49 protein-coding genes (1 of these 49 running past the window's edge) are annotated in these 57,671 nt (G+C 58.8%); 20 read left to right on the forward strand and 29 right to left on the reverse strand.

Annotation, left to right across the window (positions count from 1 at the left end):
- From KYE_RS21955 to KYE_RS10060, 4 genes are all read left to right on the forward strand, one after another.
- Positions 1–470, forward strand: a 470-nt coding sequence (locus tag KYE_RS21955; protein ID WP_227497806.1) for a hypothetical protein, incomplete at its 5' end; no start/stop codon positions are given.
- A gap of 110 nt (positions 471–580) precedes the next feature.
- A complete protein-coding gene (gene istA, locus KYE_RS10040; RefSeq protein ID WP_008172940.1) occupies positions 581–2,122 on the forward strand; it encodes an IS21 family transposase in 1,542 nt (513 codons plus the stop codon).
- A gap of 11 nt (positions 2,123–2,133) precedes the next feature.
- The gene (gene istB, locus KYE_RS10045) at positions 2,134–2,889 is read left to right on the forward strand and encodes an IS21-like element helper ATPase IstB (protein ID WP_008172942.1); all 756 of its coding nucleotides are present in this window, start codon (positions 2,134–2,136) and stop codon (positions 2,887–2,889) included.
- Between the two features lie 1,098 nt (positions 2,890–3,987).
- The gene (locus KYE_RS10060) at positions 3,988–4,791 is read left to right on the forward strand and encodes a dienelactone hydrolase family protein (protein WP_039881979.1); all 804 of its coding nucleotides are present in this window, start codon (positions 3,988–3,990) and stop codon (positions 4,789–4,791) included.
- Between the two features lie 50 nt (positions 4,792–4,841).
- On the opposite strand, the gene KYE_RS10065 is transcribed toward KYE_RS10060, so the two are convergent.
- From KYE_RS10065 to cysZ, 6 genes are all read right to left on the reverse strand, one after another.
- Positions 4,842–5,537, reverse strand: coding sequence for a lysophospholipid acyltransferase family protein (locus KYE_RS10065; protein WP_008172949.1), 696 nt, complete (start codon positions 5,535–5,537; stop codon positions 4,842–4,844).
- A 170-nt stretch (positions 5,538–5,707) separates the two neighbouring features.
- Positions 5,708–5,914: a cold-shock protein gene (locus tag KYE_RS10070; protein WP_008172950.1), complete on the reverse strand. Its 207-nt coding sequence runs from the start codon at positions 5,912–5,914 to the stop codon at positions 5,708–5,710.
- 239 nt (positions 5,915–6,153) lie between these two features.
- Positions 6,154–6,534, reverse strand: coding sequence for a fluoride efflux transporter CrcB (crcB, locus tag KYE_RS10075; RefSeq protein ID WP_008172952.1), 381 nt, complete (start codon positions 6,532–6,534; stop codon positions 6,154–6,156).
- Between the two features lie 17 nt (positions 6,535–6,551).
- Complete coding sequence (locus tag KYE_RS10080; RefSeq protein WP_008172955.1) at positions 6,552–9,002, reverse strand: acyl-CoA dehydrogenase; 2,451 nt, start codon at positions 9,000–9,002, stop codon at positions 6,552–6,554.
- 130 nt (positions 9,003–9,132) lie between these two features.
- Positions 9,133–11,994, reverse strand: coding sequence for an RNA polymerase-associated protein RapA (gene rapA, locus KYE_RS10085; RefSeq protein ID WP_008172956.1), 2,862 nt, complete (start codon positions 11,992–11,994; stop codon positions 9,133–9,135).
- Between the two features lie 16 nt (positions 11,995–12,010).
- Positions 12,011–12,760, reverse strand: a complete 750-nt coding sequence (cysZ, locus tag KYE_RS10090; RefSeq protein ID WP_008172957.1) for a sulfate transporter CysZ — start codon at positions 12,758–12,760, stop codon at positions 12,011–12,013.
- 97 nt (positions 12,761–12,857) lie between these two features.
- On the opposite strand from cysZ, the gene KYE_RS10095 reads away from it, so the two are divergent.
- Positions 12,858–13,262, forward strand: coding sequence for a VanZ family protein (locus KYE_RS10095; RefSeq protein WP_039881983.1), 405 nt, complete (start codon positions 12,858–12,860; stop codon positions 13,260–13,262).
- Positions 13,263–13,706: 444 nt separating this feature from the next.
- Here the strand turns inward: KYE_RS10095 and KYE_RS10100 are convergent, their stop codons facing one another.
- Positions 13,707–14,366: a class I SAM-dependent methyltransferase gene (locus KYE_RS10100; RefSeq protein ID WP_008172959.1), complete on the reverse strand. Its 660-nt coding sequence runs from the start codon at positions 14,364–14,366 to the stop codon at positions 13,707–13,709.
- A gap of 133 nt (positions 14,367–14,499) precedes the next feature.
- Here KYE_RS10100 and mnmH point away from each other — a divergent pair, with 133 nt between their 5' ends.
- From mnmH to KYE_RS10125, 5 genes are all read left to right on the forward strand, one after another.
- Positions 14,500–15,603, forward strand: coding sequence for a tRNA 2-selenouridine(34) synthase MnmH (gene mnmH, locus KYE_RS10105; RefSeq protein WP_008172960.1), 1,104 nt, complete (start codon positions 14,500–14,502; stop codon positions 15,601–15,603).
- Positions 15,604–15,744: 141 nt separating this feature from the next.
- Positions 15,745–16,578, forward strand: a complete 834-nt coding sequence (locus KYE_RS10110; protein WP_008172961.1) for a mechanosensitive ion channel family protein — start codon at positions 15,745–15,747, stop codon at positions 16,576–16,578.
- A gap of 170 nt (positions 16,579–16,748) precedes the next feature.
- Positions 16,749–17,306: an aminoacyl-tRNA deacylase gene (locus KYE_RS10115; protein WP_008172962.1), complete on the forward strand. Its 558-nt coding sequence runs from the start codon at positions 16,749–16,751 to the stop codon at positions 17,304–17,306.
- Between the two features lie 82 nt (positions 17,307–17,388).
- Entirely contained in the window at positions 17,389–18,684 is a 1,296-nt protein-coding gene (locus KYE_RS10120; RefSeq protein ID WP_008172963.1) for an FAD-dependent monooxygenase, read from the forward strand.
- A 41-nt stretch (positions 18,685–18,725) separates the two neighbouring features.
- A complete protein-coding gene (locus KYE_RS10125; protein ID WP_008172964.1) occupies positions 18,726–19,091 on the forward strand; it encodes a histidine triad nucleotide-binding protein in 366 nt (121 codons plus the stop codon).
- A gap of 336 nt (positions 19,092–19,427) precedes the next feature.
- Here the strand turns inward: KYE_RS10125 and phoU are convergent, their stop codons facing one another.
- From phoU to KYE_RS10150, 5 genes are all read right to left on the reverse strand, one after another.
- On the reverse strand, positions 19,428–20,150 hold the full coding sequence (gene phoU / locus KYE_RS10130) for a phosphate signaling complex protein PhoU (RefSeq protein ID WP_008172965.1): 723 nt from the start codon (positions 20,148–20,150) through the stop codon (positions 19,428–19,430).
- A 33-nt stretch (positions 20,151–20,183) separates the two neighbouring features.
- Entirely contained in the window at positions 20,184–21,071 is an 888-nt protein-coding gene (pstB, locus tag KYE_RS10135; protein ID WP_008172966.1) for a phosphate ABC transporter ATP-binding protein PstB, read from the reverse strand.
- 11 nt (positions 21,072–21,082) lie between these two features.
- Positions 21,083–22,357, reverse strand: coding sequence for a phosphate ABC transporter permease PstA (gene pstA / locus KYE_RS10140; RefSeq protein WP_008172967.1), 1,275 nt, complete (start codon positions 22,355–22,357; stop codon positions 21,083–21,085).
- Positions 22,350–23,738, reverse strand: a complete 1,389-nt coding sequence (pstC, locus tag KYE_RS10145) for a phosphate ABC transporter permease subunit PstC (protein WP_008172968.1) — start codon at positions 23,736–23,738, stop codon at positions 22,350–22,352. The genes pstA and pstC overlap by 8 nt, the downstream gene beginning before the upstream one ends.
- Before the next feature lie 137 nt (positions 23,739–23,875).
- The gene (locus KYE_RS10150) at positions 23,876–24,916 is read right to left on the reverse strand and encodes a substrate-binding domain-containing protein (RefSeq protein WP_008172969.1); all 1,041 of its coding nucleotides are present in this window, start codon (positions 24,914–24,916) and stop codon (positions 23,876–23,878) included.
- A gap of 197 nt (positions 24,917–25,113) precedes the next feature.
- Here KYE_RS10150 and KYE_RS10155 point away from each other — a divergent pair, with 197 nt between their 5' ends.
- Entirely contained in the window at positions 25,114–25,518 is a 405-nt protein-coding gene (locus KYE_RS10155; RefSeq protein ID WP_008172970.1) for an acyl-CoA thioesterase, read from the forward strand.
- 12 nt (positions 25,519–25,530) lie between these two features.
- Here the strand turns inward: KYE_RS10155 and KYE_RS10160 are convergent, their stop codons facing one another.
- The 6 genes from KYE_RS10160 to KYE_RS10185 all read right to left on the reverse strand — a co-directional run bounded on the left by KYE_RS10160 (position 25,531) and on the right by KYE_RS10185 (position 33,923).
- Entirely contained in the window at positions 25,531–26,523 is a 993-nt protein-coding gene (locus KYE_RS10160; protein ID WP_008172971.1) for a dihydroorotate dehydrogenase-like protein, read from the reverse strand.
- Positions 26,516–30,109, reverse strand: a complete 3,594-nt coding sequence (nifJ, locus tag KYE_RS10165; RefSeq protein ID WP_008172972.1) for a pyruvate:ferredoxin (flavodoxin) oxidoreductase — start codon at positions 30,107–30,109, stop codon at positions 26,516–26,518. The genes KYE_RS10160 and nifJ overlap by 8 nt, the downstream gene beginning before the upstream one ends.
- 110 nt (positions 30,110–30,219) lie before the next feature.
- Positions 30,220–31,338, reverse strand: coding sequence for a DUF3524 domain-containing protein (locus KYE_RS10170; protein WP_039881981.1), 1,119 nt, complete (start codon positions 31,336–31,338; stop codon positions 30,220–30,222).
- Between the two features lie 11 nt (positions 31,339–31,349).
- A complete protein-coding gene (locus tag KYE_RS10175; protein WP_008172976.1) occupies positions 31,350–32,534 on the reverse strand; it encodes an MFS transporter in 1,185 nt (394 codons plus the stop codon).
- Positions 32,531–33,328: an ABC transporter permease gene (locus tag KYE_RS10180; protein ID WP_008172978.1), complete on the reverse strand. Its 798-nt coding sequence runs from the start codon at positions 33,326–33,328 to the stop codon at positions 32,531–32,533. The genes KYE_RS10175 and KYE_RS10180 overlap by 4 nt, the downstream gene beginning before the upstream one ends.
- Positions 33,315–33,923: an ATP-binding cassette domain-containing protein gene (locus KYE_RS10185; protein WP_008172979.1), complete on the reverse strand. Its 609-nt coding sequence runs from the start codon at positions 33,921–33,923 to the stop codon at positions 33,315–33,317. The genes KYE_RS10180 and KYE_RS10185 overlap by 14 nt, the downstream gene beginning before the upstream one ends.
- 89 nt (positions 33,924–34,012) lie before the next feature.
- On the opposite strand from KYE_RS10185, the gene KYE_RS10190 reads away from it, so the two are divergent.
- Positions 34,013–34,639: a hypothetical protein gene (locus KYE_RS10190; RefSeq protein WP_008172980.1), complete on the forward strand. Its 627-nt coding sequence runs from the start codon at positions 34,013–34,015 to the stop codon at positions 34,637–34,639.
- Positions 34,640–34,646: 7 nt separating this feature from the next.
- Here the strand turns inward: KYE_RS10190 and arsJ are convergent, their stop codons facing one another.
- From arsJ to KYE_RS10205, 3 genes are read right to left on the reverse strand one after another with little or no spacing between them, the layout of a single operon-like run.
- A complete protein-coding gene (gene arsJ / locus KYE_RS10195; protein ID WP_008172981.1) occupies positions 34,647–35,840 on the reverse strand; it encodes an organoarsenical effux MFS transporter ArsJ in 1,194 nt (397 codons plus the stop codon).
- Between the two features lies 1 nt (position 35,841).
- Positions 35,842–36,846, reverse strand: coding sequence for an ArsJ-associated glyceraldehyde-3-phosphate dehydrogenase (locus KYE_RS10200; protein WP_008172982.1), 1,005 nt, complete (start codon positions 36,844–36,846; stop codon positions 35,842–35,844).
- 46 nt (positions 36,847–36,892) lie between these two features.
- On the reverse strand, positions 36,893–37,657 hold the full coding sequence (locus KYE_RS10205; protein WP_008172983.1) for a metalloregulator ArsR/SmtB family transcription factor: 765 nt from the start codon (positions 37,655–37,657) through the stop codon (positions 36,893–36,895).
- 91 nt (positions 37,658–37,748) lie between these two features.
- On the opposite strand from KYE_RS10205, the gene arsB reads away from it, so the two are divergent.
- Entirely contained in the window at positions 37,749–38,819 is a 1,071-nt protein-coding gene (gene arsB, locus KYE_RS10210; protein WP_008172984.1) for an ACR3 family arsenite efflux transporter, read from the forward strand.
- A 129-nt stretch (positions 38,820–38,948) separates the two neighbouring features.
- On the forward strand, positions 38,949–39,746 hold the full coding sequence (locus KYE_RS10215) for an undecaprenyl-diphosphate phosphatase (protein WP_008172985.1): 798 nt from the start codon (positions 38,949–38,951) through the stop codon (positions 39,744–39,746).
- A gap of 12 nt (positions 39,747–39,758) precedes the next feature.
- Here KYE_RS10215 and uvrD read toward each other — a convergent pair whose 3' ends face one another.
- Positions 39,759–41,924, reverse strand: a complete 2,166-nt coding sequence (gene uvrD / locus KYE_RS10220) for a DNA helicase II (RefSeq protein ID WP_008172986.1) — start codon at positions 41,922–41,924, stop codon at positions 39,759–39,761.
- Positions 41,925–42,164: 240 nt separating this feature from the next.
- Positions 42,165–43,616, reverse strand: a complete 1,452-nt coding sequence (locus KYE_RS10225) for an NAD-dependent succinate-semialdehyde dehydrogenase (protein ID WP_008172988.1) — start codon at positions 43,614–43,616, stop codon at positions 42,165–42,167.
- Positions 43,617–43,801: 185 nt separating this feature from the next.
- Between KYE_RS10225 and KYE_RS10230 the strand changes: the two genes are divergently transcribed.
- Positions 43,802–44,815 (forward strand): histone deacetylase family protein, encoded by a 1,014-nt coding sequence (locus KYE_RS10230; RefSeq protein ID WP_008172990.1) that lies wholly within the window; start codon positions 43,802–43,804, stop codon positions 44,813–44,815.
- A gap of 4 nt (positions 44,816–44,819) precedes the next feature.
- Here KYE_RS10230 and thiI read toward each other — a convergent pair whose 3' ends face one another.
- Positions 44,820–46,274 carry a tRNA uracil 4-sulfurtransferase ThiI gene (gene thiI, locus KYE_RS10235; RefSeq protein ID WP_008172992.1) on the reverse strand — a complete coding sequence of 485 codons (1,455 nt, stop codon included), beginning with the start codon at positions 46,272–46,274 and terminating at the stop codon, positions 44,820–44,822.
- 110 nt (positions 46,275–46,384) lie between these two features.
- Between thiI and ppnN the strand changes: the two genes are divergently transcribed.
- Positions 46,385–47,767, forward strand: a complete 1,383-nt coding sequence (gene ppnN, locus KYE_RS10240) for a nucleotide 5'-monophosphate nucleosidase PpnN (RefSeq protein ID WP_008172994.1) — start codon at positions 46,385–46,387, stop codon at positions 47,765–47,767.
- Positions 47,768–47,792: 25 nt separating this feature from the next.
- On the opposite strand, the gene KYE_RS10245 is transcribed toward ppnN, so the two are convergent.
- Positions 47,793–48,128, reverse strand: a complete 336-nt coding sequence (locus tag KYE_RS10245) for a c-type cytochrome (protein WP_008172995.1) — start codon at positions 48,126–48,128, stop codon at positions 47,793–47,795.
- Between the two features lie 219 nt (positions 48,129–48,347).
- On the opposite strand from KYE_RS10245, the gene KYE_RS10250 reads away from it, so the two are divergent.
- On the forward strand, positions 48,348–49,451 hold the full coding sequence (locus KYE_RS10250) for an enoyl-CoA hydratase/isomerase family protein (RefSeq protein ID WP_008172996.1): 1,104 nt from the start codon (positions 48,348–48,350) through the stop codon (positions 49,449–49,451).
- 11 nt (positions 49,452–49,462) lie between these two features.
- Here the strand turns inward: KYE_RS10250 and KYE_RS10255 are convergent, their stop codons facing one another.
- The 3 genes from KYE_RS10255 to KYE_RS10265 form a co-directional block, all read right to left on the reverse strand.
- Positions 49,463–49,960: an ankyrin repeat domain-containing protein gene (locus KYE_RS10255; RefSeq protein ID WP_008172997.1), complete on the reverse strand. Its 498-nt coding sequence runs from the start codon at positions 49,958–49,960 to the stop codon at positions 49,463–49,465.
- An 82-nt stretch (positions 49,961–50,042) separates the two neighbouring features.
- Positions 50,043–52,199, reverse strand: coding sequence for a tRNA(Met) cytidine acetyltransferase TmcA (locus KYE_RS10260; RefSeq protein ID WP_008172998.1), 2,157 nt, complete (start codon positions 52,197–52,199; stop codon positions 50,043–50,045).
- Entirely contained in the window at positions 52,199–52,576 is a 378-nt protein-coding gene (locus KYE_RS10265; RefSeq protein WP_008173000.1) for a DUF2237 family protein, read from the reverse strand. The genes KYE_RS10260 and KYE_RS10265 overlap by 1 nt, the downstream gene beginning before the upstream one ends.
- Positions 52,577–52,614: 38 nt before the next feature.
- Here KYE_RS10265 and KYE_RS10270 point away from each other — a divergent pair, with 38 nt between their 5' ends.
- The 3 genes from KYE_RS10270 (at position 52,615) to KYE_RS10280 (ending at position 56,860) form a co-directional block, all read left to right on the forward strand.
- Positions 52,615–54,936, forward strand: a complete 2,322-nt coding sequence (locus KYE_RS10270; RefSeq protein WP_008173002.1) for an ATP-dependent helicase — start codon at positions 52,615–52,617, stop codon at positions 54,934–54,936.
- 158 nt (positions 54,937–55,094) lie between these two features.
- The gene (locus tag KYE_RS10275) at positions 55,095–56,303 is read left to right on the forward strand and encodes an OmpA family protein (RefSeq protein ID WP_008173004.1); all 1,209 of its coding nucleotides are present in this window, start codon (positions 55,095–55,097) and stop codon (positions 56,301–56,303) included.
- A gap of 77 nt (positions 56,304–56,380) precedes the next feature.
- Positions 56,381–56,860: a DUF4124 domain-containing protein gene (locus KYE_RS10280; protein WP_008173005.1), complete on the forward strand. Its 480-nt coding sequence runs from the start codon at positions 56,381–56,383 to the stop codon at positions 56,858–56,860.
- Here the strand turns inward: KYE_RS10280 and KYE_RS10285 are convergent.
- Positions 56,817–57,671: the 3' portion of a methyltransferase gene (locus KYE_RS10285; protein ID WP_008173007.1), read on the reverse strand. 420 nt of this gene lie beyond the right edge of the window; the window shows 855 of its 1,275 coding nt (coding positions 421–1,275); its start codon lies off the right edge, out of view; the stop codon is at positions 56,817–56,819. The two genes, KYE_RS10280 and KYE_RS10285, sit on opposite strands and share 44 nt — an antisense overlap.

Here is a 57,671-nt window from a genome sequence, read left to right on the forward strand (position 1 = left end):
CCTCCACTGCGGGTTTACGGTTCCGTCCGAGTGTCGAGATTACGTCTGGTCATTGTTCTCTATCGATACATCTTTCGCCTTTCTCTCTCTCACCATCCGGCCTCATTCTCGATTCAACGATCTTTCAGCTTCTGTTCAACGCAGCCTCTCTCAGCGCGAACACCGTCGTTCCGGAAGGCGAGGTGAGCTGTATCGAGTTTGAGTTGCCGCCCGCGCCTCCGTCGTGTTGTTCCACGGCTGTTGCTGTTGCCGATGTTGTACAGGCTGATCCTCATCAGATCTTTGTGACTGCAAGCCTTTATGGAGACCTCGATTTTGAGATTGCCTACGCTGTCGGCAAATTCCAAACTCTTGAGAGACCTTACACGCAGGGTATGCTGAGTTCAGACCAGGCCTGCGTATTCCAGACCAAGGTTGCCACTGATTCCAGACGAAGCCTGCCACCCATTCCACGCGAAAGCTGCCACTGATTCCACGGCAAAGCTGCCACCCTGGCAGGCTGCCTGACTCGCCCCATCGAAGCCGCGTGACGCGGGATAACTTAACGGTACTCTGATCCTTTTCATCCGGAGAAGGTCAGATGCCCGCGAAGAGGTTATCCATGCGCAAGATCAAAGATGTCCTCCGTCTCAAATGGGACAGAGAACTGAGTAACCGCCAGATTGCGGCGGTCTGCGGCGTCAGCCGCCCCACTGTGAGCGAATACCTGCGCCGCACGGTTGAGGCCGGTCTGAGCTGGCCATTGCCAGCGGATCTGGACGAGGCCCATCTGGAGCAGTTGCTGTTCCCGCAGCCACCGGATCTGCCGGCACAGGCCAGGGGCATCCCCGACTGGCAGCACATCCGTGACGAACTCGCGGGCAAGAATGTCACCCTGTTCCTGCTCTGGCAGGAGTACCGACAAGCCAACCCGGACGGCTATCAGTACAGCTGGTTCTGCGAGCACTACCGGGCTTGGCGGGGCAAGCTGGACCTGGTGATGCGCCAGGACCACCGGGCCGGTGAGAAGCTGTTCGTGGACTATGCCGGCCAGGCCGTGCCCGTCATTGACCGCACCACCGGAGAGATCCACGAGGCGCAGGTCTTTGTCGCGGTGATGGGCGCATCCAATTACACCTACGCCGAAGCCACCTGGAGCCAGACATTGCCGGACTGGATCGGCTCTCACACCCGGGCCTTCCAGTATCTGAATGGAGTTCCGGAATTAGTGGTCCCCGACAATTTAAAATCGGGTGTTACCAAGGCTCACCGGTACGAGCCGGACCTCAATCCAACCTATCAGGACATGGCCGCCCATTATGGGGTCGCCATTGTTCCTACCCGCGCCCGTAAGCCCCGCGACAAGGCCAAGGTGGAGGGTGGTGTATTGATCGTTGAGCGCTGGATCCTGGCGGCCTTGCGCCATCACCAGCACTTCTCCCTGGGGCAACTCAACGCCACCATCCGTGAGCTGTTGGAGAAGCTCAACAGCCGCCCCTTCCGCAAGTTACCCGGCTGCCGGCGCGACCACTTCGAACAGTTGGATAAACCGGTTTTACAGCCATTGCCGGTAGAGCCGTATGTCTACGCCGAGTGGAAGAAGGCCCGGGTCCACATCGACTACCACGTCGCCATCGACAGGCATTACTACTCGGTGCCCTACACCCTGATCAAGAAAGAGGTGGAGGTTCGCATCACTCACAACACCATCGAATGCTTTTACCGGGGCAACCGGATCGCCAGCCACCGGCGCTCCGACCAGAAGGGACGGCACACCACCATCGCCGCGCACATGCCCGAATCCCATCGCCAGGCGGGCGAGTGGTCGCCGGAAAGGCTGATCGGCTGGGCCGCCAAGACCGGACCGGCGACGGAGAAGCTTATCCGCACCGCACTGGGTGCCCGCAAACACCCACAGCAGGCGTACCGCTCCTGTCTGGGCATTCTCCGGTTGGGGCAGAGCTACGGCGAGTCGCGGCTGGAAGCCGCCTGCCAACGCGCCCTGATGCTGGGCAGTTGCCGGTACAAGAGCATTGAATCCATCCTCAAACACCGTCTGGATCAGCAGCCTCTGGAAGAGCAACAGGAACTGGCTTTACCGGACACTCACGACAACATCCGTGGCCCCGCCTACTACCACTGAAGGAACCTGACATGTTGAAACATCCCACACTGGATAAACTCCACGCCCTCAAACTGGCCGGCATGGCCGCCGCCCTGGCGGATCAGTCGACCATCCCCGACATCACCGATCTGAGCTTCGAGGAACGCCTCGGGCTACTCGTGGATCGGGAAATGACCGAGCGAGATAACCGACGCATGACCAGCCGGCTGCGCCGGGCCAAGCTGCGACACACGGCCATTCTCGAAGACCTGGACTACCGGAACTCACGGGGCCTGGATAAAGGGCTGGTCCAGTCACTGGCCGGTTGCCAATGGGTGAAGGAACATCTGAACGTGCTCATCACCGGCCCCACCGGGGTCGGCAAAACCTGGCTGGCCTGTGCTCTGGCGCACAAAGCCTGCCGGGAGGGTTACACCGCCCAGTACGTCCGCCTGACCCGACTGCTGCGGGAGCTGACCATTGCCAAGGGAGATGGCCAGTACGCCAAGCTCCTGACCAACCTCGCCAAAGTGGATGTGCTGATCCTGGATGACTGGGGGCTCATGAAGCTGAGCGCAGAGAACCGAAGAGACTTGCTGGAGGTGCTGGAAGACCGCCATGGCAGACGCTCCACCATCGCCACTAGCCAACTGCCCATGGATCAATGGCATGACGTGATCGGTGACGCCACTCTGGCAGACGCCATTCTGGATCGGCTCGTACACAACGCCTACAAGATCAATCTGCGGGGCGAATCCATGCGAAAACAGCAGGCAAAGTTGACGAGCACTGAGACTTCGGAGTAAGAAGAGAAACCCCGCGTCGCTACGCTCCGATGGGTGGCAGCCTTGCTCCGGTCCGGGTGGCAGGCTTCACGTGGAATGGGTGGCAACCTTCAGCGGTTTACGCACAGGCCAGCCCAGAAGGCTTCACCTCCGCATTTGACATCGTTCGGCCTTGAGATTCTGGAAACGCTACTGCACTGGCACTATTTCCGTAACCAAATCGTCATTCTCTGCCTTCACACTACCTGCTCTCTCGAAGATCAGATGCTGATCTTATTGTCCGGCTTCCTGGACTGGAGCCGGTTTTTTCTTTCCCCACAGTGCTTTTCACGATCCCGAAACAAAGGATTGCTTGAATAGTCGCGTTGAAAGGAAAATCCGTTAAACACCGTATTTAGGGTGATGCGCTCAGGATGAGCCCTCTGAAGCAGATTTATCTGCGCGTCGTTTCAACGAGGGCATATATGTCAATCATGGAAAACGCGATCGAAGGTGTGGAAGCCCGTGTCCTTTGGTCCTGTAAGCAGAGATGTGTAGAGCTATTGGAACTAGGCTTCAAGGAGGTGAGTGGCTTCTTCAAGCCATTCCGGTACGAAGTTCACATTAAAGGAGAAAGTTCACTTTTCCGTAGCACGAGTGAACACGCTGCCAGGCACTACCTGACAATGCTATTGGGGGATCCGATAGACGAGCTTGAGCATTGCTCCGGCTAAACTACTCGAACGATACGGTCTTCCGCCTTTCTGTTCTTCAGGAAAAATTCCAGCCCTTTAGTTAGCGACACATCGTGACGCCTGCTACTTGCTCAAAAAATGCCCAATTGTCGCAAGACTGACATATTTCTCTGGGATGCTGAAAGTGAGGACGGACTAAGCCACTGTTCTTGAATCCAAGCGTTGCTCATCTGATTGCCGGGCGTGACACTCCCGGCTTTTTTGTGCCTTTGACGCCATCAGCTAAGCTTTTGAAAAAATCGTTTACAGTTGCTCATGATGGACAAGCTCTCGGAAATCCTCCATCTCACCATCTGCTACCTTTTTCAGGATGACTCGTAGTATCAGGTTGGCAACTGGATGTTCGGAAACAAAACAATTGGATTCAAAAGGAGCAGGACTGATCATGAAGACCATGAAAACAATAGCGGCAGTGGCAACCTTCTCACTCACTCTGGCAAGCACGCAGGTACTGGCAGAAATGCAAACTGAGACCGTCGAGTACAAGATCGGCGAAACCACCTTCACCGGTTATATGGCCTGGGACGACGAATTTGAAGAAAAGCGCCCGGGTGTTCTGGTGGTCCACGAATGGTGGGGCCACAATGAATTCGCTCGGGAGCAGGCAGAGCGGCTTGCGACCTCTGGCTACACGGCGTTTGCCCTCGATATGTATGGCTCCGGCAAGCTGGCGGACCACCCTGATACCGCCCAGAAGTTCATGCAGGAAGCGACCAAGGACATGGATCAGGTGAAGGCGCGCTTCATGAAGGCGATGGAGATCCTGCAAAACCATGAAAGCGTTGATGCGTCCCGCATTGCTGCACAAGGCTACTGTTTCGGCGGCGCGGTGGTCCTGAATATGGCACGTATGGGCGTGGATCTGGACGGCGTCGTCAGCTACCACGGTGCGCTTGGCAGCCCCATAACCGCCGAAGCCGGAACAGTGAAGGCCAGGGTTCAGGTGTACACCGGTGGTGCCGACAAGATGGTTCCCTCGGACCAGGTCGCCGGCCTGGTGAAGGAGATGCAGGATGCAGAAGTCGATCTCACCCTGGTGAGCTTTCCCGGCGTGCTGCACTCATTCACCAATCCTGGCGCTGACAAGGTCGCCGAGGAGTTCGGCATGCCGATAGGTTATGACGAAGAGGCCGCCACCCGTTCCTGGGAGGGAACCATGCGTTTCTACGAGGCTATTTTCGCCCGGTAACACCGTGCGCTGAACACCGGAACCCGGCCTGGCGGCCGGGTTCTTCTGCTTCAGAGGGACGACGCAATACTGTTGCGAACGTCTGTCATCAGATCATCCAGCGGCAAAGCCCCGGACGCCATCGGGGGATGAATGACGATTTCAATGTCACCGCTGCTGAAGGCAGCACTTCCCTTGGGCAATCGCTGGTGGGACCCACAGATGGTGACGGGAAGAATCGGAAGCTCGCCATCCTGTGCAATGACGAAACCACCCTTCTTGAAGGGTAGTAATTTGCCATCCCACGAACGGGTTCCTTCCGGGAAAATCAGAATGCCGGTGCCGTCCGGGAGCTGGCCGACACCCCGCTTGATGCTCTCCAGTGCATCACTGCCTTTCGAACGATCGATAAACAAATTCCGCGAGGCTTCCAGTGCCAATCCGAACAGGGGCACCTTGCGCAACTCTTTCTTGATCACCCACCGATATTGCAGACCAAGGGCGAGCACCAGCGCCGGGGGATCAAGATAGGAGGCATGGTTGCTCAGAATGACATATCGCTGACCGGGCTCGATGTTTTCCCTGCCACGAACCTTGAGGCGGATACCGCAGACTTTCAGGATAATCCATGCATAGATCTGGGTGCCGTGGAACGCCGCATCCCCTCGCTTCCCCAAAAGGGCCGCAATAACAATCGGGAAGAACAGAATCAGGGTGAGCAGTATGGCCCAGAACAGGATCCAGGCGGCCTTGAGCAGTCGGAGCATGTAATGATTCCTGGAGATCTCGACTTCCGGTTAAACGAGCAGCAGGTCGGTAAAGATTACACAATGATGGGAAAATGACAAAAGCGTGCCACCTTGCCAGGCGTTTTTCAGCCATTAAAAAAGGCAGCCGAAGCTGCCTTTTTGGCGGTTATTGCCGAATCCATCAGGGATTACAGGGCAACAACGTTCTCCGCCTGAGGACCTTTCTGGCCCTGGGTAACGGTGAACTCAACCTGCTGGCCTTCTGCCAGAGTTTTGAAACCGCTGCCCTGAATAGCGCTGTAGTGAACAAAAACGTCCGGGCCGCCTTCACGAGTGATAAAGCCAAAGCCTTTTGCTTCGTTGAAGAACTTAACAGTACCGGTAGTAGTAGACATACTTAAACTTCCTGAAATCAATCATATTATCTGCCGCCTCGCACCTTCATGGTGTCAGGTCAGCGTTTTGCGGAAATACAGAACTCGCGGAATCAAAAACAGGACGGTCACTACTAACTGCGGAGGTACGTCTTATTCATGAAATGCTTTACTGAATCTTTCCTACGCCCTTCACTCTACTCCTGAATCCGAAGCTTGCCAAGGGTATTTTCGAGAATTTGTGTAGGTAGTGGTACCCATCATCCCTTCACCAGGCCAAAGGTGTAAATTCCCAGTGCAGTCATGAGGATGGAGCCGACAACGTGGGCCAGAATACCGGTGATGGCCATGGCCCATTTTCCGTCCTGGATTGCAGCAAACATCTCGAGTGAAAACGTCGAAAAGGTGGTCAGCGCACCGCACAATCCGGTTATGGCAAAGAGCCGCCACTCCGGTGCCAGCGTGGTGCCATGGCTGAAGTAACCGATCAGCAGCCCGATCAGCCAACCACCACTTAGGTTGGCAACCAGCGTTCCGTAAGGAACGGCATGGTATGTCGTGTTCAACCACAACCCCAGAGCCCAACGAAGGTTGGCGCCGATAACGGCGCCAACACTCACAGCAACGAACGACAACCACATGTCAGGGCTGTCTCCTGTCAGGCAGGGTTGTGATCAATCACTGTCTCCTTGTTGCGCGCAAACTCATCAAACGGGAAGTCATCGACCGTCAGCATCTCAAGTACAACGGTCTCATACTGGCGCATGAAATCGGCCTCTTCCTTGGTATAGATACCAGCCTTCAGGGCCGCCTCAAACCGCTCTTCCGGATGCAAGGCGGTCATCGGCAATTCACCCTTGGCGTAGGCCTTGGTCGCTTTCCGGTATAGCTGTTCTGCCTTGTCGTAGTCCTTGAGCAGACCGTTGTAGCGAGCCACCGGATTCTCCACGGTACCCTCGCCATTGGTATGCCAGATGCTGGCAATCAGCTTGTTGCGGATAGGCGTGTCTGTGGAGATTGCACGAGCCAACTTGCGCGCAAGGTCGTCCTGCGGACTACCCCAGCGACGGCCGAGCGGCATCGTGACGCCCCGCAGAACCAGCGCCACGGCACGATTCGGCAGGTTCTGGAGGAACTCATCCAGGGCGTTTTCAGTGCGATGCAGCAGCATGCCCAGGCTGTACTCCATTACTTCCTTCTCACCCTCTACCGGCTGAGTCTCGTGCCAGTTCTTGAGGACCATGGAAGCCAGGTACAGGTTGGACAGCATATCCCCCAGCCGTGCAGAGATAAGCTCCCGCATTTTCAGTTCGCTGCCAAGCGTGGTCATCGCGGCATCCGAGCACAGACCAAAGGCCGCACTGAAGCGGGCCACGGCCTGCGCGTACTTGCGACTGGCACTGTCAAACGGCACATCTGCCCGTCCAAGACCCAGAGCCTGGGTGAAGGCGCGGGCGGCATTGCCGAAAATCAGCCCGGCGTGGCCGAAGAACGCATCGTCAAACGCATTGATATCATCGTTGTCCTTGGCCGCCAGCTCCTTGAGCACATACGGATGGCAGCGAATGGCGCCCTGACCGAAGATCATCAGGCTGCGGGTCATGATGTTGGCACCCTCAACAGTGATCGAGACAGCGGCACCGCTGTAGCCTATGCCCAGGTAGTTACGCGGGCCAAGCGTGACGGTCTTGCCACCGTGAACGTCCATGGCATCGGTCAATACACCGCGCTGGAACTCGGTAAGGTGGTATTTAAGGATGGCAGACGGCACTGCCGGCTTCTCACCTTTATCAATCATATTGGCAGTGTGGTTTACAGCTGCCTGAGAGATATAGGTCTTGGCGGCGATTCGGGCCAGAGGCTCCTGCACACCCTCCATATCAGCAACCGGCGTATTGAACTGACGGCGGATACGGGTGAAACCACCAGCGGTGCCAACGGCCGACGCAGCCGCACCGGCCGCACCGGAGGGCAGGGTGATGCAGCGACCCACCGACAGGCACTCAACCAGCATACGCCAGCCCTGACCGGCCATATCCACGCCACCGATGATGTAGTCCAGCGGAATGAAGACGTCTTTACCCTTGATCGGGCCATTCAGGAACGGGCTGCCAATCGGGCAATGACGACGGCCGATCTCCATGCCTTTGGTGTCCCTGGGGATCAGTGCGCAGGTAATACCATAGTCTTCGGTTTCGCCCAGGAGCCCGTCCGGATCGAACATGCGGAAGGCAAGGCCAACAACCGTTGCGATGGGCGCCAGGGTGATCCAGCGCTTCTCGAAATTCAGCCGGATACCGACAACTTCCTTGCCATCGACTTTCTGTTTGCAAACGATACCGGTGTCCGGAAGCGACGTCGCATCTGAACCAGCCCTTGGGCCCGTCAGACCAAAGCAAGGAATTTCACGACCGTCTGCAAGCCTTGGCAGGTAATGGTTTTTCTGCTCCTCGGTGCCGTACTTGACGAGCAGCTCGCCAGGACCAAGGGAATTGGGTACGCCCACAGACACCATGAGCGTCTCGTTGGATGCCAGTTTTTGCAGAACTGCAGACTGCGCCTTGGCAGAGAATTCGAGGCCACCGTATTCCTTGGGAATGATCATCCCGAAGAAACCTTCCTTCTTGAGGAAGTCCCACAGCTCTTCGGGCAGATCAGCCCGCTCGACCGCCACGTCCCAGGTGTTACACATGGAAATTGCCTGGACACACTGATTGTCGACGAAGGCCTGTTCTTCCTCGCTCAGGCCGGTATTGCGGTTGATCAGCAGGTTGTGCCAGTCAGGCCGACCAGTGAACAGTTCACCGTCCCAGCCGACCGTACCGGCTTCGAGAGCCACTTTCTCAGTCTCGGAAACCTTCGGTGCGACCTTCTTGAACATCGCGAAAATGCGGGGTGTCAGCCAGCTTTGGCGAAACCCGGGGAGGCCGGCAGCAGCTGTTAGGGCGGCACCAATAAACAAAACCAGGGCCAGCAAACCAGAGGCAAAAATCAGCGACAGCAGGCCGGTAACGGCCATTACGCCAATCGCGGACGTTGCACCAGACTCGCGCCGCATCACAATCAGCAGGCCAGCCAGTGCCACTACAAACAGTATGAAAGTCATCATAGGTTCTCTCTGTCATCCATGGTTCGGGAATGTCGAAGACTATAAACCGTTACGTTTACGGTACCGCATCAGATGAGGGCTGACCAGCAAATGCCGCACAGTCAGCCAGTTACGGAGATCACACCTGGCATTATGCGGTCACGATCACACGAATGCCTTCCAATGCCAGACTGGCGTGCCCTATCGCCTCTTTTGCCGCTTCGAACTGATCGCGGAAAAAGTCGATTTCCTCCTCACGAATCGCCGGATTCACCTTTTGCAATGCTTCCAGCCGACGGATTTCCGGTCCGAAACTGGCCTCCAACTGCTCAAGCGCCTGAGACTTCAGGGGCTCCAGATGAGGCTCCGACAACCGCTCCACGTGGTCCACCATGGTTTCCACCTGGGGCCGGATCTGCGGAACGATGGCCTGGGCCGTGCGCCGCCGGATATTCGAGCACATCTCGTTGAGCCGGTCGTGAGGCAACGCGCCCGAAAGCTCCTTGCCATTGACATCCACCAGCAGCCGAAGTGGCGAGACCGGCAGGTAGCGGGTCAGTTGGAGCGCTTCCGGTGCCGGGCAGTGCACAGTAAACAGGGCCTCCATCAACAGCGTTCCGGGCGGCAGCGCCTTTACGGAAAGACTGGCGAGGGCGGCCTTGCCAAGGCCGGAGCTGGTCACCGAGTCCATCACCCCCGTGACCATCGGGTGCTCCCAGCTCATGAAAGCCAGGTCTTCCCGCTCCAAGGCATTCTGTCGGTCCCAGGTCACGGTAATCCCGTCTTCCGGTAATTCGGCGACATGGCCGGCCTGATATTGCTCGCCGGGTCGCAGAATGTCGGAGTGATCGGCATGGTCTTCGACATCCACGCCGAGGATGTCAAAAGCCTCCATCATGTAATCCCGAACCCGGGCCTCGGATTCTTCGTCTTCGATGGCGGCGATCAGATCCTCTGCCACCTCAGGGCGACAGGAATTCAGCTCGATCAAGGCATCACGGCCAGCCTGCAAGAGCGTTTTCAGGCGCGTTGCTTCGTCCGCAGAGGCCTCGACGAGTCCATCAGCCACATCAAGGTCGCCATCAATAGCCTGCTGCCACTGGGCCTGCACCGCTTCCTGAACGGCAACGCCCACCGCGCAGCTCTCGGCAAAGGCGTTCAGGCCCTCGTGGAACCAGCGGAACTGCACCTCCTGACTGGTGCCACTGAGATAGGGCACGTGAATATCAATCGCTTCTGTCTGACCGATCCGGTCCAGCCGCCCGATGCGCTGCTCGAGCAAGTCCGGGTTTGCAGGCAGATCGAAGAGCACGAGATGATGGGCAAACTGGAAATTGCGGCCTTCGCTGCCGATTTCAGAGCAGATCAGCGCCTGGGCACCCTGCTCCGTGTCGGCGAAATAGGCGGCGGCGCGATCACGCTCGATCAGGCTCAGGTGTTCATGGAAGGCAGCACTGCGGATACCCGCCCGCAGCTGGAGATAATGTTCCAGGGCCATGGCGGTCTGGGCACTGGCACAGATCACCACCACTTTGGCCGGGCGCAGGCCGACCAGCTTTTTCTCAAGCCACTCAACCCGGGGATCGTCCGCCAGCCACTGCTCCTCGGGCACCAGTTGCTCCGGGGCCAACCCCTGAATACCTGAGGCCTGCCCTTCGTACATGGCCGGACAAGGCAACGGTGCAGGATCGGGTCGGCGCTCGGGAAATCCCTGGATGGCCGCCCGGGTGTTACGGAACAGCACGCGACCGGTACCATGCCGGTCCAGCAGGGCATCGATCACCGATTGCCTCGGATTGTCACCGGCAAACAGCTGGTCCAGCTCTTCACCCAACCATTCCCGCAGCAGCTTCTGATCACCCTCGCTGATATCGGAGCTTTCGTCCTGAAGACGCCGGACAACACTGTTGATGGCTTCATACTGCTGCTCTTCTCTGCGGAAGGTTTCCAGATCATGGAAACGGGCCGGGTCGAGAAGCCGCAGGCGGGCAAAGTGACTGGCGATACCCACCTGCTCGGGCGTTGCTGTCAGCAAGAGCAGGCCGCGGCTGACCGCCGACAGTTCCTCAACGATCCGGTATTCCGGGCTAACCTCTTCAGGGCTCCACGCAAGATGATGGGCCTCATCAACAATCATCAGGTCCCAGTGAGCCTTGAGGGCATCGTCCTGCGCCTTCTGGCTTTTCTTCAGGAAGTCGAGACTGCAGAGCACCAGCTGTTCGCTCTCGAACGGATTCACCGCATCTTCATCGCCAAAAATATGGTTTACCAGCGCATCCACGTCGCTTTCCTGCTCTTTCAGAGCGTCGTAGCGACCCTGATCCACTATGGAAAATCGCAGATTAAAGCGGCGGAGCATTTCCACCAGCCATTGATGGGTGAGGGAATCCGGCACCACGATCAAGGCACGCTTTGCCCGGCCAGTGTGCAGCTGATAGTGGAGGATCAGCCCCGCCTCGATGGTTTTGCCAAGACCGACCTCATCTGCCAGAAGAACCCGTGGCGCATGGCGCCGGGCAACTTCATGGGCAATGTATATCTGGTGTGGCAGATGCTGCGTGCGGGCGCCGATCAACCCCTGGGCTGACGATGCCCGCAGGCGGTTCATGTGCTGAAGCGTGGCAAACCTCAGGCGAAAGGCACCGTTGCGATCGAACTGGCCCGCGAACAGCCGCTGGTGCGGTGCAGAAAAATTCACGGATCCGGCGAGTTTCACCTCGGATATTTCGTGCAGATCGGTGCCGTCGTCCCCGTGATACAGGAGCACCCCGCCCCGGTCCTCAACTGCACGGACGGTGTACCGTTCGCCATCGAAGGTCTCAATCTCTTCCCCCAGCTGATAGATGATGCGGGACAGCGGGGCGTTATCAATCGCGTAGGTGCGCTCCTCATCGGCGGCGGGAAACCCGAGGGTCACCCGGCGCCCGGAGATATCCGTGACGATCCCGAGCCCCAGGCCGGTGTCACTGTGGCTGACCCAACGCTGACCAATAACAAATTCCGATGTATCCAAGAAACCTCCAGACCAATTAAGTTCTTGTGGCGCCGTTCTCACGCACCCAGTAAGCCGTCGCCCCACATACCGCCGCCGGAACGACAAACAAATTCAGCACCGGCACCATGGCAGCCAGCGCCACCGGCAGGCCAAAGCCAAAGGCAGACAGGCGGGTGTCGCCGAGCAACCGTCGCAGTGCGGGGAAACTGACCTTGTGGTTGTCTGCCGGGTAGTCCACGTATTGCAGCGCCATCATCCAGCTGTTGAACAGGAACCAGAGAACAGCAGCCACCAGATTAACAACCGGTATAAGACCGATGATCAGTAAACCGATAGCCCGCGGCAGGTAATACAGGATCTTCTGAACCTCGCGCCAGAGTGCGCGGGGAATATCCTTGATGATCGATGCCCAGCTGTCATCGGTATTCACCTCCTGGCCGGTCAGGTGCTTTTCTGTCAGCTCGGCAAGATAGCCATAGAAAGGGGAACCAATCAGATTGGCAACGATCACAAAGCCGTAGGCGAGCATCAGTACGATGACCGCCCCATACAGAATCCAGAACAACCAATCCAGTGCCTGAAGCCACGCCCAGTCCGGCAACCACGACATCGCGGTGGCAATCAGGCCTGCAAACAGCTCTCCCATGAAGAAGAACAGCAATCCGAAGAGCAGAATATTGATAACCAGTGGAATGATGACGAACAGCCGAAGACCGGGCTGACGAATCAGGCGGAAACCCTCACCCAGGTAGCCCAGTCCACGAAAAAAATTACCCTTGAGCATAGCTGGCAGGACCTCCGCTTCAATGACAATGACGGGGCGCAAAGCATATCATGTTGGCAACATTCCCACAGCCCGAGAACGCTCAGTGACTTCCCCGATGGATACATTGAAACAACAACTGACCAGCCTGCTGCAATTCCGCCCCCTCTGGCAGGCAGCCTTTGTGGTTTCCGTTCTGGCCATCGGGTTTCTGGCGACAACCGACAGCCCTCATGCCATACCTTCATCGTCGAACGACAAGGTGAACCATCTGATCGCCTTCCTCGAGCTCACCATCCTCACCCGGCTGGCCTGGCCGGAGCTCCGGCCCATCTGGTTTGCGCCGGCCCTGCTGGGCTTTGGCCTTGGCATTGAGCTTATCCAGGCAACCCTGCCCTATCGGGAATTTTCCCTGGCCGATCTGGCTGCGGACGGCGCCGGCATTGCCATCGGACTTCTTCCCTGGCCCGGCATCCGAAACGCCGGAAAACCGGATTTGCGAAATTCGCCAGAGTCGCTGTGAGATATCTCTTACAAAGGCGTGAGATCTTGCAGCGACGTTGTGTGCGCGGCAGTGGCAGAAACTCTTTAGAAAAAAGCTAACTCACTGATAACTTTGTTTTATTGGAGACACCCACGCTGACATCTCCTGCGATGCGTGCACAGTTCACACGTTTGTCAGAATCCAGTTGGTATATTGTTGTTGTCAAGGATGACAGGGAAATGGACGACGCACTGGATGCACCCCGGCAAGGATCGCGGGGAGAGGTAGGGACACAAGGACGCCTCGCTTAAGGGATAACTATTCGGATAGCCGGCTCGGATGCCGGCACCACGGAGTGGCTCAAGGATCTCGCAACAAGGCTGTTGCCAAATGCGCAAGGATGCGCCGACCTGTTCCGAGAAAGGGTAACCGTTTGGTTGCCCTTTATTTTTTTATACCTTCTTTTTTCTCACCTCTGATCCATCACTGGTTGTTCTCGGCCAGGTAGATACGAACCTGATTGAACTCCTCGAATTCGTTAAGATCCGGCCAGGTCCGGGCCTCAAGCGTTGTCTGCTTGCGGTAGGCATCGTCACCCAACACTTTCATCCGCGAATCCGCCAGCAGCACCCGAGGAGCCGCCTCGCGTAAAACGCCGAGCAACGGCCGGTTTTCCGGATCGTAGAGCACATCCGCAGCGGCCACGACATCTATTTCGTCCGGCCGGGCTGCCCAGTCAGGGCAAAGGCCAACGGAAACACCATTGAGAGCCGCATTCGCATTGGCCGCGTCCAGCGCAGCCGGATCAATGTCACAGGCGATGGCTTCCCTGGCTCCGGCCATTGCCGCCGCGACAGCCACGATTCCGGATCCCGAGCCGAAATCCAGGACGCGCTTGCCCTCAACCCAATGGGGATTGTCCAGAATCCAGTTGGCGAGCACCTGGCCGCTGGCCCAGCAGAACGACCAGTAGGCGGGTTCGGCAACGACCGCCTGGGCCTCTTCGTGCGATAACGGCCCCTCAAGCACCCTCGGGTCAAAGAGGTACAGGGCAATGCGCTCACAGCCGGCAGGACGGGAAACGGCCACCCGGCCTCGGGAGAGGGTTTTGCGCAGGTGCTGATTCAGACTGTCCACTGACATGGGGTACCCAACCTCAATTTTCCGGAAGGCGTCATTGTACCCGTGACCAGTCCGGGAAACAGGCGGCGACAAGCAGAAAAACCCCATTTCCGCTATACTGCCGCCTCCATCTGACAACTGGTTTACCGCTGAAATGGCAAGCAGACCCGACACCGACGACTACCTTTCCCTGTTCCTGAATGATGTGCCGCTGATGGACGTCCGGGCACCGGTAGAGTTCAGCCGTGGCAGCTTTCCGAATACCGAAAACGCGCCCCTGATGAACGATGAGGAGCGCCATCGGGTTGGCATCTGTTACAAAGAGAAAGGTCAGGACAAGGCGATTGAATTGGGGCACCAGCTTGTGTCCGGTGACATCAAGGCCCAGCGCATTGAAGCCTGGAAACGTTTTGTCGCCCGCCACCCGAACGGCTACCTGTTCTGTTTTCGGGGCGGCCTGCGCTCCCGGCTCACTCAGCAGTGGATCCGGGAGGCCGGCATTGACTACCCGCTGGTCAAAGGCGGCTACAAGGCATTGCGGCGATTCCTGATCGACAGTCTGGAAGCGCAGATCGAATCCGGCGAGTTCCGCATTCTCAGCGGGCGCACTGGAACCGGCAAAACGCGGGTTCTGCAACAGTTACCCAATCCGGTGGATCTTGAAGGCCTGGCTAATCACCGGGGCTCCAGTTTCGGGCGTCAGGTAACACCGCAGCCTTCACAAATCGATTTCGAGAATCGGCTGGCGGTAGCCATGCTCAAGGCCCGCCATCTGAACAGTGGTCCGGTCTATCTGGAAGATGAAAGCCGCCTGGTGGGCCGTTGCGCCCTGCCCGAATCCCTCAAGGAGCGCATGGCCAGGTCGCCGTTGCTGATCCTCGAGCAACCGATGGAAGAGCGTATTGGCATCATCCGTGAAGATTATGTTGAGGGAATGTACTCGGATTACGTGGACCGCGACGGGGCCGAAGCAGGGTGGCTGAATTTCCGGGATTATCTGCTGAGCGCCATTGACCGCATCCGCAAACGCCTGGGCGGGGAGCGACACCAGCAGCTGCGCGGCCTGATGGAACAGGCACTCCTGCAGCAGGAAGCCACTGGAGAGACAGCGGCCCACAACGCCTGGATCCAGTCGCTGCTCCAGGATTATTACGACCCCATGTACGACTACCAACTGGGCAAGAAAGAAGGCCGGATTCTTGTCCGCGGAGGCCCCGAGACCATTCTCGACTGGGCCAACAAGAGCTCGGTTGCGTAAGGCCCTGACTGAATATTACGCCTGCAGTACACAGCCCTGACATTTGTCTGCTATATAAAGGAATAGACGAATCAGGTTGTTGCAGTAATTTGTCCGTTAATCCGACACTTATGAAAAATACCAACGAACAAGGAGTCCTTTATGGAAGACCTATTTGGCGCTGAAGGCGGTGCCTCGGAACTCATGAATCAGGCCATGTCTCTGGTCATGACATACGCACCCAAGGTCGTGCTGGCCATTGTCACTCTGATTGTGGGCATGTGGCTGATCAACCGGTTTGTCGGCGTTCTAGATAACAAGCTGGGCAAAAAAGACCCCACCCTGAACAAGTTTCTCTGCGGCCTCATCGGAGCAATCCTCAAGATTCTGCTGCTGATCTCTGTCGCCTCCATGGTCGGCATTGCCACCACCTCCTTCATTGCCATTATCGGTGCTGCCGGCCTGGCCGTCGGTCTTGCGCTTCAGGGCAGCCTCGCCAACTTCGCCGGCGGCGTGCTGATCCTGATCTTCAAACCGTTCAAAGTTGGTGACGCGATTGATGCTCAGGGCTACCTCGGCTCCGTCCGCGAAATCTCCATCCTGTACACCATCGTCGACACCTTCGATAACCGCCGGATTGTGATCCCCAATGGTCAACTGGCCAACGCCAGCCTGACCAACCTGAGCGCCTATGAAACCCGTCGCTGCGACATGAGCTTCGGCATCGGCTACGGTGATGACATCGACAAGGCCAAGGCCATCTGCAAGCGCCTCATTGAAGAAGACGAGCGCGCACTGAAGGACCCCGAACCACTGGTCGTTGTTGGTGCCCTGGGCGAAAGCTCCGTCGATCTGACCGTTCGGGCCTGGACCAAATCAGGTGATCTCTGGCCCTTCTACTGGGACATGCATGAGAAAGTGAAGAAAGCATTCGACGCCGAGGGCATCAGCATTCCGTTCCCCCAGCGCGATATTCATATGATTAAAACCGACTGAGATTCGCGATCGGTTTCTCATTGATACATCCGGTTACTCGCAAACTGCGTAACCTCGACTAAGCTGACCATTAATGGCGGGGTTGACCAACCCCACCAGGCCATCGGGGCCAGGCAATCAGATCAACACAGGCTCCGGAACGCTGTCATTGCTGGTAGGAGGTTGTCACTATGCCGGTACAGCAGTTGAAGGAATTCCTCGATGAGGCAGGTGTGGAATACATGTGCCTCTCCCACCCTCCTGCATTTACCGCCCAGGAACTCGCCCACCACGTCAAGATTGCCGGCGACCGTGTCGTCAAAACGGTGATCATCGAACTGGATGGCAAAATGGCAATGCTGGTGATGCCGGCCACCTGGCGAATCCGCTGGGACAGGTTATCCCGCATCCTCGACACCGACTTTCTTGACCTCGCTGACGAACAGGAATTCCAGGACCGCTTCCCGGATTGCGAGGTAGGCGCCATGCCCCCCTTTGGCAACCTGTTCGGAATGACCGTGTACTGCGCGGAAGCCTTGACCGAACAGTCGGAACTTGCCTTTGCGGCGGGCAGTCACAGTGAATCTGTCCACATGAAGACCGCCGATTTCATTAACCTCGTGCAACCGATGGTACTGAACCAGGGCTTCAACAAACCCGGAGCCCAGAAGCCCGCCTGGCTGGTCAAAGGCCGTCGCCGGCCGGACGACGTTGCCAAGCAACGGGTATCAGGAATGGCCGGCTACTGAGGCTTTTCCTGCCGGCTTGATCCCGGTCTCTTGTCTGGCTGCCGCCATCGCGTAAACTGAGGGCATCAGACAGGAAACCGATATGACTCAAGCCTTTGATATTGTGGTAGTTGGTGCCGGCATGGTCGGTGCTGCCCTCGCCACTGGCCTTGGCCAGAATGGCTTCCGCGTTGCCCTGGTAGACCGGGCTCCGCCGCCCGCCTTCGATCCAGAAAACGCCCCCGATATACGGGTATCTGCCCTCAGCGCCGGCAGCGAGCGCTATCTTCAGAGCCTGGGCGCCTGGGACCATATCCTTCACATGCGGGCAACGCCCTACAAACGACTGGCCGTATGGGATGAAACCCGCTATCCACTGCAGAACCTGGTGCCCCGGAAGCTGGCCGAAGTCCAGTTCGACGCCACCGAGCTTGGCGCACAGCACCTGGGGCATATTGTCGAGAACTCGGTTACCCAACAGGCACTCTGGCAAACCGCCGAGGCCTGCCCCCAGGTATCCCTGTTCCACGGTCAGGGTGTCGCCTCACTGGCGCAGTCCGGTGATACCGCGACGGTCACCCTTGATGATGGCCGCGAGCTGCTCGCAGCCCTGGTGGTCGGAGCCGATGGCGCCCAGTCCCGAATTCGCGAGCTGGCCGGCATTGGCACCACCCGGAACCAGTATGAACAGCAGGCGATGGTCGTCTCGGTACGTTATCAGGGGCCGGTTGAAGACATTACCTGGCAAGGCTTCCACCCTTCCGGACCACGCGCCTTCCTGCCCCTGCACAGCGCCGGCCCGGACCATCCCGGCGAGAGCTGGGGCTCCCTGGTCTGGTACGATTCGCCGGAGGAACTGGCCCGCTTGAAAGGCCTGGACGACAGGGCCCTGATGGAACAAATCCAGTCATCGTTCCCTGCAAGCCTGCCACTGCTGACCCACATCGACAGCAAGGCCTCGTTTCCCATCGCCCGTCAGCACGCCAAACACTACCACGCCGGGCGAGTGGTCCTGGCCGGAGATTCAGCCCACACCATCAACCCGCTGGCTGGCCAGGGCGTGAACCTGGGCTTCCAGGATGCCCAGGCCCTACAGGCAGTCCTCAAGGAAGCCAGGCGCGCCGATGATGATCTGGCCGCCCAGAAGTGGCTGAACCTTTACGAGCAACAGCGCCGACCAGCGAACCGCAGAATGATGCTGACCATGGATGTGTTTTACCATCTGTTCAGTAACCGGATTCCGCCCGTCCATCTGCTGCGCAATCTGGGCCTGGGCGCCGCCCGCGCCCTGCCCTTCGCCCGCAACCGGGTGGCCCGCTACGCCATGGGCATCGACGAGGAACTGCCGGCCGTGGTGCGGCAGATAGCCTCCCGGATTCCGGGCCTGAATCAGCTTTAGAGCCAAACAACAATCCCAAGGACAAGTGAAAAGGAGCCACCATGTCAAAGACGATTTTCACCAAGATCATCAACCGGGAAATTCCCGCGGACATCCTCTACGAAGACGACATCGCCCTCGCTTTCAGCGACATAAACCCTCAGGCGCCGGTTCATTTCCTGGTCATCCCGAAAAAGGCCATTGCCACCATTAACGACATCACCGAAGATGATCGGGAGCTGGTGGGGCATCTGTATCTGGTGGCAGCGAAGATTGCCAAGGAGAAGGGGTTTGCCGACGACGGCTATCGGGTTGTCATGAACTGCGGGGAGAATTCCGGGCAGACAGTGTTTCACATCCACCTGCACGTTCTCGGTGGCAAGCCGCTGGGCTGGCCTCCGTATACCGACAAAATGAAGCAGGCCTGATTTTTTAGGCTTGGGTGGAGGGACGGCATGTGGTGGAGCTTTCCGGGACCCGCTCGAGCCGTCCCTGGTCGCTTGACTTTCGCCATCCATGGCGAAAGACAGTCCCGGAAAGCCCCACCACACGCCGTCCGGCCAAACTATTGCATTACGCCTGCAACCAACTACCAAAGATGACTGAAGCGAACTGGAGAGCAGCACCCAGCTTCGGGCAAGTGGGCTGGTAGTGCTGTTTGGGACTATCTTTCGCCATGGATGGCGAAAGCTAAGCGCGCATGGATGCCTTGAGCGTGTCCCAAACAGCACTACCAGCCCGCTTGCTTCCTCCAAAGCAAAAAATCAGCGGCCGACCACCTTCTCAGCCTCTTCCACCGGCGTATGACGAACGTCCTCGCCTTTGACCATGAAAATCACGTTCTCGGCGATGTTGCACGCGTGGTCACCTACCCGCTCCAGGGCACGAAGCACCCACATCACGGACATGCACCGTGAGATGTTGCGGGTATCTTCCATCATGAACGTCAGCAGAGTACGGGCCGCTGCCTGATATTCCTCATCGACGCGCTTGTCTTCCTTCATGATCCGCAGCGCCTGCTCCGAATCCAGCCGGGCAAAGGCATCCAGGGCATCGTGAAGCATGCTGAGCACGTGGGTGCCAATGTGGCGTACTTCCACATAGCCCCGCGGGGCCTGGCCTTCTTCCTGCAGCTTGATCGCAAGCTTGGCGATTTTCTTGGCCTCGTCGCCAACCCGTTCAAGGTCGGCCACCATCTTGATGACCGAGATCACCAGACGCAGATCCCTTGCCGTCGGCTGGCGACGGGCGATGATCAGGGTGGCTTCCTCGTCGATTTCCACTTCCATCCGGTCAACTTTCTTGTCGTTGGCACGGATTTCGTCGGCCAGATGACCATCGCCATCCACCAGGGCGAGGATGGCATTATCGACCTGGGCCTCAACCATGCCGCCCATTTTGAGGAACTCGGTCTTGAGCTCCATCAGTTCGTCATTGAACTTGTGGGAGATGTGATCCCCGTAAACGTCGTCCTTCTTTGTAGGCATACTGTTCTTCTCCAAAATTCCTCAGGTCCGGAATCAGCCAAAACGGCCGGTGATGTAGGACTCGGTCAGTTCATGTTCCGGCGAGGTGAATACCTTGTTGGTCTCGTTCACTTCAACCAGGTGTCCCAGGTGGAAGTAGGCCGTACGGTGAGATACCCGGGCCGCCTGCTGCATCGAGTGGGTCACGATAACGATCGTGTAGCTTTCGGACAGTTCGGCAATCAGCTCTTCCACTTTCCCGGTCGCAATAGGGTCCAGGGCCGAGCAGGGCTCATCCATCAGCACCACTTCCGGGCTCACGGCAATGGCACGGGCAATACACAGACGCTGTTGCTGGCCGCCGGACATGCCGGTTGCGTTGGCGTCCAGGCGATCCTTTACCTCTTCCCAGAGGCCGGCCTTGCGCAGACTGTTTTCCACTATCTCGTCCAGATCCGACTTGCGGTTGGCCAGCCCGTGAATCCGGGGGCCGTAAGCCACGTTGTCGTAGATGGACTTGGGAAAAGGGTTCGGCTTCTGGAATACCATACCGACCCTGGCCCGCAGTTCGACCACATCCCGCTTGGGGTCGTAAATGTCGTGGTCGTCCAGTTGCAGGGAACCCTTCACACGACAGATATCGATGCTGTCGTTCATGCGATTCAGGCAGCGCAGGAAGGTGGATTTGCCGCAACCGGATGGGCCGATGAAGGCAATGACTTCGTTACGGCCAATATCAAGGCTGATCTTCTTGATCGCGGGGGCATCCCCGTAGAATACCTCGACATCCCGAAGCTTGAACTTGGGGTCGTCCGAGTAAGGCTTACCGACGGTCTTGCCTTCCTCGATGATGGTTTCAGCGGGCTTCGATTCCTGAACTGGCACGGCAACCTCGTCCGGTTGGGTAACTTCACTGGTAATGGTTGTATTCACACTATTCATCTTGATTCTCCTTACCACCGGCGCTCGAGACGTTTGCGCATCCAGATGGCCAATGCGTTCATACTGATCAGGAAGGCCAGCAGCACCATGATGGCTGCCGACGCTCGCTCAATAAAGGCCAGCTCCGGGCTGCCCGCCCACAGGAACACCTGCACAGGCAGCACCGTCGCCGAATCGAAGAACCCGTCGGGTACGTCCACAATGAACGCCACCATACCGATCAGCAGCAGCGGTGCGGTTTCACCCAGTGCCTGGGCCATACCGATGATGGAACCGGTGAGCATACCCGGCATGGCCAGCGGCAGCACATGGTGCAGAACTACCTGCATCTTGGATGCACCGATACCTTCAGCGGCCTCCCGGATCGAGGGTGGTACGCTTTTGATCGCGGCCCGGCTGGAAATGATGATGGTCGGCAGAGTCATCAACGTCAGCACCAGACCACCAACCACCGGAACCGAACGTGGCATCCCGAACAGGTTGATAAACACCGCGAGGCCAAGCAGACCAAAGATGATGGAAGGAACCGCCGCCAGGTTGTTGATATTCACCTCGATAAAATCGGTGAATTTGTTCTGGGGCGCGAATTCTTCCAGGTAGATCGCCGCGGCCACACCAATCGGGAACGAGAGGATCAGGGTAACGAACATGGTCAGCAGCGAACCGACAATGGCGCCAAGAATACCTGCCTTGGACGGATCACGGGAATCGCCGCCACTGAAGAACACATCATTGAACGATGTCTCGATAACGTCCCGCTCCAGAAGCTCATCGACCCAGGTTTTTTGCTGGTCGTTCAGCTTGATCGAGTAGGCATCATCCCCTGCATGCTTGACGTAGACATCCACATCCGTGTGCGTGAGAAACGTCATGGTCTGGGTGGTACCCAACCACTCGGGATTTGCCTTCAGGGCATCCCGGAGCGTCACCGAGGCGTACGGGTTGATCAGTTCGCGAACCTGTTTCCGGTCGTCCTCCGTTGCTCCGGGGATCTCCTTGATCAGCGCCTGAACCAGAGGCTCGACAAAATCGGCCATCTTGATCTGACGCTCGTCCGTGGGATCATCCAGGTACATCATCTCACCATCCAACTGCACATCCATGGTGATGGTGGTCTTCACGAAGCCGGTGTAACCCTTGCCGATGATATCGGTGAACAGGATTAACAGGGCCCCGAGGGCAATGGCGATGGCCATGATGCCGTAGGCGCGGAAACGGCGTTCCTTACGGTAGCGGCGCTTGAGCGACTGGCGGACAATCTCCGCCTGTGAACGTTGGTCAGTCATACTGTTCCCGATATTTGCGTACGATTTTCAGTGCAATGACGTTGAGCAACAGGGTTGCCAGGAAGAGCATGGCGCCCAATGCGAAGGCAGCCAGCGTCTTGGCGCTGTCGAATTCCTGGTCACCGGTGAGCAGGGTCACGATCTGCACGGTTACGGTGGTAACCGTTTCCAGCGGGTTGGCCGTCAGGTTAGCAGCCAGACCAGCGGCCATGACCACGATCATGGTTTCACCGATGGCCCGGGAGACCGCCAGCAGAATACCGCCCATGATGCCGGGCAGTGCAGCCGGGAAAATCACCTTTTTCATGGTCTCGGACTGGGTGGCTCCGAGCGCAAGAGAGCCATCACGCATGGCCTGGGGCACGGCATTGATCACGTCATCCGACAGGGAAGACACAAACGGAATGATCATGATGCCCATAACGGCACCAGCGGCCAGGGCACTCTGGCTTGATGCCTCGATACCCATGGATGCGGCCAGATCGCTGATAAACGGAGCGACCGTAAGAGCGGCGAAGAAGCCGTAAACCACGGTGGGAATACCCGCCAGCATTTCCAGCAACGGCTTGACCACACCGCGCACCTTTCTACCCGCGTATTCCGACAGGTAAATGGCCGACAGCAAGCCCACCGGCACAGCCACAACCATGGCAATGGCAGAAATCAGAAGGGTACCTGTAAACAGGGGAATCATCCCGAAGGCGCCCTGAGAAGCCACCTGATCGGCCCTCAGAGCGGTCTGGGGGCTCCAGTGACTACCAAAGATAAATTCGGTGAACGGGACCTTGCCAAAGAAACGAAAAGTCTCGAACGCCACCGAGAAAATGATTCCGACGGTGGTCAATATAGCCAGGGCCGCACAGGCGAAAAATACCCACTTGAGAATGGACTCGACCTGGGAACGGGCATTCAGGCGGGGGCGAATTCTCAACCACCCGAGAAAACCCGCAAGCACGGCAACCGAGATTACAAGACCAGACATCAGGAACCGACTCTGCGTGCGCAGTGCCTGTAAACGCTCGGCGGCCTCAGCTATCGGTGCTTCAACGAAGCCAGGAGGCAAGGCTCCGCTGGCCACATTGCTGATCTTGCTCAACAGCAGGCTCGCCTCACCGTCGGTCGCCGGGATTATACCTTCAGGCAAACCACCAATAACGATCATCTGGATGACTTTGCCCTGGAATGCCGCCCAAAGACCAAGCACGATAAGAGCGGGGATACCGCTCCACAATGCCGCTCGGGCTCCGTAATAAAAAGGCAGGGACTTGAGGTGACGGATCCCACCCAGCGGCATCGCCAACGACCGGGAGCGAGCGTAACCGAGCCAATAGGCCACGATCGCCAGCACCAGAGTCAGTAATAAAAGATTAGCCGGTTGCATGAAAATTCCTGTATTCGACTTCGAATTGGCGCACAGTTTACAGATTCAGCTCTGAACTCGCACCGGATCGTCCAAACGTGCAAAAGGTGCGGGCCTCCAACGAGACCCGCACCTCCATTCTTGACCGGACGACGGTCTTACTTGAGCTCGTCCAGGGTCAGGTTCGGCATGCTTTCTGCCTTGTCCATCAGGTCCATCAAAGCAGCCCGCGGCGGCACGATCAGGCCCACATCTTTCAGGTAGCCGTTCTGGCCCATGGCAGCGTTGCTGGTGAACTCACTGACATACTCCGCAATGCCCGGAACCACACCAACATGAGCTTTCTTCACGTAGAAGAACAGCGAACGGGCCACCGGATACTCATCCGCAGCAATGGCTTCGGCAGTCGGGATCATACCGTTCAGAGTGGCAGCCTGCAGACGGTCTGCGTTTTCTTCCAGGAAGCTGTAACCGAATACACCGTACATGCCGGTGTCGCCAATCAGCTTCTGCACGATCAGGTTGTCGTTTTCACCCGCTTCGATAAAGGCGCCGTCTTCACGAACGCTTTCGCAGATGGAGGCGTGCTCGTCCTTGCTCAGGCTGGCAGCTTCAGGCAGCTCGTCGCAACCAGCGGCGAGAGCCAACTCGTTGAAGGAATCACGGGTGCCGGAAGTCGGGGGCGGACCCATTACACGAATCGGCTTGTTCGGCAGGCTGGAGTCAACATCGCTCCAGTTTTTGTTCGGGTTGGCTACCCACTCGCCGTTAACAGGCACTTTGGAACCGAGGGCCAGGAACAGCTGCTCGAGGGTGATATCGAGGTTCTCAGCTTCTTTAGAGCTGGCGATCACAATGCCGTCAGAACCAATGCGGAATTCGGTGATGTCTGTAACGCCGTTGCTCTGGCAGAGTTCGAACTCGGACGTCTTCATGCGACGTGACGCGTTGGTGATGTCCGGGTGCTGGGTACCAATACCCTGACAGAACAACTTGAGACCGCCGCCAGAACCGGTGGATTCCAGCTTCGGAGTGCTGAAGTCGGTCTTGGTGCCAAAACGCTCGGCAACAACCGTGGCGAACGGATAAACGGTAGAGGAACCCACGATGCTGATGGTGTCACGGGCCATGGCCGGTGCAGACATGGCGGCAACGGAGCCAGCCAGTGCTACAGTCGCGAGTGCTTTGTTCAGTTTCATCACGTCAAGTCTCCATTATTCGGTTTGGACGTTGTGTCGGATGTGTTTTACCGATGTGTGCAGACTAATGGCACTCTGTGACAACTTTGTTACAGCTTCTGAAATATAGTCCGGAATGTTCAAATTTGCTTGCAGCGCCGCTTCAGCCCGCTACCATGCGTGTTAAAACAATTCCAGGCTCGCAAGAAGGCAGTTTTATGACAGCGTTAGATGATGACAAACCCACGCCCCGTGGCGAACTCACCCTGCAGATTATCCCGCTCCCCTCGGACACCAATGCCAATGGCGATGTCTTTGCCGGCTGGCTGGTAAAACAGATGGATCTCGCCGCTGCGACCATGGCCGGACGGATTTCCCAGGGCCGTAACGCCACCGTGGCAATGGACCGGATGGAGTTCCTGTCACCGTTGCGAGTAGGGTCCCAGGTAGGTTGTTACTGCGAACTCGTCGATATCGGCCGCAGTTCCATGAAAATCAGCGTGGAAGTGTGGACCCTTGACCGCACTGCCAAGAATCCACGTAAGGTCACCGAGGGTCTGTTCGTCTACGTTGCCATTGATGAGCACGGTCGGATCCGCGAGGTGCCGGAGCAGGTTCTCTGACCCTGCACCGCTCTATTTCCAGCCGTGCAGAAGGCGGGCGTAATTAAGGCGCTCCCAGGTTCGGGCATTGGGGGCGTTCGCCATAGACAGAACGCCCTGTGCTTCTGCCAGCGAGCGGTATCCCATTCCGGAGAGCCGAGCATTCATTTCCCGGGTAATCCTCGACAGGGCGCCGGCACCCTCCGATAGCAATGCGGAGACCACCTGCACTGCGGAAGCGCCCGAAAGAATCGCTTTTGCCGCATCATCACCACTGTGAACGCCACCCGAAACGGCCATTTCCAGTGATGTCTGGCCATACAGCATGGCCGCAGCGTGCAAGCGCAAGGGCAGCTCGGCGCTGGATGAAAGCACCACTTCCCGGCTCAACTCCAGCTCGTCCAGGTCCATATCGGGCTGGTAAAACCGGTTGAACAAAACCACGCCCCGGGCCCCTGACTCTTCGATACCGGCGACAAACGCAGGCAAGGCCGAGTAGAAAGGCGATAGCTTGACGCTGACCGGAATGCTCACCTGCTCAGTCACTGACCTCACAACCGAGAGTTGCCTCTGTTCCAGTGCCTCCGCAGTTTCCTCCGGATCCGAGGCCAGGTCGTAGAGATTCAGTTCGATGGCATGGGCGCCCGCCGCTTCCAGCTCGCGTGCATGCCGGGTCCAGCCACCTGTCGAGATACCGTTGAGCGAGGCAACCACCGGCACACCCAGTGAATGTCGCAACAGCTCCAACCGCTGCAGGTAGCTGTCCGATCCCATCTCGAAGAGTTCGGATTCGGGAAAAAACGATCGGGCCTCGGCGTCCATGTTGATCCGCGAATCAATAAACCGGTGAGCCGCCAGCTGCTCCTCCACAAGCTGCTCCTCGAAGAGGGAATGCATCACCACGGCACCGGCGCCAGCGTCAACACAGGCCTTCAGCGCGTCCAGGTCATCGGTCAGGGGGCTGGCGCCGACCACAAGGGGCGAGCTAAGCTCCAACCCCAGCCAACGGGTTGCCAATTCAGTCATGACGTTCACCCTTTTCGTTGTCAGGGTCAGAAGTTTCATGGGGCTCGAAGTGGATCCCCGCCAGCTGCTTGTAGAGCTCACGCTGCTCAGTTGCAGCCTCAGAAGCTGCCGCCACCAGCTGTTCGTAGCGTTGGGGATCCCGCAGCTCCAGCATCCGGAACCGGGCCTCTTCCTGCATATAGGCTTTCATGGTGACTTTCTGACGCAAGGAGTCCAGCTGCAGGGGCGGCAGCCCTTCGTGGATGCGCCGGGGATCAAACCGGTACAGCGGCCAGGCCCAGCTGTCTACCGCCCGCTTCTGCTGTGCGGGCGAGTGCACCAGGTCGTAACCGTGGGCAATGCAGGGGCTGTGGGCGATGATCAGTGCCGGGCCGTCGAAGCTCTCGGCTTCCTGCAGGGCCTTGGTGGTGTGGTTGCTGTGGGATTGCATGGCAATCTGGGCCACGTAAACGTGACCATAACTCATGGCCAGCAGGCCCAGATCCTTCTTCCGGGTGGCCTTGCCGGCAGCGGCGAACTTGGCAATCGCACCCATGGGGGTGGCCTTGGACTGCTGCCCGCCAGTGTTGGAATAGACTTCGGTATCGAGTACCAACAGTTTCACATTCTGACCCGAGGCCAGGGCGTGGTCGAGACCGCCATAACCAATATCATAGGCCCAGCCGTCGCCCCCTATTACCCAGACACTCTTCGGACAGAGCTCATCGGCCAGACTGTCCAGTTCCCGGGCCTCTGGCGTCTGCTTGTTCGCCAGCCAGTTCCGCAGCTGCTCAATGGCTGTGCGTCTGGCTGCCATTGCCCATTCATCAACGGTGGTGCAGGCGCTGGTCAGCTCCGGGTAGAGTCCGTCAGGTAGTTCTTCCCGGAACCCTTCCAGTAACTGCCAGGCCCGACCGACAAGCTTGTCCAGCCCCAGACGCATGCCCAGGCCCAGTTCCGCCGCGTCCTCAAACAACGAGTTGTTCCAGGTAGGACCACGGCCGTCGGCGTTCACTGTGTACGGAGTGGTGGGCAGATTGCCACCATAGATCGAGGAACATCCGGTGGCGTTGGCAATCAGCAACCGATCGCCCACCAGCTGGGTTAGCAGACGGATGTAGGGTGTTTCACCGCAGCCGGAGCAGGCGCCGGAATATTCGAACAGGGGAATCAGCAGCGGCAGGGATTTGAAGTCCCGGGGGATACGGTCTCTGGGCACATCCGGCAATTGCCGGAAAAACGCCAGGTTCTCTGCCTCTACCTCACGGTGCGCTTCGATCGGCTGCATATTGATGGCTTTGCGTTTGGGCTGGGTCCGGTCCTTTGCCGGGCAGACCTCGACACACAAGCCACAGCCGGTGCAGTCATCAGGCGCCACCTGAATACGGTAATCCAGTCCCTCCAGCTCCGAGGTGTGGGTTTCCGGCACCACCTCGAACGCCTCTGGCGCCCCTTTGACCGTCTCGGGCTCAAACACCTTGCTGGTGATCGCGGTGTGCGGGCAGATCATTGCGCAGAAGTTGCACTGCACGCAAAGGTCAGATTCCCAGATGGGGATCTCCAGGGCGATACTTCGCTTTTCATACTGGCTGGTTCCCGTTGGCCAGGTACCATCCGGCGGAAAAGCACTGACCGGCAGCTTGTCCCCCTGCCCTTCCAGCAACAGGCGGGTGACTTTCTGCACAAAGTCCGGCGCATCCTCCGGCACTCTTGGTGGCCGGGTGCGGGTGGCCGTTACCTTGTCCGGTACCGGTACCTCGTGCAGGTTGTCCAGTGCCGAGTCCACCGCTTCCACGTTGCGGCGCACCACTTCCGGCCCGCGGCGGCCCCAGGTTTTACGAATGGATTCCTTGATGTGGGCAATGGCCTCATCCCGGGGCAGGATATCCGCCAGGGCGAAGAAGCAGACCTGCATTACCGTGTTGATCCGTCGTTCCAGCCCCGCTTTTTCCGCCACTTCGGCGGCATCGATCACAAACAGTCGGGCCTTGCGCTCAACCAGCGCCCGCTGGACCTCTTCCGACAGCCGGTCCCAGACCTCCTCTTTCGGCCAGGGCACATTGAGCAGCACCGTTGCACCCTCGGCGGCATGTTCCAGCACATCAAAACGCTCCAGGAACTGGGGTGCATGAATGGCCACGAACTGGGCCCTGTTGATCAGATAGCTGGAGCGGATCGGCAGCGGACCGAACCGCAGGTGGGATACCGTGGTGGCACCGGATTTCTTGGAGTCATAGACGAAATGGCCCTGGGCAAACAGATCCGTGCCCTCGCCCAGAATCTTGATGCTGGCCTTGTTGCTGCTGACGGTGCCATCAGCGCCCAGACCGAAGAACAGGGCCCGGCGGGTTTTCGGGGACTCAATGTCCAGTTCGCTGTCCACATCCAGGGAGAGATGGCTGACATCGTCCCGCACGCCAACGGTAAAACGGGTTTTCGGCGCTTCGGCTTTCAGTTGGTCGAAAATGGCGCAGACCATGGCCGGGGTAAATTCCCGGGAAGACAGACCATAGCGCCCCCCGATCACCCGGGGCAGCACCTTGCGATCGCCCCGGCTGTAAGCTTCCATCAAGGCGCCACTGACTTCCAGCAACAGGGGCTCACCCTGGGCTCCGGGTTCCTTGGTACGGTCCAGGACTGCCAGGTGCTCGACCGTATCCGGCAAAGCGCTCAGGAAACGGTCGGTGGCAAAGGGCCGGAACAGGCGCACCTTGAGGACCCCGACTTTCTCGCCCTGCTCCAGCAGCCACTCCACCGTCTCATGGGCGCATTCGGCCCCGGAACCCATCAGGATGACCACCCGGTCGGCCTCGGGGTGGCCGAAATAATCAAACAGCCGGTACTGGCGCCCGGTAATGCCGGCAAACCGGTCCATCACGGCTTCAAGTTTGTCCGGAAACGCCTGATAGAACGGGTTGATTGCCTCCCGGGCCTGGAAGAAGGCGTCCGGGTTCTGGGAGGTGCCGCGAACCACTGGCCGGTCCGGTGTCATCCGGCGGCTGCGATGTGCTTCAACTCCGTCGTGCGATACCAGCGCCTGCAAATCCTGGTCACTGAGCGCCGCAATCTTGGAGATTTCATGGGAGGTGCGAAAGCCGTCGAAGAAATGCATCACCGGCACCCGGCTTTCCAGGGTGACGGCGTGGCCGATGGCCGCAAGGTCCTGGGCCTCCTGTACCGATCCCGACGCCAGCAGGGCAAAACCGGTACCGCGGGCGCTCATCACATCAGAATGGTCGCAGAAAATGGACAAAGCATGGGTGGCAATGCTGCGGGCGGCAATGTGCATGCAGAACGGCGACAGCTCGCCGGCAATCTTGTACAGATTGGGCAGCATCAACAGCAGTCCCTGGGAGGCGGTAAAGGTGGTCACCAGGGAACCGGCCTGCAGTGCCCCGTGCATGGCACCCGCGGCACCAGCCTCGGACTGCATTTCGACCACACTTGGCACCTGCCCCCAGAGATTGGGCTTGCCCAGGGCCGCCCAGTCATCAGCGTGTTCGCCCATCACTGAAGCGGGCGTAATCGGATAGATGGCAATGGTCTCGCTCAGGCGGTAAGCCACTGAGGACACCGCTTCATTGCCGTCGAGGGTATGAAACTCCATGGCCACGACTCCCTGTGGTGAGGCCGGCAGACAGCTTTGAGTCTAGTATCGACGGTGACAACCGCAAGAGGGCGGGTTTGATCTGAGACAGGTTTGGGGAAGAAACAGGATCAGGACTTGCCTGCTCCGGTTTTGATCAGGTGCTGAAACAGGAACTGGTAGTCTCCGGCCAGTCTGGATGCCCGCCAACCTTCTGGCGGACAGGCTGATGCGCCCTTTTCCAGCATGGCTTCGAGGCTGTCGGCGGCAGCTTCAGCCTCTCGCTCCGCATCCTGTTCATGGCTGTCATAGCGACACAGTTCCGGCACGTACTCGCGATAGGCCAGGCGATCCGGCGCCAATGGGACACAACCTGACGCCATGGCTTCGAGCATCGACAGCCCCTGGAAATCGTGCAAAGCCGTGGAGATCACAATATCCGCCTGACGCAGCAAATGATCGTAGTCTTCACGGCTTTCCAGAAACCCCCAGTGTTCGATGCAATGACCAAACTGTTCCCGGATCCGGTCAAATGCCTTCGGATAGCTGCGAAATCGCTCACCCACCACACTCAACCTGAACGGCATCGAACGCTGGTCCAGCACCTGCAGGAACTTCAGCAGACGGTCAGGCCCCTTGTCGTATTCCCAGCGATGGTTCCAGAGCAGATGGGGGCAGGCCCGGTTCATAAGTGGCCGGCGATCAGCAAACAACCGGTCCTCAATCGGCACCGGTATCACCCGGGACTTGTCACGCAGCGTTTCGATCAGTCCTTCGGGCACTTCATCGGGCAGCTTCTGGAGGAAAGAGGTGGCGCCTGCCAGAAAACTGTCCCGGTTCCAGCCACTGTTGAATATCACACAATCGGCAGACAGCGCACTGTAGAGGTTCACCATCTGCGGATCGGCACTGCTGTTCTGGCCGCTGGATACCGGAAAGGCGAACTGGTTTTCATGCATGTACAGCAGGCAGGGGGTGTGAGCAAGACGCGGGTGCAGCCCTCGGAGGGTTGCCAGATCCACCATGGATGTCGCAATGATCAGATCCCAGTGTTCCTGCAGGAGTGGCTCGTTCAGCCAGCTCAGTGGATTGCCACGGATACGCCAGCGGAAGAACCTGGGCGGCAGAACAAGACTCTGCCATTCATAACGCGGAAACATGGCGCCTAACTGCTCCCGCCAGCGCCTGTGACTGGCGGCATCGTAGCCAGACAGAAGGAGTATTCTCGGCGTGGTTCCAGAGGTCGTCATACGATGTCTCACTAACCAGCCTGAACCTCAGGCCGAGCCCGGGAGAGCGCCCAAAGCCCGAGCACCGGACCAGGGAACAGCAGGAGAACCACCCAGACATTCAACTGGCCCCAGAGCCCACTGGTCAGCCAGATGGCAGGCAGCGTCAGACCAAACCCGACCGCATTCATCACCGCCAGAGAGGAGCCTACCGACTCCCTCGGCGCCGTTGCCGAGGCCAGCGCCGAGAATTGAGGTGAGTCGGCAACCACAGCAATGCCCCAGACAATGAGCAAAACGATCAGCAAGGCCGGCGATAGTCCGTTCAGCCAGGGGTAAACCAGGCAGAAGGCCCCGGACACCATCAGGGCTCGCCGGGCCACCCATTCACTACCCCGTGTTCGGCTGAGCCGGCCACCACCGACGCAACCTGCCGCACCAATGCCAATGACAGCAAACGACAACCAGGGAATAAGTGCGTCACTCTGCCCCATCCGCTGCAGCTCCCGGCCGATGAGCAGGGGTGTTAATGTCCAGAACGCGTAGAGCTCCCACATATGGCCGAAGTAACCACCGGCCACTGCCCGGAATCTCGGGATGCGCAGAGCCGCCAGCCCCTGGCTGAGGGGCAATCGCCCGCTGCTTCTAGGCAGGTGCGGGCCGTCACCCAGCAGAAACACCAGCAGCCCTCCGGCCACGGCAAGACAGGACGCCGCCATCAGCGGCCACTCCCAGGGCATGCCCAGGGTTGCTCCGCGCATCAGGTGGGGCAGCGCCGTTCCCAGTGTCAGCATGCCCACCAGCCAGGCCAGGGCAGCCCCGGCATACTTTGGCGTCCAGGCAATGACCATTTTCATGCCCAGGGGATAGATCCCGGCCAGACACAGCCCGGTGGCAAAGCGCAGGAGGAAATCGAGCGGCGGCGCACCGGCAGCGAAAATAAATCCACCGTTAACCAGAGCCCCCAACAGGCTCGACAGCGCAAAGATCCGACTCGCGCCAAAGCGGTCGGCCAGGCCGGTCACCGCAATGGTCAGGGTGCCTGCGATAAACCCGGCCTGCACCGCCAATGTCAGCCGCCCGAGATCACTCTCGGTCAGGCCCAGCTCGCCGGCCAGCGACAACCAGACACCGTTGATACTGAACCAGAGCGAGGTGCCGAAAAGCTGGGCCAGAACGATCACAGGGAGGGGGTAACGTCGTAGCAGGTCGATCATTGTTTCACCAGTCGGTCCAGTCGCAGGCGCTCCCGGTCGTCGAACAGTCTTCGCCCGCCCCAGGAAACTGCCATCAGGGCACCAAATCCGGTGCCGACGGTGATGATCAGCATCACCAGGATCTGGTATTTCACCGCCACTGCCGGCGGGCTGCCTGCGAGAATCTGGCCGGTCATCATACCGGGCAGGCTGACGATACCGGCAGCGGCCATGGCGTTGATGGATGGCATCATACCACTGCGCATGGCGTCTCTCCGGATATCTTCCAGCGCCTGCTTCCAGGTCTGGCCCAGCATCAGGCGGTTCTCGATGACGGCCCGCTGCCGCCAGACCGATTCGTTCAAACGATCCAGCGCCAGGCTGACGCCTGTCATGGTGTTTCCGAGCATCATGCCCAGAAGGGGAATGGCATACTGTGGGGTGTACCAGGGGTCTGGGCCGATCACTACCGAGAGCGCCAGTACCGTCACCGAGAAGGACGATACGAACATCGATCCGGTGCCGATACCGAACGCCCACCAGCCCTGGAGTCTTCGGCCCTGACGTGCCACAACCTCCCGGCCGGCAACCAGAAGCATGACCAGGGCCATCAGGGCGATCCATTGGAAACCGGACGACGCAAACAGTGCCTCCAGAACCAGCCCGATCAGCGCCAGCTGAATCACCGTTCGAAGTGCAGCGATCAACAGGTTTCGGGTAATGCCCAGTCGGGCCAGATACCCCGTCCCAGCCAGGGCGAGCACCAGCAGCGCAGCCAGACCCAACTTCCACCAGGCCAGATCAATCACTTCCATCTGCGCGCTCCAGACTGGTGCCAAGAATCCGGTAATGGGCATCGGCCACCCGATGAATCTGGCCAACATCATGGGCGACCCAGAGCACTGCGATCTGCCGCCTCCGGATTTCCTCAAGCAACCAGGTTTCAATCGCTTCTGTGCTGTCGTTGTCGAGGTTGGCGGTGGGTTCGTCCAGTAAGAGAACCTCAGGCTCAAGCAGCAGGGCCCGCCAGAGCGCCAGCCGCTGCCGCTCACCGGAAGACAACCGGCTTACCGACCACTCCAGCACCTCGGGCGGGAAGCCCAGCGCTGACGGCAAATCTGCCTTCACATGATCCGGGAAGTGACCTCCAACCTCATCAAACCACCACTGGCTGTCTGCCGGCACCATCACCACCCGGCTTCGCCATTGGTGGGCGGGCAAATCCTCCTGGCAGGTATCAGCCACAGACACGGTGCCCCCATGGGGCTCCAGGTCCGCCACGGCTCTCAGCAGCCGACTCTTGCCACTGCCTGACGGACCGGACAGACAGACAACCTGTCCACCAGGTACCGTCAAAGACACGTTACTGAGAGTGCCAACACAGAGATTTTTCAGGACCAAATCTGTCAAGATAGCCTCATCAGGGCTCGCCAATGTTCATAACGGATATACCATTGCACAGTGTCCTGCCAACAACCAGCCACACAGGCCAGGGATGTATGAAGCTTCGATCTCTTGTTACGTTCACACTGGCAGTTGCACTGATTGCCCCGCCGTTGGCAGCAGAGGTCAGTCTGGCACCGTTTGCCGGTTTTCGCATGAGCAGTTCGGTGGATATCGAGACCGCCGGCGCCAGCACCTCAGACCAGATCGACTTCCGGGATTCCGCCAGCCAGGGACTGGTGTTCAATTTTGATCTGGCAGAGCCCGGCAAACAGGGAGAGATTTATTTCGGCCGGCAGAACACCTCCGCCCGACTGGACAATGGTCTGTTTGCACCGAGCCTGGATTCCATCGACCTGACCATCTACCAGCTCCAGTTCGGCGGGCTGTATTTCCCGGCTGGCCAGAATCATGGCGGGTTTGTCTCTGGTGTGTTCGGCGTTACCCGCCTCGAGCCGGACGATTCACGGTATGAAACCCATCACCGGGCCGCCCTGTCCATTGGCGGCGGGTACCAGTTTTTCCTGACGGAACAACTGCGCCTGAGGCTCGATCTGCGTGGTGTTTACACAGCCCTGAACTCGGGCGGCTCCGCGTTCTGCTCCGGCGGCTGCGAACTCAGATTCGACAGCAGCGGCTACCTGCAGGTGGAAGCCGCCGCAGGGCTGGCCATTCGGTTCTGAAGCCCGGTCAGGCCGTCACTGGCCGCCGCTGGGGCAACAAAACCGACAGCAACGCGGCCATGGCCACCAGACCCGACGATATCCACAAGCAGGCCTCCAGCCCCCAGGCCTGGTAGACCCAGCCGGACAGAATCGTTCCCAGCAACCGGCCGGCGGCATTGGACATGTAATAGAAGCCCACATCCAGGGACACCCCATCACCGCGGGCATAGCTAACGATGAGATAGCTGTGCAGCGACGAGTTGACGGCAAACAGCACGCCAAACAACAGCAGGCCACCAACAATCACGAACTGGGGTGACCAACCCGCTGCCAGGCCGATGGCAATCGCTGCCGGAATCAGCGCCAGTGCTGCCGCCCAGAGCACAGCAGGCTGCTTGCCTTCCATGTTGCCGGTGATGCGCGGGGCAATGGTCTGAATAAAGCCGTAGCCGATAATCCAGCTGGCCATAAAGCCGCCCACTTTCCAGAAGTCCCAGCCAAAGACCGTGTGCAGGTAAACGGGCAAAGCAACCACAAACCAGACATCCCGCGCGCCGAACAGAAACATCCGGGCCGCCGACAAGACATTGATGGCCCGGCTTTTGGAGAGGATCTCGCTGAACTTCGGTTTGGCCTTGCTCTTGCCCAGATCCTGTCCCAGCAAGAACAGGCTGGCCAGCCAGACCAGTCCCAAAGCCACCGCCATGATAATCACGGCACCCTTGAAGCCGGCCGCCATCAGCAGGACCCCACCGAGGAAAAAGCCCACACCTTTGAGGGTATTCTTGGAGCCCGTCAGAATGGCCACCCACTTGTACAGGGTGCCCTGCTGCTCATCCGGCACCAGCAACTTGATGCCGCTCTTGGCGGACATCTTGTTCAGATCCTTGGCAATGCCGGACAATGCTTGCGCCGCCATCACCCAGGGCACCGTGAGCATCGCCGCCGGCACCGCCAGCATGCCCAGCGCCACAATCTGCAGGAACAGCCCGATGTTCATGGTGCGGTTCAGCCCCATTCGGGCGCCCAGGTAACCGCCCACCAGATTGGTCACCACCCCGAAGAATTCGTAGAAGATGAACAGCAGGGCGATTTCCAGGGGCGAGTAGCCCAACTGGTGGAAATGCAGTACCACCAGCATCCGCAGGGCGCCATCGGTCAGAGTGAAGGCCCAGTAGTTGCCGGTGATCACCAGGTACTGTCGGATGGCAGCCGTCATATCAGGCAGCACCCACCCTGCGCGCCAGTTCCGCGGTGCGGTTGGCGTAGCCCCATTCGTTGTCGTACCAGGCGTAGATTTTCACCTGGGTGCCGTTGACCACCATGGTGGACAGGGCATCGACGATGGAGGAACGCGGGTCGGTCTTGTAGTCAATGGATACCAGTGGGCGCTCTTCGTAGCCCAGAATACCGTTCAGTTCACCCTCGGCAGCCTCTTTCAACAGCTGGTTTACGGTGTCCCTGTCGGTAGCCGATTCCACTTCAAACACGCAATCGGTCAGCGACGCGTTGGTGAGCGGCACGCGCACGGCGTGGCCATCCAGGCGCCCTTTCAGTTCCGGGAATATTTCGATAATCGCCGTTGCTGAACCGGTGCTGGTGGGGATCAGTGAACTGCCGCAGGCTCTCGCCCGGCGCAGATCCTTGTGGGGCGCATCGATAATGGTCTGGGTGTTGGTCAGGCTGTGAATGGTGGTGATGGAGCCGTGCTTGATGCCCAGCTTCTCATGAATCACCTTCACCACCGGTGCCAGACAGTTGGTGGTGCAGGAGGCGGCGGTCACAATGCGGTCGTTGGCCGGGTCGAAAATATCATCGTTCACACCAACCACAATGTTCTTGGCGCCCGCCTCCTTCACCGGTGCCGTGACCACGACCCGTTTCACGCCCTGGTCCAGGTACGCCTGCAAAGCACTGACCTTCTTGTTCACGCCACTGGCCTCGATCACCAGATCGCAGCCGGACCAGTCGGTTTCACCGATGCTCCGGTTGTGAGTCACGCGAATGCGCTGGCCCTCGATGACGATATCCGTTCCGTCGGCAGTGGCTTCCCGACTCCAGCGACCATGGATGCTGTCAAAGTTGAGCAGGTGAGCCAAAGTACCGGTATCGGCGCCCGGATCGTTGATGGCCACAAACTCCATATCTGGCCAGCCCCAGGCGGCCCGCAAGGCCAGACGACCGATTCGGCCAAATCCATTAATGCCTACTTTGATCTTGCTCATGTTGTGCTCCTGATAAACCTGTTCCGTACATTAGACCCTGCGGACATTACAGACATTGGACAGATGGGCGGTCTGCCATGGCCTGCAATCGCGCAAGCGGGTTCTCTATCAATCGGCCGTTATGGCTGGCGGTTTCATCCAGCACCCGGGCCAGCCACTGCGGAATGCCCGGGTTCAGGGAATAGTAGATCCACTGGCCCCGACGCTCCGTGGCCAGCAGGCCGGCATCCCGCAACGTGGCCAGATGCCGGCTGACTTTCGGCTGGGGCGCTTCAAAGGCTTCGGTAAGCTCGCAGACACAGAGTTGCCCCTGGCTGCGGATCATTAACAGCGCCGCAAGGCGGAAATCGTCGGCCAGCGCCTTGAACACCGTGACCGGGTCATAGCTGGCGGGTTTCGCTCCAGTTTCTTTCTGATGAATGAGTGCGAACAGGGCGACTCGCTCTTTGATCTCCTTAAGCCTGAGGGCGAAAGTGGAATGGCGGTTTGCTGGTACCGGATCGGCAAAATCCCAGGCAATCTGCTGGGCCGGCTGGCAGACCGCACCGCACTCGCTGGAAGCTTTCTCGCAGAGGGTAATCACGTAATCCCAATACTGTTCCTGCAAATCTGCCAACCGCTTGCTAGAAAGCCCTTCCGTCGATACGCCGGCTTCCTCAAGAACCTGCAATGCCATCGGGTGGGGCTCGGTTGGCTCGGTACCGGCGCTGGCCACTTCAAACCGGTCCCCGGCTATGTCCCGCAGCAAGGCTTCTGCCATAAGAGAACGGGCACTGTTGGCGGTACAGACAAACAAAACGCGGCGCTTCATATCTGCTTCCCCATATATTCGGCTTTATGGATATCCAATTTTGTGCATAATAGATTCAGTCTCCCTACGAGTAAAGGAATCATCAAATACGATGAGCACCAACACAGAAATAACCCGGGCTGAAGACGCCGACGGCGGCATGGATTTGTTCGGCAAGTTCCTGTCGGTATGGGTAGCCCTGGCCATCATCGCCGGCGTGGCGCTCGGTCAGCTCGCACCAGTGGTACCCGAGACCCTGTCCCGTTTCGAATACGCGCAGGTCTCCATCCCCATCGCCATTCTGATCTGGGCGATGATTTTCCCGATGATGGCGCAGATTGATTTCAGTGCGGTGGTCGGTGTACGGAAAGAACCGAAAGGCCTGGCGATCACTACCATCGTCAACTGGCTGATCAAGCCCTTCACCATGTTTGCCATTGCCTGGTTCTTTCTGATGGTGGTGTTCGAGCCATGGATCGCGCCGGGACTGGCCAGCGAGTACCTGGCCGGGGCGATCCTGTTGGGTGCGGCGCCCTGCACCGCCATGGTGTTCGTGTGGAGCTTCCTGACCAAAGGCGATGCCGCCTACACTCTGGTGCAGGTATCGCTTAACGACATCATCATGCTGTTTGCCTTCGCGCCTATTGTTGTTTTCCTGCTGGGCATTTCCGACATCCAGGTGCCCTGGGATACCGTGCTGCTGTCCGTCGTCCTGTACATCGTGATTCCGCTAACAGCCGGCTACCTGACCCGTCGCGCCCTGATTTCGCGCCACGGTCAGCAGTGGTACGACGATGTCTTTATGAAGCGGCTCAGCCCGGTCACCCCGGCAGCGCTGATTGTCACTCTGGTACTGCTGTTCGCCTTCCAGGGCGAGGTAATCCTGAACAACCCCCTGCACATCGTGCTGATTGCCGTGCCGCTGATTGTTCAGACCTTCCTGATTTTCTTCCTGGCCTACGGCTGGGCGAGGCTGTGGAAAGTACGCCACTGTATCGCAGCGCCTGGCGCCATGATCGGTGCCAGCAACTTCTTCGAACTGGCCGTGGCCGCAGCCATCGCACTGTTCGGCCTGCAATCCGGCGCAGCGCTGGCGACCGTGGTCGGGGTACTGGTGGAGGTACCTCTGATGCTGGTTCTTGTTCGCATCGCCAACAAGACCCGGGATCGGTTCCCGGCATAAATCGCGGCGGCCAGCGTCGGGCTTTTGGTCACGGCGCCGGCCTCACTCGCATTACCTGTTCAGCTCACCGTCACCCTGCTAATATCGCGGCCACATTTCTGACGTACTGAATCTGACGGAATCCACGCAATGGACGTTTTCCAGGCCCTTTTCCTTGGCCTTCTCCAGGGACTGACCGAATTCCTACCCATCTCCAGCTCCGCCCACCTGATCCTCACCCCGGCGCTGTTCGGCTGGACCGATCAAGGCGTAGGCTTCGACCTGTCGGTGCACGTCGGGACCTTGCTGGCGGTTGTGCTCTATTTCCGGAGGGATGTTTTTGGTATTGCCCGGGACGGACTGATTTCCGTCAGCCGCCGCAAAATCGTTGGCCAGGGCGCCCTTGCCTGGTACCTCGTCATCGGCACCATCCCTGCGGGCCTGGCCGGCCTGGCGTTGCTGGATATGATCGACAACGAACTGCGGGCGGTGGAAGTCATCTTCTTCACCACCCTGTTCTTCGGCCTGCTCCTCGGCCTTGCAGACTGGTTGCCCAAACGTCAGCGCACCCTCGACAAACTGAACTGGAAAGACGCCGTCCTGGTTGGCATCGCCCAGGCCATGGCCCTCGTCCCCGGCACCTCCCGTTCCGGCGTAACCATCACCGCCGGCCTGTTCCTGGGCATGACCCGCGAAACCGCCTCCAGGTTCTCATTCCTGTTGGCAATCCCCATCATCGTGCTGGCATCAGCCGTGAAACTGCTGGAAGTGGCAACTTCGGATGTGATCGTCGACTGGAGTGGTTTTCTGATTGGCGGGGTGACTTCATTCCTGATGGCCATTACCGCAATCCACTTCTTCCTTAAGTGGCTCAACAAGGTAGGCATGTGGCCGTACGTTATCTATCGGATTGTTCTGGCGGGTGTGATTTACGCAGTTCTGATGTAGGCCTGCTTACAATTAGCAGGCCTCGAGAGGCGCATAAGCCAGAACAAGCCACTTGGCGCCCTCATCAAAGTTCACCTGCACCCGAGTATGGTGCCCGGTGCCCTCCGAATTCATCACGATGCCCTCGCCAAACTTGGGATGGCGCACCCGCTGACCCAGGCTGAAACCGGATTGCTGGGCCGAATCCTGGCTGAACATGCTCTCATTCGGACGCGCCACCATAGCGGGGCGGGTCACTGTGTTGCGCAGCCGCACTTCCTGCAGACAGTCGCCCGGAATCTCCCGCACAAACCGGGACAACGCATTAAACTTCTCCTGACCGTACAAACGCCGGGATTCGGCGTAAGTGAGCACCAGCTTCTTCATGGCCCGGGTTATGCCCACGTAGGCCAGTCGGCGCTCTTCTTCCATACGGCCTGGCTCTTCCAGAGACATGCCATGGGGGAACAGACCCTCTTCCACGCCGGCCAGGAACACGAGTGGGAATTCCAGGCCCTTGGCGGAGTGCAATGTCATCAACTGAACACTATCTTCATGGTCTTCGGCCTGAGATTCACCGGCATCCAGAGCCGCCTGGGCAATGAATTCCGACAGCGCGTCCACGCCATCCTCCACTTCGTAATCAGACAGGGCATTCACCAGTTCCTCCAGGTTTTCCACCCGAGCCTGGCCTTTCTCGCCTTTCTCGCTGGCGTGATAGTCCTTCAGTCCGCTGTTTTCGATGGTCTGCTTCATCAGGCCATGCAAAGACGCATCGCCGACCATTTCGGAGAGACCTTCGATAATGGCAATGAAAGACTGCAGCCCGGTTTTGGCCCGGCCTTTCACCTGTCCGGCGTCCAGCAGCCGCTCGGCGGATTCCCACAGGGAGATGCTTTGCTCGGTGGCGTATTCCCGAAGTTCAGCGAGACTTTTTGCGCCTATGCCACGGGGCGGCACGTTCACCACTCGCTCAAATGCTGCATCGTCGCGGCGATACTGGACCAGCCTCAGGTACGCCAGGGCGTTTCGGATTTCCTGGCGGTCATAGAAACGCAGACCTCCATAGACCCGATATGGGATCCCCTGGCGCATCAGCGATTCTTCCAGCACCCGGGACTGGGCGTTGGAGCGATAGAGAATCGCGGATTCACTGCGCAGATTGCCGTCCTGCACCCAGGCAGAGATGCTGTCGGCAATGTAGTTGGCTTCGTCCTGCTCGTTGAACGCCGCGTACAGGCTGATCGGTTCGCCTTCCGGACCGTCGGTCCAGAGCTCCTTGCCCAGCCGGCCCTGGTTGTTGGCGATCACCGCGTTGGCCGCCTTCAGGATCATCTGGGTGGAGCGGTAATTCTGCTCCAGACGCACCAACCGGGCATTGGGGAAATCCCGCTGGTACTGCTGGATGTTTTCGACCTTGGCGCCCCGCCAGCCGTAGATAGACTGATCGTCGTCCCCCACCACCGTCATTGGCACGCGATTGCTGGCCAGCACCTGCAGCCAGGCGTATTGAATGGTGTTGGTGTCCTGAAACTCGTCCACCAGGATATGCTGGAACCGGCTCTGGTAATGGGCCAGCAGCTCCGGGCGATGCAGCCACAGTTCATGGGATCGCAGCAACAACTCGCCAAAATCCACCAGACCACCCTGCTGGCAGAGTTTTTCGTACTGACGATAGATCTTCAGCATGATCGACAGGAAATGGTCGCCCGGATTCTCCTGGATATGATCCGCCCGCAGCCCTTCGTCCTTCTGGCTACTGATAAACCACTGGGCCTGCTTCGGCGGCCACTTGCTCTCATCAATCTGGTTTTCCCGCATCACCCGCTTGATCAGCCGCAGCTGGTCGTCGCTGTCCAGAACCTGGAAGTTCTCCGGCAAGCCGGCGTCTTTCCAGTGCGAGCGCAGCAGACGGTGCGCGATGCCATGAAAGGTGCCGAACCAGAGGCCGCGAGCCGGAATGTCCATCATCTGCTCAATGCGATAACGCATCTCCTTGGCGGCCTTGTTGGTAAACGTAACCGCCAGGATGCCAGTGGGCGGCACCCGATCCACGGTCATCAACCAGGCGATCCGGTGCACCAGAACACGGGTTTTACCACTTCCTGCACCTGCCAGAACCAAAAGGTGATCGTTCTGAGCGGTAACAGCTTCACGCTGGGCATCGTTCAACGGATCGATGATGTGGGAGACGTCCATAAAGAATCGGTTCGCTACTGGTTAAATAAACAGGTCTGAGAGTATAACAGGAGAAATGCGGGATTTCTTTTGGGCTTGGGTTAGCCCTTTTCTTGAGGGGAAAAGCACGAGGGCGGGGCTCTGTTCAGGACACGCTACGAGCACATCCATGTGCGCTTGGCTGTGGCCATCCCTGGCCACAGACAGTCCTGAACAGAGCCCCGCCCCCGCGCTTATCTCGCTTTGGAGATGGCTTCTCTGTTAAAAACCCCTTGGTACAGTCTGCGCTTCAACAAACTCGAACAGACCTTCCAGGCCGCCTTCACGACCAATACCAGAGGCTTTCATGCCACCAAACGGCGCTTCCGGTGTCGGGCCGGTGCCGGTGTTCCAGCCGCAGTGGCCGAAACGAAGGCCAGCAGCCACGCGCTGGGCGCGTTCGGCATCGTTGGTGAACACGTAGGAGGCGAGACCGAACTCGGTGTCGTTACCGGCTTCGATGACTTCCTCTTCCGTGCGGAACAGGGCCATGGGCACCAGCGGGCCGAAGGTTTCTTCCTGGTAGCAGTACATATCCCGGTTTACGCCGTGCACGACGGTCGGCGGGAAGAACAGGTCGTTACCCAGATCTTCCGGTTTCTTGCCGGCAACCAGGGTAGCGCCTTTTTCGAGGGCATCCTGTACGTGACGTTTGACCTTGTCGTAGCCGGCCTGGTTGATCAGGGGGCCAAGGTCCACGTCGCCGTTGATGCCGTCGCCGACGGTCATCTTGTTGACCCGCTCGGCCAGTTTTTCACCGAAGGCATCGGCCACTTTCTCGTGCACAAAGATCCGGTTGGCACAGACACAGGTCTGGCCGCCACCCCGGAATTTGTTGGCTATGAGGTTATCTGCCGCGGCATCCAGGTCGGCGTCATCAAACACGATGAACGGCGCATTGCCGCCCAGCTCCAGGGCCAGTTTCTTGACCTGATCCGCCGTATCGACAATGAGCTTGCGGCCCACTTCGGTGGAACCGGTAAAGCTGAGCATGGGCACGTCGGGGCTCTCGCAGAGAACCTTGCCGATCACGCTGGCTTTACCCATCACCAGGTTCACCATGCCGTCGGGTATGTCGGTGTGCTTATCCATCAGGCTGAACAGGGCGATCATGGTCAGCGGGGTTTCACTGGCCGGTTTGATCACCGAGGGGCAGCCTGCCGCCAGCGCAGCGGAGAGCTTCTTCGCGATCATGCCAATGGGGAAGTTCCAGGGCGTGATCAGGCCGGTGACACCAATGGGCCGGTAGTGAACCGTCCAGGTGCAGTCTTTCGGCTTTTCCGGAATGGTATGGGCATCCAGGGCCTGGATGTGCTTGGAGCAGTAATCGAAGAACCCGGCGGCGTAATCCACTTCACCCTGGGCCTCCTGCAGCGGCTTGCCATGCTCCATGCACAGGATCCGACCGACTTCCTCCTTGTTGGCCTTGAGCGCATCCCGGATGTCTTCCAGCCACTTCCGGCGGGTCTCGATGCTGTAGGGACTGGTCAGTCGCAGTGCCGACTTGCCGGAGGCAACGGCGGCGTTCACTTCGTCTTCCGACATGGATGCGACCTGGGCGATCACCTTACCCGTTGCCGGGTTATAGACATCGAAGGTGTTGCCATGTTCATTGTCAGTCCAGCGACCACCGATATAGCCGGTCAGCTTTTCCAGCAGGGGTGACTCGATCATCTCGGCTCCTCTTCTGTGATTGGCTCCGCCCCGAGTGGGGCGCAGTAAAGGTAATCTGGTTGCGTCAGTGTTTTATGTCTTTCATAGTGGATGTTGTATCCCAACCTGTAAAGTCAAGGGCAGGCTTTTGATCATCGCCTGAGTGTGCCTATACTCGGGGGATCAGCCACCCAGGAGACCGAACAATGAAGGCATTTTTCCATCCCGCACAGGATGAGCATGTTCCACAGACCTACTTTACCCGGGGACAGATGCGCCAGCCCCAGGAAATTCCTGCCCGCACTGGTGAAATGCTGGGCGGACTCAGGGAACTGGGCATCTCTGTGCTGCAGCCAGCAGACCAGGGCGCGGGGCCGATTTCAAAAGTCCACGATCTGGGCTACCTGCGCTTTCTTGAATCTGCGCATCGGCGCTGGAAGCAGATGGATGACTGGGGCGATGAGGTTATTTCGAATATTTTCGTCCGTTCCCCGAATCACCTGACTGGCATTCTCGCAGAGGCGGCCCGCTATCAGGCTGATGGCAGCTGTCCGATTGGCGAACACACTTGGCATGCCGCGTACTGGTCTGCCCAGAGCGCGTTGGGTGCGGCTGATGCACTGATCGCCGGCGACAGAACGTCGTACGCCGTGTGCCGTCCGCCTGGGCACCATGCCCGCCGGGATGCCGCCGGTGGTTTCTGTTACCTCAACAACGCCGCAATTGCTGCCGAGCATATGAAGGCCCGGTTCCCGAAAATCGTTATCCTGGATACCGACATGCACCACGGCCAGGGTATCCAGGAGATTTTCTACGATCGCAGCGATGTGCTGTACATCTCCATCCACGGCGATACCACCAACTTCTACCCGGTAGTCAGCGGCTTCGAGAACGAACGTGGTGAAGGGGAAGGTTTTGGCTACAACATCAACATGCCGATGCCCCATGGTTCCTCGGAAGATGACTTCTTCGCGAAACTGGACGACGCCCTTGCAGCGATCAAGCTGTTCCAGCCGGACGCCATAATCCTCGCCCTCGGGTTCGACATCTACAAGAACGATCCCCAGGCCAAGGTATCGGTATCATCGGAAGGTTTCTGCAGGCTCAGCACCCATGTGCGCCAGCTGGGACTGCCTACTCTGGTGGTGCAGGAAGGCGGATATGACCTGGACGCCCTGAGCGAGAACGTCCAGCAGTTCTTCAAAGGCCTGGCCGGCTGATATTTCAGGCCGCGGGCGCGTAAACCTTTACGTTTTCGTGCCCCTCGGCCCTGAGGTGCCCCGCATGCATGCGGCTCATGGTGCCGCGATCGCAATACAGGAGGTACTGCCGGTTGGCCGGCAACTCCGGCAGCTGTTGATTCAGCTCGTAGAACGGAATCTGCAGAATTTCGTTGTTAGTCAGTTTCAGCGGTGACTGCTCCCCCTCGGAAGGGTGGCGGACATCAATAATCACGTCATCCACGGAGGGCGTCTGCACCATTTCCACTTCCTCAGGGGTCACGGTCGTTTCCAGCAACCGATTGACCGGCGTTTCTTCCCGGGCCTCGATTGCGCTTGCAAGCACGGAAGCATCCATCCGGGATTCATCTTCCTCTACCCGGTGTAACTTGGCACGAGTGGCCGGCTTCTGGGAAATCACACCACAGTATTCCGGCATGTTGCGGGCGTAGACTTCGGTACCAATCTCCCTGGCGATGCGGATAATGGATTCCTTGTCCATGGACACCAATGGGCGCAGGACCACCTCGTCACTGGCCCGATCCACCACATTGAGGTTGCTCAGGGTCTGGCTGGACACCTGGGCCACGGCATCTCCTGTCACCACCCCCGAGGCGTTGTTCTTGCGGGCAATCTCTGCTGCCGCCATCAGCATCTGACGCTTGAGCACCACGCCCCAGTGACGGTGACTCACCGAACGCATGATTTCAGCGACAACACCCTCGAAGGGCACCGAGATAAACTTGGCACTGTGGGAGGCACCGTAGCGATCCCACAGGTAGTGCACCACCTGGCGCACACCAACCTCGTGAGCCGTGCCTCCGAGGTTGAAAAACAGGAAGTGATTGCGCAAACCCCTTCGCATCATCAAGTAAGCCGCCACCGAAGAATCATAGCCCCCGGAAATCAGGGTCAGCACATTTTCGACACTGCCCAGCGGATAGCCGCCCAACCCCCGGTGCTTGCGATGGGCAATATGGAACTGGTCGTCCTGGACTTCAATCCGCACCTCAACCTGTGGGGATTTCAGATCAACCCCACTGGCACCCGATGCCTGCATAAGCGCGGCACCCACGGTGCGCTCCAGATCAATAGAGCGGAAACTGTGTTCACCGTGACGTCGGGCCCTGACGGCAAAGGTTTTGCCAGCCAACCTGTCCGCAAAGGCCTCAACAGCCTTCTCGGCAACGTCTTCCAGACTGACAAATGGAAACGCTCCGATTTCCTGGATCGTGGAAATGCCCGGTATGCGCAAAAGCAGCTCAAGGGCCGGCCCGGACAACCCACGACCGTCTGGCACCTCCACGTCTACCCTGTCCCAGCTGCCTTCAACCCGAATCTCCGGATCAAGCCGCGCCAGCAGCTTTCGGATGTTCTGGCGCAGATGACGCATCTGCTGGCGACGGACGGGTTTACTCTTGATAGCAACTTCCGGAGCGGGACGAATAAGCAGTTTCATAAATCGGAATTTTGTCGGGTGGCGTATTGTACTGAAAGGCCTTAGTCTACCCTTTTGACTGCGTGCCTCAAAATCGGGCATTTCCGCAACATCCAGGAGTTTCACCGTTAATGCAGGAAACCACCATCAATGCCCTCGTCTCACCAGAGGGCAGCCTTGAAATTCTCTCCAATCATGAGGTCAACCGCCTCAAGGACCGCAGCGAAGGCGGCCTTTACCGGCTGTTCCGCCAATGCGCGCTGGCGGTTCTCAATACGGGCATCGAGACTGACGACTGCAAGGCATTGATGGAATCCCATGCCGACTTTGATGTCCGCCTGGTACCGCAGCCCCGGGGCCTCAAACTGGAACTGATCAATGCGCCCGGCCATGCCTTTGTTGATGGCGAAATGCTGAGGGCGATCCGCGAGCACCTGTTCTCGGTTTTACGAGACATTATCTACTCGCATTCGATCCCTCAGACAGCCGCCGGTTTTCGCCGGGATGATCCAGAAGACCTGACCAATTACGTATTCCACATTCTCCGCAACGCCCGGGTGCTGCAGGCGGGAAGACAACCAGACCTCGTGGTCTGCTGGGGTGGCCACTCCATCGGGCATGAAGAATACCAGTACAGCAAGGATGTCGGTCATCAGTTGGGGCTCAGGGCCCTGAGCATCTGCACCGGATGTGGCCCGGGTGCCATGAAAGGCCCCATGAAAGGCGCCACCATTGGCCACGCCAAGCAGCGGGTCAAGAACGGCCGCTACATCGGGATTACAGAACCCGGCATCATTGGCGCAGAAGCCCCAAACCCGATCGTCAATGAACTGGTCATCATGCCGGACATTGAAAAGCGCCTGGAAGCCTTCGTCCGCTGCGGTCACGGCGTGATTGTATTCCCGGGCGGTGTAGGCACCGCCGAGGAAATTCTCTACCTGCTCGGAATCCTGCTGCATCCGGACAATGCGGATCTGCCCTTCCCGGTGGTATTTACTGGCCGGCAAGAAAACGCAGAATACTTCGAGATGATCGACAAGTTCATCCGGAATGCCCTCGGGGATGAGGCTGCGAGCAAGTACGAGATCATCATCGACGATCCGGTGCGAGTGGCCCAGACCATGAAAAAAGGAATGAAGGAGGTCGAGACGTTCCGGCGTGCCATGCAGGATGCCTATTATTTCAACTGGATGCTGAAGATCGACCCGGTGTTTCAGCTACCGTTCGAACCCAATCACGACAACATGCGTGCGCTGGAACTTCATCGGGACCAGCCTGTGCACCTGATCGCTGCAAATTTGCGCAAGGCGTTCAGTGGCATCGTTGCCGGTAACGTCAAGGAAGGCGGTATTCGGCAGGTTCAGGAGAAAGGGCCGTTCGAGATCGCCGGAGATCCGAGCCTGATCAAACCACTGGAGGCAATGCTGGAGCAGTTTGTGGCCCAGAACCGGATGAAGCTTCCGGGATCATCTGCCTACAAACCGAGCTATCGCATCGTCAGCGGAGCGGCCTGAGCCGCTTCGCTGACACAGCGGGATCTTACTTGCCGCCGTCCGCGGGCAGACTGGCATAGTAGGCCGCCAGATTGGCGATATCGGTGTCACTCAGGCCAGTGGCCTGGCCCTGCATGATGGCCGCCTGGCCGCCGGACCGCTGCTTGTTCTTGTAGGCTTTCAGGGCAGAGACCAGATACTGCTCGTTCTGGCCCGCCAGATTCGGATAGGTCGGAATCTGGGCGATACCATTCTGGCCATGGCAAGCAGCACAAACAGCCGCCTTGGCTTTGCCAGCTTCAGGGTCGCCAGCAGAAACTACAGCAGGCACAGCAGCGCCAAGCGCAAAAATTCCCGCAACAGCGTAGTGTTTCAGATTCATTGTTATTACCCTCTCATCGTCATTTTCCAGATTTTAAGGCCGGTTCGGAGGCCGGGCACTAAACTGACTTGCACTTATAGCACAGAGCGGGGCAACCTCAAATGCGATAGGTCAAGGACATCTTTTCGACGTTTGTCCTCTTTCCTGTTCTGGCTATTAGGGTGAAAGTACGTTCGATTCCGTATCCAAGATTGATTTAATTCTCCGGAGAAAACGCCAATGTCTGTAGAGGCCGAGGAACTTGCATGCCGCGAAGGGCACATGGGTGTTCTGACACTGAACTCCCCGGGCACTCTCAACGCGCTTTCCGAACACATGATCGAGCAGATCCAGGACATCCTGGACCGCTGGGCCAATGATGACCGAATCTGCATCGTGGTCATTCAGGGCGCCGGTGAGAGAGCCTTTTGCGCCGGCGGTGATATCCGCGAACTCTATGATGCAATTCTCGATGGGCAAGAGCCGGAGAAACCGGTACGGTTTTTCAGCCGGGAATACCGGATGGATTACAACATCCATCGCTTCCCAAAGCCGGTGCTGGGTATAGCCCACGGCGTGGTGATGGGCGGCGGTCTTGGTGTGTTCTCAGGCTGCCGGTATCGGCTGGTTACACCCGATGTCACGCTGGCAATGCCCGAGATCACGATCGGGCTGTTTCCGGATGTGGGTGCCAGCTGGTTTCTGAAACGGCTGCCAGGAAGGCTGGGGCTGTTCATGGGGCTGACCGGCGCCCGTTTGAACGTCAGCGATACGCTGCGGGTTGGTCTCGCCGACATGGCCATCCTGCCGGAGGACCGGGATCGCCTGCTTGACCGACTGGCCTCGGAACGCTGGACCGGCCAAACCGCCGCCGATGACAATCGACTGTTCAGGTTACTCAACCAGATCCAGACACCGGATTACCGGACACTGCCACCCAGTCACCTCGCCCGGCACGAACAGCGGATTGCCAGGCTGAGCGCCGGCGATGAACTTCCGGACATCGTTGATCAACTGCTTGCAGCGGAGGTTGACTGCGACTGGTGGCATGCGTGTATGAACACGCTCAGAAACGGATGCCCGGTCTCTGCATGGCTGGTCTGGACCCAGTTACAGAAAGCGCAGCAAATGTCCCTGAAGGACGCCTTCCGCATGGAACTGGCGATGGTTTCCGAATGCATCCGCCGGCCTGATCTGGCAGAGGGAATCCGGGCTCTGGCTATCGACAAGGACCGTCAGCCAAAATGGAGTTACCCGAGCGTGGCCGATGTGCCGGAAGACGTGGTTGCGGCTCATTTCACCCCGGAGTGGGATGACGAGACGGATCCGATGGGCCTGGAGTAAGCCGGTCGGCGCTAGAACTCGGCGCCCGCCTGCACCAGCAACATTTCCAGATCCCGATTGTTGGTGGCGCGGGCAACGTCAAGTGCCGTTTGGCCATCGCTCGCCTCGTAATTGACGTCGGCTCCGGCCGCCACCAGCCTCTCCGCCGTCAGCAAATCCCCGTTGGCCACGATTTTCATCAGCAGGGATTCGCCCCCCTGACTCACGTTGACGTTGGCACCGGCTGCCACCAATACCTTCACCACCGACAGATGGCCGTTTTCCGCCGCCCGCATCACGGGGGTATACCCGTACTGGTCACTGGTGTTCACATCGGCGCCGGCCGACAACAACAGCTGCACGCGCCGCTTTTCACCATTCCCGGCGGCTGAAACCAGCAGTGCATCCGCCTCGGCCAGGGCCTCGGGGCTCAGAGCAACCGGTTGGTTCGGGGAGGCGCAGGCGGACAGGAAAACAACAAGCGGAAGTAATATCAGCAAAAAACGGAAGGCGCCGGTTCCCTTGGCCATAACAAACAGTCTCTGTGGATCTCGTTGAAAGGATACGAGAGCCCATTCTGGGCAGACACCGGCGGAAATTAAATCGAGCGAGTCACAAACCCGGGCCATCCTTCAAAAGATCACGCACCACCTGTCGCAGACGATCTTCGCCTTCTCTCTGGCCCAGGCAAAGCCTGTCCGCCTGCAGCGCGGACCAGGGCCGCCCCTGAAGAACACCCTGGCACCAGACCGCAAGCGCCTCATGGCTTTTCAGCCACGCCATGATCCCCGGCACCTGACTCAGCTTCCGCAATACCGGGACAGTAACCTGAAAGCCACGATGCCCATTGGCGAAATTGCGGAGATCCCGCAAATCATCCTTGTCCAGCGTCGGCCCGGTGGGCAGATCGGCGGTTATCCCGGCCAGCAATGTTGGCTCCAGCCCCTGCCAGTTGCCGGGCAAGAGAGTAAGCCAATGATCGGCCAGGCGGTTGCGGATGCGTTCTTCCAGGTCGCGACCAGCCTGCGAAAAGCCGGCCACCATCTGCAGTGGGTATTCGCCACTGGATGCTTCCTGCTGCAAGCCAACCCTGACAACATGCAGACCGCAGGTCTGCCAAAACGCGAGCAGGTCAGCGCTGCCACCGAAGCTGGTTCCGAGGTAATCAACATCCTGCTCGGCGGCATACGCCCTGGCAGCCTGCACCATGCATTGGCCAATGCCCGCGCGTCTGACCTCGTCTGATACTGCAATGCGGACAACCCTCAGACCCCGCAGGACCGCGGCCTCGGGATAGCCGCTGTGGCTGGCCAACGATTGCGGCAGCAGATGGCCCCGTATTCGCCGGGTACCCAGACTGACCTGCTCTGCCAGCTCAGCCGGAAGGCCACCTTCGAGCGCGCACCAGAGCACACCAACCGTCTGATCGCCAATTCGCGCGCGCCAGCTACGGGCGGCCGGGTCATCCAGCCACTGCCTCAGATCAGCGGGGCTGGTCCGGTAATGGGCATCCACCAGCAACCCAAAGGCGCGGGACAGGGCTCCGTCACTTGCCGCTGCCGGCTCCCAGGGTTCGATGACCAGCTCCCCGGCGCTGTATTCAGTTTTCCCGGGCAAGCGACCACCGTCGGCAGCCAGCAGAAAGAGTCGGGTGATCAGGGCTTCCAGCGGATCGTTCAGGGCCCAGCGTACCGGCTCGCTCAACGTTACCGACTGCCACTGGGGCGTTGATTGATCAAGGACCTGCCGAAAACGAATGGCAAAGCCCCGGCCGGCCCCTTCGTAACCATGGACCGTGGTGGCGAACGCCACTCTCGGCCAGCCGAGCAGAGCCGATTTCAGCAGCGGCGCCGGAATCGCTGCTGCCTCATCCACCAGGACCACTTCGGCTTCCGGCCGCAAAGCCAGCAAGTCACGCACCGGCATAAACCTCAGGCGGCCACCGGTTCGGGAGGCGAGTATCCCCGGGCTGGCTTCGGCCAATTCGTCCCCGAGAGACTCACGGGCGTGGCGAAAGAGGGTCTCCACATTCTGCTCCGAGGGCGCGGTAACCACGATGTCCTGCCTGCCTTGGCGCAACAATTCGGCTGCAGCCATGCCCATCGCCGCAGATTTGCCACGGCCCCGGTCCGCCGTCACTACCAGCGGCCGGCGCCGTCGGCCCAGGCCAAAACGGACGAGGCGCTGAACCAATTGTTCCTGATCCCGGGTGGCGGCGATTCGAAAGCGTTTCTCAGGCAGGGGTGGAACCGGCGGCCGTGATTCCGGACGGTCGGGCGACACCCGGATGACCGCATCATCGTCGGCAAGCAGGTCGGCCATGCGGGCAGCAAACGGATGGTTCGGACCATGCTCCAGACCGGTTCTCGGGTAATCGGGATCCGCAAAGCGGGACCACTCTGCCAGCGGCGGCATCAGCCAGAACAGCAGGCCACCAGCGGTGAGCGCACCCGAGAGCGCGGCAAAGGCATCCGGAGGATTGCCGTGCCAGCCATCCCAGACGATAAGCGAGACTTCACACCCGAGCCACTTTCGAGCCCCGGGAGGCGTGACCCGGGTCAGCCGGGTATCGGGGCTATGATCCGCTGGTCCCGTCCATAGGCCGCTCTGTATTTCCAACCCGGGTAACAGACCGGAAAGCCACCTGAGGTTCTGTTCCCGATCACCCTCAAGCAGAACCAGTCGGCGTTCACCGTTGGCGGTGAGGCTGTCCTGCAGGGCACGCCATGCGGACGGATCCGCTTTGGCATCGGATCCGGAATGGCTCATCAGCTAAGGTCGGCACCATGAGACTTGAGGTCGTCCAGGGCGCATTTTTCAAGGGCAGCCCGATGGGTAGCCCGCAGTCGGACCCTGGGGGCACAGCCGGCTTCAAAGGCTTCCTGCCACCGGCCGGCACACAGGCACCAGCTATCGCCCGCTTTCAGGCCTTCGAAGCCGAATTCAGGCCTGGGGGTGCTGAGGTCGTTGCCCTGGGCTTTGGAGAATTCGAGGAATTCGTCGGTTACCACGGCGCAGACGGCGTGCAGGCCAAAATCATCCGGGCCGACGTTGCAGCAGCCATCGCGGTAAAAGCCGGTGATCGGGTCTTTGCCGCAGGTTTCGAGTTTTTCGCCAAGTACGTTTACCGATTCGGACATTTCCATGTTTAAGACCCTTTCGCTCTCATGTTTTGATCGCAATTATGCGGGAGCGGTATCCGCTCTACCAGCAGGCCGTTACAATACCGGCCATGCCGACCGAACCCCAAATTCCTGAGACCACCAACCTTCCGGATTTCCTCACCGATGAGCAGCGGGCGATTATCACCGCGGGCTATGAGCATTCGGTGATTACCGCCGTGGCAGGCAGTGGCAAGACGTCGACGCTGGCGTGGCGGATTCGGTATCTGCTGGAACAGGGGCATGATCCGGACCGGGTGCTGGTGTTGATGTTCAACCGCAGCGCCCGGGTGGATTTCGAGCGCAAGCTGCAGGAGGTGTGTGCTCAGAGTGGGCTGGCGTTGCCGGAGATCCGGACCTATCACGCCATGGGCTTGCGGCTGTACAAACGGTTTGTGCGGGAGGGCTATCTGCCGGGGTTTTCAGACAAGATTCTGACCGAGCAGGAGATCAGTTTTCAGGCCTGGCAGTTAACCCGGCGGCTGGCGCCGGAGGATCTGGCGGATGAGATACGGCGCAACAAGAAGGATTTTGTCGAGACGGCGACGGGGTTTATTGATCTGGTAAAGACAACGCTGTCACCGGCGGAGATCGTGTTTGAGGAGTTGGGGTATTCGGACAAGCACAAGTACCTCATTGATCTGTTCCACAGCTTCGAGCAGTGGCGTAAAAGCCAGGGCCGGATCAGTTATGCCGACATGCTGTACGAGCCGGTGATGGCGATTCACCAGAATCCGCCGTTGCAGCGGCTGGTGGGCAACAAGATGGATCTGATTCTGGTGGATGAGTACCAGGACACCAATGAAATCCAGCACCTGCTGCTGCGCTACGTGGCTGGAGACCGGGCCCGGGTGACGGTTGTTGGCGACCCGGACCAGACGATCTACGAGTTCCGGGGCGCAAAGCCCGAGTTTATTCTCAAGCGGTTCAGCGATGAGTTCGAAAGCCCGCTGGAGCAGACGCTCAGCTATACCTTCCGGTACGGCCATCGCGTCGCTTTGCTCGCCAACCATCTGATCTGCCACAACACCGGTCGCAAGGATGTGCTTTGCCATTCCCACGCTTCCACACCCGGCACGGAGATCACCCTGCATCGGTCGGAAAGCGATGCCGATGCCGTGCTTCAAATTCTTCAGGGCCAACCGGAACCGGCTCTGGCAGGCACGGCCATACTGTTCCGGGTCTGGAGTCAGAGTGTCCCTATCGAGCTGAAGTTGCTGGCTCGTCAGATTCCCTACCGGATTGATGCCGGCAAGGGCGCGCTGTTCAGCCGGGAAGTTCAGGCGATCACTGCCCTTCTGATGGTGGTGACCGGGAAACTGGAAAACCTGCCGGACGAGGATCGCCTGGAGCTGGCACGGCAGTTGTTGCGCTTTCCTCATGTGGGTCTGAAAGAGCCGGAGCTGGAGCAGTTGGCGCGTTTCCTGGCAGGATTTTCCAGTGGCTGGCACGAGCGTCTGCTGGCGATGGACTTCGACGCGCTGGCGCCCATGGCCGCCCGCAAGCTCCGGAAACTCGGCGAAGTGCTTGCCCAACTGCGCAGCTACGGAGGTCCGGTTGCAGGACTGATCAGCGTCTATGCCGAGCACACTGATCTTTACGAGGGCATCCGCAGCCTGGCGCTGACGCATGAGAGTGCCGAGGAACGGATCGATACGATACAAGGATTCCGGCAGTACCTTAAAAGCCTTGATGTCACAGCTGAAGGCGCCTTGGAACACCTGAAAACCCTCAAACAACAGGCGGGAGAAAAACAGCAGGGTGGGGTGCTGCTCTCAACGATTCACCGCACCAAGGGTCTGGAATGGCCAACAGTTATCATTCCCGGACTACAGGAGAAATACCTGCCGTACAGCCCCCGCCCCCAGGACAATGCCAGAGCATTTCTGGAAAGCGAGCGACGGCTGCTGTATGTGGCCATGACACGCACACGCCAGCAGCTGCACCTGATCACCCGACCGGCCAGCAAGCAACCGCACCTGGACGGCGATCTGGGCCCAAGCCGTTTCGTGGAAGAGTGCTGCTTTGAGCTTGCCGAGGAATTCGGTCGCTGGCTGGATGATCGATCTCCGGCAGAAACATCAACCATTCGGTTAACTGCCCCCCTGACACCGGTCAGCCAGCGTTACGCAGACCGGGAGAGCGTCACCCTTGAGGGCCAGGCGGCAACATCCGAAAACTCAACGGAACCACTCTGGCATCAAAAACGTCTTGGCCACGCGATCTTTGGTCCTGGCTCGGTGGTCGCCGAAGATGAGAATTCTTTCGAGGTACATTTCGACAACGGCGAGGTGCTTAACTTCAGTAAAAAGAGCGCGCATCTGTATTTTTCCGCTCTGGCCTGAAACGACCTCGGGGTCGTAAAGGTCAGCTGGGTACAATTGCGGACGTAACAATCCGTATCATTTTTTGTTTTTTTGGCCTACTGGCCTAAATTCCGGGTATACAAGCACTTTTCATGAGGAAGTGCGGTACCACAACGATAACGAACAGGAGGTTCTGCATGAACGTCATGCGTCCGATTTCCGCGGCTGTACTGGCCGCTACCCTGGCAACCCCGGCCATGGCCGATCGTCAGGAAACCGTTTACATCAACCCGTTTGCAGGTTTTCAGCTGTTTGACGACAAGCGCGATCTGAGCGAAACCGGCACCTTCGGCGTTGGTGTGGAATACCGCTTCCGTCCCCACTGGTCGGTGGAGGCGCTTTACTCACGTGCCGATGCAGACCGCAAATACGTGCCGGGCGAATCGGAATTTGATGAAGTTCGGGTTGACGGTACGTATTACTTTGCAGGGCCGGACGAAGCCTGGAACCCATACGTTTCTCTGGGCGCAGGCCATGCAGACTTTGGTTCGGACAACAGTGGCGTTCGCACCGCGGGCAGCAACCATGACGAAACCCGAGTGAACGTGGGTACCGGCTTCCGCTACAACATCAGCGACGCCGTATCACTGCGCGGTGACCTCCGTGAATTCCACGGCATTGATGAAAGCACCTTCGACACTCAGGTCTCTCTGGGCATCAGTTTTGCGTTTACCCGCACCGTGGCGCAAGCAGCGCCGGCGCCTCTGCGCCCGGCAGATGCAGATGGTGATGGCGTGCCGGATTCGCGGGACCAGTGCCCCGGCACCCCGGCAGGCGCAACCGTTGACAGCAATGGCTGCGAGCCGGATTCGGATCGCGACGGCGTGGCCGACAGTCGTGACCAGTGCCCGGACACACCGCGCGGTGCGGAAGTAAACAGCCGTGGATGTGAGCTGGACAGCGATAATGACGGCGTGGTCAACAGCCAGGATCTGTGCCCAAATACGACCGCAGGCGCAGAGGTTGATGAGACAGGTTGTGAAGGTGTAACCGAGACCATCGAAACCTTCACCATTGAAGTCCAGTTCCCGAGCAACAGTTCGGTCATCGGCAATGCCTACGATGCGGAGATCCGTCGCGTCGCTGACTTTATGCAGGAAAACCCCGAAACCATCGTGGAAATCGCCGGTCATACCGACAGCCGTGGCGCTGCCGACTACAACCAGTTCCTGTCCCAGCGTCGCGCTGAAGCAGTTGCTGGCCGTCTGACCGGGCCTCTGGGTGTTGATCCGGCACGAGTGGAAGCCGTAGGTTACGGTGAGGAGCAGCCGATCGCATCCAACAACACAGCGGACGGCCGAGCTGCCAACCGCCGGGTTGAAGCGCGCATTCAGGTTCGCCGTTAATTTAAGGTTTTACCTGAGTGGTTTGAAAAGGCGCCTTCGGGCGCCTTTTTTTGTTTCTGCAAAAATGCGAGGAACCGATGCTCAGAGCCATGGCACTGATCTTCACGCTCTCTGTTCTGGCAGTGCCGGCGCAGTCCCAGGTTTTTCGCTGCGAAAAAGACGGCAATACGGTGTTCTCGGACCAGCCCTGCGGCGAGGATGCTGAATCGCTTGAGCTACGGGATAACCGCATTGGCGGCAGTTTCAATCAGAACCTCCCGGTGCAGGAGTCCCCTGATCCAGAAGAGCAGACCGAAGAGTCAGAACAAGAAAAAGAGGCCGGCACATGCCGTTTTATCAACTCTACCGATTTGCGTCGTTATCTGGTTCGTGAGCAGGTGGTGCGAGGCATGACCCGTGACAACGTGCGCCGTGCTTTCGGCAACCCTCCTGAGACCTACACCAGCCCCCAGGAAGTCTGGATCTACCAGACCCGCTATTACGGCGCGCTCTATGAGCTGACCTATGTGTATTTCAGGGATGGCTGTGTTGAACGGGTTGAGTACCGGAAACCCTGACCGCATCAAGCAGGAGGTTGCGGGGTGTCAGTGAACGGTCGCAGAAATGCCCCAGCCTGACCCTGTACCCCTGTTCTTCCAGAAAAAGCGCGTAATCCAACACCATCCAGAGTTCCAGAGGGCGCCGGAACAGATGCCTGACCAGCTCATGGCGGCGAACCTCGGCCAGCCGTTGCACGCCAAACGCCTGCCAGTGATCAAAGTCCACCGTATCGGGTAATCGCAGCTGTTTTTTTGCCGCCGCCCAACGGCAAAAGGCGGGAAAGCCTTTGTTCAAAAGGCGGGGCGGATTCGAAGGAACCGGCAGATACTCATCACACCCACGAAGTTGCCGCTGCAGACCATCAAATCCCAGGCGCCACTGGCTGACAAGGCGGGTCTGTTCCCTCACCCGGGCCGGTGCCGTCACGGTTTCCTGAACCGCAAGCCGAAGATCGTTACGGCTCGGCTGCAGCGCTTTTGGGTGATCCGCCGCCCGCTGTGAAAGCGGCCGGTAGTGTTCCATCTCGGTGAGGTGGTAGCAGCAGGGCGAGACGCTCAATCTTGGCAACCCGGCTTCACTGCCTCGCTGCAGCAACTGCCGGTGCAGATCGCCACAAGCATGCAGTGCAACACCGTGGTGACGGCTGGGAAGCGACAAATCCTCTGCCATAACATCCTGGCAGCGGATCGACACGGGATCTCCGAACTGTTGTGCCAGTCGGTTGCCATCGCGCACCAGCTCCGGATTCCACTCGAAACCCTGTATCTCACTGGGGCAAAACGGCGCCAGCGTCCTGGACAGATGGCCCTTACCACAACACCAGTCCAG

It is taken from the genome of Marinobacter manganoxydans MnI7-9 (assembly GCF_000235625.1).
GTDB classification, from domain to species: Bacteria; Pseudomonadota; Gammaproteobacteria; order Pseudomonadales; family Oleiphilaceae; genus Marinobacter; species Marinobacter manganoxydans.

What these genes read in the sequence shown, in the direction of transcription:
- KYE_RS10070 (WP_008172950.1), bottom strand. Translation starts at nt 5,914, where the DNA reads ATGTCTACTACTACCGGTACTGTTAAGTTCTTCAACGAAGCAAAAGGC.
- KYE_RS10255 (WP_008172997.1), bottom strand. Translation starts at nt 49,960, where the DNA reads ATGGCCAAGGGAACCGGCGCCTTCCGTTTTTTGCTGATATTACTTCCG.
- KYE_RS10120 (WP_008172963.1), top strand. Translation starts at nt 17,389, where the DNA reads ATGACTCAAGCCTTTGATATTGTGGTAGTTGGTGCCGGCATGGTCGGT.
- KYE_RS10230 (WP_008172990.1), top strand. Translation starts at nt 43,802, where the DNA reads ATGAAGGCATTTTTCCATCCCGCACAGGATGAGCATGTTCCACAGACC.
- KYE_RS10260 (WP_008172998.1), bottom strand. Translation starts at nt 52,199, where the DNA reads ATGAGCCATTCCGGATCCGATGCCAAAGCGGATCCGTCCGCATGGCGT.
- crcB (WP_008172952.1), bottom strand. Translation starts at nt 6,534, where the DNA reads ATGTGGTTGTCGTTCGTTGCTGTGAGTGTTGGCGCCGTTATCGGCGCC.
- KYE_RS10065 (WP_008172949.1), bottom strand. Translation starts at nt 5,537, where the DNA reads ATGCTCCGACTGCTCAAGGCCGCCTGGATCCTGTTCTGGGCCATACTG.
- KYE_RS10170 (WP_039881981.1), bottom strand. Translation starts at nt 31,338, where the DNA reads ATGACGACCTCTGGAACCACGCCGAGAATACTCCTTCTGTCTGGCTAC.
- KYE_RS10155 (WP_008172970.1), top strand. Translation starts at nt 25,114, where the DNA reads ATGACAGCGTTAGATGATGACAAACCCACGCCCCGTGGCGAACTCACC.
- KYE_RS10225 (WP_008172988.1), bottom strand. Translation starts at nt 43,616, where the DNA reads ATGATCGAGTCACCCCTGCTGGAAAAGCTGACCGGCTATATCGGTGGT.
- KYE_RS10100 (WP_008172959.1), bottom strand. Translation starts at nt 14,366, where the DNA reads ATGTCAGTGGACAGTCTGAATCAGCACCTGCGCAAAACCCTCTCCCGA.
- KYE_RS10125 (WP_008172964.1), top strand. Translation starts at nt 18,726, where the DNA reads ATGTCAAAGACGATTTTCACCAAGATCATCAACCGGGAAATTCCCGCG.
- KYE_RS10205 (WP_008172983.1), bottom strand. Translation starts at nt 37,657, where the DNA reads ATGAAGCGCCGCGTTTTGTTTGTCTGTACCGCCAACAGTGCCCGTTCT.
- KYE_RS10265 (WP_008173000.1), bottom strand. Translation starts at nt 52,576, where the DNA reads ATGGAAATGTCCGAATCGGTAAACGTACTTGGCGAAAAACTCGAAACC.
- nifJ (WP_008172972.1), bottom strand. Translation starts at nt 30,109, where the DNA reads ATGGAGTTTCATACCCTCGACGGCAATGAAGCGGTGTCCTCAGTGGCT.
- KYE_RS10180 (WP_008172978.1), bottom strand. Translation starts at nt 33,328, where the DNA reads ATGGAAGTGATTGATCTGGCCTGGTGGAAGTTGGGTCTGGCTGCGCTG.
- KYE_RS10080 (WP_008172955.1), bottom strand. Translation starts at nt 9,002, where the DNA reads ATGATGACTTTCATACTGTTTGTAGTGGCACTGGCTGGCCTGCTGATT.
- istA (WP_008172940.1), top strand. Translation starts at nt 581, where the DNA reads ATGCCCGCGAAGAGGTTATCCATGCGCAAGATCAAAGATGTCCTCCGT.
- phoU (WP_008172965.1), bottom strand. Translation starts at nt 20,150, where the DNA reads ATGCCTACAAAGAAGGACGACGTTTACGGGGATCACATCTCCCACAAG.
- KYE_RS10215 (WP_008172985.1), top strand. Translation starts at nt 38,949, where the DNA reads ATGGACGTTTTCCAGGCCCTTTTCCTTGGCCTTCTCCAGGGACTGACC.
- KYE_RS10095 (WP_039881983.1), top strand. Translation starts at nt 12,858, where the DNA reads ATGGATACATTGAAACAACAACTGACCAGCCTGCTGCAATTCCGCCCC.
- KYE_RS10275 (WP_008173004.1), top strand. Translation starts at nt 55,095, where the DNA reads ATGAACGTCATGCGTCCGATTTCCGCGGCTGTACTGGCCGCTACCCTG.
- uvrD (WP_008172986.1), bottom strand. Translation starts at nt 41,924, where the DNA reads ATGGACGTCTCCCACATCATCGATCCGTTGAACGATGCCCAGCGTGAA.
- arsB (WP_008172984.1), top strand. Translation starts at nt 37,749, where the DNA reads ATGAGCACCAACACAGAAATAACCCGGGCTGAAGACGCCGACGGCGGC.
- pstA (WP_008172967.1), bottom strand. Translation starts at nt 22,357, where the DNA reads ATGACTGACCAACGTTCACAGGCGGAGATTGTCCGCCAGTCGCTCAAG.
- KYE_RS10060 (WP_039881979.1), top strand. Translation starts at nt 3,988, where the DNA reads ATGAAGACCATGAAAACAATAGCGGCAGTGGCAACCTTCTCACTCACT.
- KYE_RS10250 (WP_008172996.1), top strand. Translation starts at nt 48,348, where the DNA reads ATGTCTGTAGAGGCCGAGGAACTTGCATGCCGCGAAGGGCACATGGGT.
- KYE_RS10200 (WP_008172982.1), bottom strand. Translation starts at nt 36,846, where the DNA reads ATGAGCAAGATCAAAGTAGGCATTAATGGATTTGGCCGAATCGGTCGT.
- ppnN (WP_008172994.1), top strand. Translation starts at nt 46,385, where the DNA reads ATGCAGGAAACCACCATCAATGCCCTCGTCTCACCAGAGGGCAGCCTT.
- cysZ (WP_008172957.1), bottom strand. Translation starts at nt 12,760, where the DNA reads ATGCTCAAGGGTAATTTTTTTCGTGGACTGGGCTACCTGGGTGAGGGT.
- KYE_RS10280 (WP_008173005.1), top strand. Translation starts at nt 56,381, where the DNA reads ATGCTCAGAGCCATGGCACTGATCTTCACGCTCTCTGTTCTGGCAGTG.
- KYE_RS10150 (WP_008172969.1), bottom strand. Translation starts at nt 24,916, where the DNA reads ATGAAACTGAACAAAGCACTCGCGACTGTAGCACTGGCTGGCTCCGTT.
- arsJ (WP_008172981.1), bottom strand. Translation starts at nt 35,840, where the DNA reads ATGACGGCTGCCATCCGACAGTACCTGGTGATCACCGGCAACTACTGG.
- KYE_RS10110 (WP_008172961.1), top strand. Translation starts at nt 15,745, where the DNA reads ATGGAAGACCTATTTGGCGCTGAAGGCGGTGCCTCGGAACTCATGAAT.
- KYE_RS10115 (WP_008172962.1), top strand. Translation starts at nt 16,749, where the DNA reads ATGCCGGTACAGCAGTTGAAGGAATTCCTCGATGAGGCAGGTGTGGAA.
- KYE_RS10270 (WP_008173002.1), top strand. Translation starts at nt 52,615, where the DNA reads ATGCGGGAGCGGTATCCGCTCTACCAGCAGGCCGTTACAATACCGGCC.
- KYE_RS10245 (WP_008172995.1), bottom strand. Translation starts at nt 48,128, where the DNA reads ATGAATCTGAAACACTACGCTGTTGCGGGAATTTTTGCGCTTGGCGCT.
- thiI (WP_008172992.1), bottom strand. Translation starts at nt 46,274, where the DNA reads ATGAAACTGCTTATTCGTCCCGCTCCGGAAGTTGCTATCAAGAGTAAA.
- KYE_RS10175 (WP_008172976.1), bottom strand. Translation starts at nt 32,534, where the DNA reads ATGATCGACCTGCTACGACGTTACCCCCTCCCTGTGATCGTTCTGGCC.
- pstB (WP_008172966.1), bottom strand. Translation starts at nt 21,071, where the DNA reads ATGAATAGTGTGAATACAACCATTACCAGTGAAGTTACCCAACCGGAC.
- istB (WP_008172942.1), top strand. Translation starts at nt 2,134, where the DNA reads ATGTTGAAACATCCCACACTGGATAAACTCCACGCCCTCAAACTGGCC.
- pstC (WP_008172968.1), bottom strand. Translation starts at nt 23,738, where the DNA reads ATGCAACCGGCTAATCTTTTATTACTGACTCTGGTGCTGGCGATCGTG.
- KYE_RS10160 (WP_008172971.1), bottom strand. Translation starts at nt 26,523, where the DNA reads ATGACTGAATTGGCAACCCGTTGGCTGGGGTTGGAGCTTAGCTCGCCC.
- KYE_RS10190 (WP_008172980.1), top strand. Translation starts at nt 34,013, where the DNA reads ATGAAGCTTCGATCTCTTGTTACGTTCACACTGGCAGTTGCACTGATT.
- mnmH (WP_008172960.1), top strand. Translation starts at nt 14,500, where the DNA reads ATGGCAAGCAGACCCGACACCGACGACTACCTTTCCCTGTTCCTGAAT.